Raw genomic sequence first — 57061 nt, 5'->3', positions numbered from 1 at the left:
CCATGCCCTCGCGCGCGGCCTGCTCGGCCTCGGCACAGATGCGCTCGATGCCGGCACGCAGGCCCTCGTCTTCGCTGTAGGACAGGTCGAGCAGGCGGTTGGCCTGCACGTACTGGTCCATCTTCAGCAGCTGGCGCAGCTTGCGCTGGCTCAGCACCGGCGAGTTGAGGATGACGTGGTTCACCGTCTCCGGGCCGGCATGGAAGATGTTGGTCTCCTTGCCGAGCTGGGTGGACAGGGACATCGCGCAGTCTTCGCGCAGCGGATCGATCGGCGGGTTGGTGACCTGCGCGAAGGCCTGGCGGAAATAGTCGTACAGCGGACGGCTGCGCTGGCTCAGCACGGCCATCGGTGTGTCGTCGCCCATCGAGCCGGTGGCTTCCTGCTCGGTCTCGGCCAGCGGCCGCAGCACCTGTTCCACTTCCTCGCTGCTGAGCTGGTAGAGCTTGTGGTAGCTGCGCAGGGTGGCTTCGTCGAACGGCTCTTCCACCAGCGACGGGTCGATCAGTTCGGTCTGCAGGTAGGTCACGCCCTGCTGCAGCCACTGCTTGTACGGCGCGCGGCCGCGGTTGATGCGGTCCACCGCGTCCGAATCGAGCAGGTCGCCGCGCTTGAGGTCGATGGCCACCATTTCGCCGGGGCCGAGCTTGCCCTTGCGCACCACGCGCTCGGTCGGCACTTCCCACACGCCGGCTTCGGAGGCGACCAGGAAGTGGCGGTCGGCGGTGAGCATCCAGCGCGCCGGGCGCAGGCCGTTGCGGTCCAGCGTGCACACCGCGTAGCGGCTGTCGCAGGCGACGATGCCGGCCGGGCCGTCCCACGGCTCGCTGTTCAGGCCGTGGAACTCGTAGAACGCGGCCAGGTCGGGGTCCTTGAACTCCAGCGACTGGGTGGCCGGCGGCACCAGGATGCGCAGCGCCTGGATCAGTTCCATGCCACCGGCGACCATCAGCTCCAGCATGTTGTCCAGGCTCTGCGAGTCCGAACCGTGCATGGAGATCACCGGATCGAACTCGGCGATGTCGAAGCGCGGCGTCTTCCACACCTTGCTGCGCGCCTGCGCCCAGCGACGGTTGCCTTCGATGGTGTTGATCTCGCCGTTGTGGGCGAGCATCCGGAACGGGTGCGCCAGCGGCCAGCGCGGCAGCGTGTTGGTGGAGAAGCGCTGGTGGAACACGATCGCGCTGGAGGCCAGTTCGCGGCGCTGCAGGTCGGGGAAGAAGCGGCTGAGCTTGTCCGGCAGCACCATGCCCTTGTAGCTGATCGCATCCGGGGTGAGGGTGGTGACGTAGAAGTCGGCATGGTCGCGCAGCTGCTGTTCGCTGCGGCGACGGGCCAGGAACAGCGCCAGCGCGAAGCCGGCATCATCCTGGCCGACGCCGGCATCGACGAACACCTGCTCGATGCGTGGCAGGGTGTCGCGCGCCAGCTGGCCGCAGACGCTGTCGTCGGTGGGTACCTCGCGCCAGCCGGCGACCTTGCAGCCGACCGCTTCGAGCTGCGCCTGCAGCTGCGTGCGGCAGGCGTGTGCAGCCTCGGCATCGTGTGGCAGGAACACCAGGCCGGCAGCGAAGCGTGCGGCGACGGCGATGCCGGCTTCACTGGCCAGCAGTTTCAGGAACGCATCGGGGCGGCGCAGCAGCAGGCCGCAGCCATCGCCGGTCAGGCCATCGGCGGCGACGCCGCCGCGGTGGGTCATGCGCGAAAGCGCGGCGATGGCGGTATCAACCAACAGGCGCGAAGGTTGATCGTCGAGCTGGGCGACCATGCCAAATCCACAGGCATCGCGCTCGGAGCGCGGGTCGTAAAGCCCTTGGCGGTTGCGGGGGGCCATCTCTACCTCGATGCGTATAGGGTTGGCGGCGACACTCGTCCCCGCTCATTCCCTGGAGCGCATCGTGAGGCCACCGGATGCCTCGACTAGATCACAGGTTGCTGCAGCGCCGCAATACACGGTTGCAGGTGCAACAGAACGCGCCGGCAACCCCGTGCCGGCGCGCGGTCGAACTCAGCCGCAGCGCACGCCGCTGACCAGGCCCTTGTCGTCCACTTCGATGTTCAGGCGGTCGCCGAGGAACTCCATGGTGGCGACGTCATTGGGCTTCATGACGCGCAGCTGGTGGGCACCGGCATCTTCCTGCGCCTGCTTGCCCAGCGCGTCGGCGTAGGCCTGGCCGACCAGGCTCTGCACCTGGCTGGCATCGCAGGTGCCGACCGGCGGTGCCTCGGTGGCCTTGCCGGTTTCGTCGGCCGGCGCCTTGGCGGCTTCGGCCGCCTGCTGGGCATGGGCAGTGGCCGAATCCTGTTCATCCAGCGCCGGAGCCTGGCAGGCGGTCAGGGCCAGCACGGCCGGCAGCAGCAGGGCGGAGAGCGAACGGGCGCGAATCGGGAACGACATCATGACTCCGGAAGGGATTGTGAAAGCCCGAGCATAGCGGCGAACCGACCCTCACGTGTTTGTCTTCTGTTATCGACAGGTTCGCGGCATCGCGACGGCGACACTGCGGTCATGTCAACCTCCTCTACCCCCGAACGACAGGCCGCGCGCGCGGCCGGCCTGCGCTATGTCGATGACACCCAGCCAGGCATCAGCCGGCGCCGCGCCGGCAAGGGCTTCAGTTACCGCGATGCCGATGGCCACCCGGTTCGCGATGCCGCCACCCTGCAGCGCATCCGTGCGCTGGCGATTCCACCTGCGTATACCGCTGTGTGGATCTGCGCCCACGCCAATGGCCACCTGCAGGCCACCGGCCGCGATGCGCGTGGACGCAAGCAGTATCGCTACCATGCCGATTGGGCGAAGGAGCGCGATGCCGGCAAGTTCGATCGCATCATCGCCTTTGGCGAGGCGTTGCCCACGTTGCGGCGGCGGCTGTCGCGCGATCTGAAGCAGCCCGGCTTCCCGCGCGACAAGGTGCTTGCGGTGGTGGTGGCCCTGCTGGCCGACACCCTGGTGCGGGTGGGCAACGAAAGCTATGCACAGGAAAACAAATCCTACGGGCTGACAACGCTGCGCAACCGCCACCTGGACCTGCTGCGCGGTGGCCGCGTGCGCATGCGCTTCCGGGGCAAATCCGGGCAGTTGCACGAGGTGGTGGTGGGCGATCGGCGGCTGGGCACGCTGGTGCGCGGCATCCAGCAGCTGCCCGGACAGGCGCTGTTCCAGTACCGCGACGACGAAGGCGCGCTGCAGCCGGTGGATTCCGGCGCGGTGAACGACTACCTGCGCGAGGTGATGGGCGAAGACTTCACCGCCAAGGACTTCCGCACCTGGGGCGGCACGCTGGCGGCGGTACAGGCATTGGCCGCCACCGAACTGCCGGAACCGGCCAGCCAGCGCGCGCTGGCCAAGGCGCAGCGCGAAGTGGTCTGCCACGTGGCGGCACGGCTGGGCAACACGCCGGCCGTGTGCCGCAAGGCCTACATCGACCCGTGCGTGTTTGCCGGCTGGGAGCGCGGTGAGCTGGCCTCGCTGGCCGGCCTGCGAGGCCCGCGGCAGTGGGAGCAGGCCACCCTGAAAGTGCTGCGCCGGGCGCGGCGGCTCAGTCGCAGTCGTCAGCCGCAGTAGATCGCAACGATGTTGTTGGTCCGGCCCTTCTCGATGGTCAGGCGGTCGCCGCCTTCGCTGGCCGGCGGCACCCGCGGACCGTCATGGCGCAGGACCCGTACGTGCAGGCTGTCGCTGTCCACGCGTGCGCGGGCCACGGTGGCGTCCGAGGCGGCCAGGCCCACCGCGCCGCGCACCCTGTCGCTGTGGCACTGGCCGGAAATCACGCCGTCGATCGGCTGCACCTGGGCCATCGGTGTGCTGCTGCAGGCGGCAAGGGCAAAGCAGGCGGCGGCGGTGGCGATGGCATGTTTCATGGAGGCACTCCTTGTGTGATTGCGTGCAGGGTGCGACGTCAGACGTGGTGGCGGAATGAATGCCGTGCACATCGTGGACACGGCGCGCTCACCGCCGCCAACAGCGTGGGTGGAGACACTGCAGGAGCGGCATGGGCCGCCCCCCGGTAGTGCCGGCCGCTGGCCGGCAGCCCCTTTCCCTCCCGAGGAGACCTGCATGGCCACCACCAGGAAGACCCCCGCCCGCCGTAAGGCATCGCCGAAAGTGCGTAAAGGCAGCACCTCGACCAAGGCGGTCGCCGACCCTGATCGCCCGCGCGTGGTGAAGACCGCAACCCGCAAGGCAGCCGCCAGTGATCCACGGGCGGCACGCGTCGCTGCACGGCAGCGGCGCCTGCAGGACCAGGAGAAGGCCAAGGACGCCCGCGCAGCCAAGAAGGCAACAAAGAAGACCGTGACCCAGGCCGGCGCACGCCGGCAGCCGGAGGCGATGCCGGCGCAGCAGCTGGCCAAGCCCGGGCACGAGCACGAACTGGAGCTGGCGCCCCGTTTCCTTGCGCCCGACTACGCGGGCAGCGGCAAGCTGCAGGGCATGCGTGCGATCGTCACCGGTGGCGACTCCGGCATTGGCCGTGCGGTGGCAGTGTTGTTCGCGCGCGAAGGTGCGGATGTGGCGGTACTGCACCTGGACGAGGCCGAGGACGCGGACATCACCCGCCAGCACGTGGAGCGCGAAGGCGGCCGCTGCGTGGTGATCGCCGGCGATGTGCGCGACCCGCGCTTCTGCAACAAGGCTGTCAAGCAGGTGGCCAAGGCGTTCGGCGGCATCGATATCCTGGTCAACAACGCCGCGTTCCAGCTGCACTGCGAGCGCCTGGAAGACCTGGAAGACGCGCACCTGCAGGAAACCCTGCAGACCAACATCGGCGGTTACATCCAGATGGCGCGTGCGGTACTGCCGCATCTGGGCGAAGGCGCCAGCATCATCAACACCGGCTCGGAAACGGGGATCTTCGGCAGCAAGGCGCTGATCGACTATTCCGCCACCAAGGGCGCGATCCATGCGTTCACCACGGCGCTGGCCAGCCAGCTGCTGCCGCGCGGCATCCGCGTGAACTGCGTGGCGCCGGGGCCGGTATGGACGCCGCTGAACCCCGCCGACAAGCAGGCCGAAGACGTGGCGGAGTTTGGCAAGGACAGCGACATGGGCCGGCCTGCACAGCCTGAAGAGCTGTCACCGGCGTATGTGTTCCTGGCATCTCCGGCCTGTGCCAGTTACATCAGTGGGGTGATCCTGCCGGTGATGGGTGGGCCACGCGGGTAGGGGGAACCTGTTCGGGTCCACCCAAGACGGGATCGCCAACCCAATATTCTCACGTGAGGCTAGTGTCATTGCCTGCCTACTAAGTGTCAGGCGATTTGCAACTTTCCTCATGGATGTGAATGCAAATTCAAGCACATCGTTGACCTGCGGCGTGAATGCGGAGTCCTGAACTGCCGCCGTGTTGGTTGTATTCGTTAAAGAAGATGGTCCCTTCATCAAGGATAAGGAGCATTCCATGAAAGAGATTTCTGCAGATCAGATCGATAGCATCTCAGGAGGATGGCTGCCTTGGGCCGCCGTGGCCGCGTTTGTCTACTACGAACGAAATGAAATCGCGGACTTTGTAGGCGGCGTCTTGGACGGGTTCAATGGAACCAGCTATATGGAGCCAAAGTAAATGAGGGAATTTCGAGAGCTACATTGCGATGAAATCGGAGAAATTTCAGGTGGAGATTGGCAGACTTGGAACTGGGGAAGGATGGTGGGTTCAGCTCTAGGTAGTGCTTGGGGCGCGATGAAGGAGTACGCGGCCTCTCCCGATTCTTCCACTGACGTCATAGTCTAGTTGCTTCCTATTACCTTGGATGCCGGGTGCTTCTACCCGGCATCTTCCATTTTTCGTCGTGGAGCCATTTGTGCAATCAGATGATTCAAAAGGTGGAGGTGAGCGGGGCAAGTTCTATGTTTTCAGAGTCAAAAGGCGGGACGCTCATGTTCTTGGTGCGATTGCATTGCTGTGGTTCCTTTGGAGTCAAGGTGGCGAAATTTACATCCTATTCTCAAAGTTCTTTGAAAGCATTTTGCAGCGGGCGTCCGCTTAGTCTGGAGATCCACCGCAATTGAGAACGCAATCGATGAAGTATTTTCACGACTAGGAGGGCGACGCATGGACGCCCCTATACAGTCTGAGGTGGCTGAGTGTGGTCTTGCATGCTTGGCCATGGTCGCGGCGCACCATGGCAACAAGGCCGGGCTTCGGGAACTTCGTCGCCGGTATCCGCTCTCGCTCAAAGGCGCTACGCTGGCTCACATCATTGACGTTGGGGCAAAGCTTGGCTTTCGTTGTCGCCCGTTGAGCTTGGACATGGAGCATCTGAGCCAGCTGCAACTGCCCTGCATCGCGCATTGGGACCTTAATCACTTCGTGGTGATTGAGAAGCTCCATCGAAGCAGCGTCACTGTCCTGGACCCGGCATTTGGCAAGCGCAAGCTATCCTTCGAAGAGGTCTCGCGGCACTTTACGGGCATCGCTCTTGAGCTCCATCCAACCGCAGAGTTCCAGGTCACGCCGCCTCCAGCCGCAGTCTCGCTGAAGCAATTGACCGGAAAGATCGAAGGGCTATGGCGATCCCTCGGCTTGCTGCTGATGTTGTCAGTTGCTCTTCAAATATTCGTGCTGATAGCGCCATTCTTCATGCAATGGACAGTTGATCAGGCACTAGTCGCTTCCGATAGAGACCTTCTGACTGTACTTGGCCTCGGCTTTGGTCTGGCACTTGTACTGCAGGTATGCATCGGACAGATTCGCGGCAGAGCGGTGATTTATCTGTCGAATCGGTTGAGCCTGCAGTGGACCGGCAACGTCTTTCGACATCTCATGCACTTGCCCTTGGATTACTTTGAGAAGCGCCATCTGGGTGACGTCACCTCGCGCATGGGGAGTGTTCAGGCCATTCAGCGAACGCTGACGACAAGTTTTGTTGAAGCGCTGATCGACGGTCTCATGATGACAGTGACGCTTGGCATGATGTTGCTGTACAGCTGGAAGCTCGCTCTCGTCACCCTAATCGCCGTCGCCCTGTATGCCGTCGCGCGCGCGTTAGCATTTAATCCTCTTCGGCGCGGAACCGAGGCGCAGTTGATCGCGGGGGCAAAACAGCAGAGTCATCTGCTTGAGTCAATCCGCGGAGTTCAGTCAGTGAAGGTCGCGGGCCGCGAGTCGATTCGCCAAGCTGGCTACTTCAACCTTTTGAACGATGCCATCAACCGAGACATTTGGCTTTCGAAGTTTGGCCTGGGTTTCAGTGGCGCAAGCCAATTTGTGTTTGGTCTGGAACGCATCGCGGTCATCTGGATTGGAGCGCTTCTCGCAATGGAGAGCGTGTTCTCAGTGGGTATGCTGATCGCTTACCTTGCCTACAAGGATCAGTTCTCACAGCGCGTGGGCGCCTTGATCGACAAGTGGGTGGAACTCCGCATGCTTCGCTTACATGGTGAGCGGCTTTCTGACATTGTTCTCACGGAGCCGGAGAGCTCTTCTTTAAGGTCAGGTGGTCTGCCCCCTGATGATCTGCGTATCGAGGCCGATGGACTTGGCTTTCGCTATGCTCCTGGTGAGCCGTGGGTACTCAGGAACTGCAGCCTGGTGATTGAGCCCGGCGAATCGGTGGCCATCATCGGTCCCTCGGGTTGCGGAAAGACAACATTACTGAAGATTCTGCTTGGCCTTCTGCAACCCTCCGAAGGCGAGGTTCGAGTCGGGGGCGTGCCGCTTTCCAAGCTCGACATGGATGCCTATCGCCGAGTGATCGGAGCTGTAATGCAGGATGATCAGCTCTTCGCGGGAAGTGTGAGTGAAAATATTGCCTTCGAGGATCAGGACTGGGACGAAGATCGAGTGCGTGAGGCAGCTCGCCTAGCTGCAGTCCACGACGATATCTCTGCGATGCCAATGGGGTATAACAGCCTGATCGGAGACATGGGAACCTCCTTGTCGGGAGGCCAAAGGCAGAGGGTAATCCTTGCTAGAGCCTTGTATCGGAAACCTCGTTTTCTCTTTCTTGACGAGGCAACCAGCCATCTGGACGTGGATCGAGAGAGGCTTGTCAGCAACGCGGTGCGGAAGCTTGACCTCACCCGAGTGATCATTGCTCATCGTCCCGAGACGATCGCAAGTGCCGACCGAGTCCTCGTTATGCATGCGGGGACGATTGCTCCGGAACTGAAGCGAAGCCCTTCGGGTCCTTTGGCGAACGGAGAACAGCGTGAAAAGGTCACTGTTTCATGAGCGATTTGTTCCGAAAGGAGGCAGTGGACGCACAGCGGCGCAGCTGGCTCGGGGCGATATCTCTCGCGCAACCTGTTCGATTCTGGATTCTGGGGCTCTTCGCAGCGATAGCTGCCTCGACAATTGTCAGCTTCCTGTACCTGGGCGAGTACTCGCGCAGATCGCGGGTACTGGGTGAACTTGTGCCAGATCTCGGGCTGTCCACAGTCGTCGCTCCCTCTGCAGGTGTCGTGTCAAGGTTGAATGTGGAAGAGGGCGACCATGTTCGTGTTCAAGATGGACTGCTGACAGTGAATGTTCCAAGAGTCACGTCCTCCGGTCGCGATTCTGTGTCTACCTTGCTCGATGCCCAGAGGAGCCGAATTGCAAGCGTAAGCGCGATCAGCGAGTTTCAGGACAGACAGTTTGCAGCCCAGCAGGACGGCGCCAAAGCGCAGCGCAGCGCGATGTTGCAAGAGCTAGCCCAGATTGAGTCTGAGATCCAGACACGCGGCGAGCAGGTAAGGATCGGGCGCGAAACCGTAGCTCGCTATAGAAGCGTGGAGGGTCAGCGTTATGTGAGTCTCGTTCAGATCAACCAGCAAGAGCAATCGACACTTGAGATGGTGAACGCACAGCAGGCGCTCCAACGCCAAGCGACGTCAATTCGTAGGAGTCTGGCTGAACTGGAGCAGCGCCTTGCGGAGATTCCTCAGCAGAGGCTGTCGACTAAGGCCGCGTCTGAGCGGGACTTGGCGGCACTGAGCCAGGAAACTATTCGGATGGAGGCCGATGGCGAACTCCTTCTTCGGGCTCCCGTAGCCGGACTTGTCGCGAACCGGTTGGTCGAGGCCGGACAGGCCGTACAGCCAGGTCAGGCGATTCTTAGCTTGCTACCCGAAGGGTCCGAGCTAAGAGCGCAGTTGCTTGTCCCGAGTTCCGCGATAGGCTTCGTGAAAGTGGGTGATCGAGTTTTGCTGAGGTACCAAGCATATCCCTACCAAAAGTTCGGTACTCATGAGGGCACCGTAATTCGCATCTCCAGAAGCGCAATGATGAAAAGTAAGGAGAGCAACGATCCAAATCAGTCCCTGTATCGTGTCTTCGTTTCGCTGGACCACCAGGATGTTCTGGCATATGGGAACCGCGAGCCACTGCGTCCAGGTATGCAGCTTGAAGCAGATATTATGGGAGAGCGCCGAAAGCTCTATGAGTGGTTACTCGAGCCGCTCTACTCTGTCACGGGAAAATTTACGAGATAGTTGATGATGCGCACATCGCGGACACGGTGCGCTCATTGCCGCCAACATGGATGGAGATACTCCAGGAGCGGCATGCGCTACCCCTCGCAGTGTTGCCGCTGCCTGCCGCGTCTGAGCGCTGTTTCAGCAGTCGCATAGAAGTCGGCAATGCGCGGAATGAACTGCTGCGGATTGGCACCGACAAGATTGGTCAGCACCACTACCGCCACGCCGCGCTCGGGATAGACCACGAAGGCCGAGCGCGCACCGCCGATACCGGCCACCTGAAGGTCGGGCGACGCGCGCAGTACCGCCCAGCCACCCGCCCACGGGCCGGCACGGCCATCCGCCAGGCGCTCTGCGCTCCACATCCGCCGCAGGGCCGTCTCCGGCAACAGGCGGCCTTCGGTCAGCGCGACCAGCCAGCGCGCGGTGTCGTCGGCGGTGGTGAGGATGCCGCCACCCGCCCACAGCGAAGGCGGTATGTCGTAGAACCAATGCGACAGGCGGGACGGCGCATCTACAGCGTCGGTGGCACGCGGGGCCAGGCTGTACATCGTCGCCGCATCCGGAATCAGGTCGTAGCTGTCGCCGAAGGTGGTGCGGGCCATGCGCGCGCTGCTGAACTGGCCGGTGGCGAGGAAACGTTCGTAGGGCATGCCGGATTGCTGCGCGATGATCCGTGCCAGCAATACGTAGTTGGTCTGGTTGTAGGCGAAGCGCTGCCCAGGCGCCGCTTCCAGCGGTCGAGCTGTCACCGCCGCCCATGCCTGTGCTTCGGAACCTCCGCCCAGCAGCCCGTTCGCATCAAGGATGTCCGGAAGGCCGGAGGTATGCGCCAGCAGCTGGTGTACGCGTACGTCTCTCCACGCTGGCGGAAGATCACCCAGATATCGCGAGGCCGGCGCGTCCAGATCCAGTTGCCCCTGCTGGGCCAGCTGCGCGGCAGCCACGCCGGTGAATGCCTTGGTGGCCGAATTGAGCGGGAAGCGGGTGTCGCGCGAGGCAAGCACACCGTTCTCCACGTTGGCCAGCCCGTAGGCTTCGGAGAGCACGATCTGCCCATCCTTGACCACCGCGATCTGCAATCCCGGGATGCGCTGCTCCAGCATGATCTGGCGGATCAGGCGGCGGGTCTGGTCGTTGGCCTGGTCCTGGCTGGCAGAGACGGCGGCGAAGGGCAGGGCACTGACGAGCATGAGCAGGACTCGGAGCATTGGGCGGGACATGCGGAATTCCAGCGGGGCGTTGCGGATCGGATGCGGCGGGCGGGTCAAAGGTTTAAGCGCTCGGTGGTGCCTACCGTTCGTCGGCCCATGACTTCCGGGGGGTTGACTACAGATGTCGTCAAGCTGACAGTGACGACACGTGTAGTCAAGGGAGTGGTGTCATGCGCGGCAAGACCATCGGGGACCAGGAACTGGCCCTGCTGCAGTACATCGATGAACATGCGCCGGCCAGTGTCGGTGAGGTCGCCAGTGGCTACGGCGAGGCCCGTGGGCTGGCTCGTTCCACTGTGCTGACGATGATGGAGCGCCTGCGGGCGAAGGGGTATCTTCAGCGCCGGCAGCAGGACGGCGTCTACCGCTACCAGGCCACCCGTGGCCCGCAGAGCGTGCTGCAGGGCGCGGTGGCGCAGTTCGTCGACAACACCCTGCAGGGCTCGGTGTCGCCGTTCGTGGCCTATCTGTCGCAGCGGCAGAAGGTCAGCGACAACGAGCTGGCCGAGCTGGAAGCGCTGGTCGCCCAACTCCAATCGCGTCGCCACGAGGGCTGAGCCATGGACACCACGATGCTGATCCCGATGCTGGAACGCCTGGGCTGGACCAGCCTGCAGACCGTGCTGCTGGTGGCGCTGGTGTACGGCCTGTGCCGCGCGCTGCCGTCGCTGTCGGCGGCGACCCGCTGCCGCCTGTGGTGGCTGGTCTCGCTGCAGGCCGTGCTCGGCCTGTTCTGGAGCCAGCCGTTGCAGTTGGCCTGGCTGCCTGCCCCGCAGGCGGTGGCGATGACCGCGACCGACGTGGCCGCTGACATCGTCTACCCGCTGGCCCCGGAGGCCTCGGCACAGTTGCTGGCCGCGATGCCGATGCCTGCAGCGGACGCGCCGGCAGTGGCGTGGTGGGCCGTCGCGCTGGCCGCGCTGTGGGCATCCGGCGTGCTGCTGATGGCGCTGCGTACCTTCGGTGAGTGGCGTCGCTGCCGCGCGCTGCTGGCAGCGGCCTATCCCTGCGAGGACCAGGCGTTGGTGCAGGCCCTGCAGCTGGCTTCCGATGCACATGGCGTGCGGCCTGCGCCGCGGTTGTGGATGAGCACGCAGGTGGACGCACCCCAGCTGGTCGGCCCGTTCCGCCCGGTGCTGCTGTTGCCGGCTGGCGACAATGCCCTGCAGGGCGACGCGCTGGACCTGGCCCTGACCCACGAACTGCAGCACCTGCAGCGGCGGGACCTGCAGTGGGGCCTGCTGCCTGCGCTGGCCCAGCACCTGTTCTTCTTCCATCCGCTGCTGCGCCTGTCGGTGCGTGAATATGCACAAGCGCGCGAAGAAGCGGTGGACGCAGCGGTGGTGGGCCAGCACGCTGCCAGCCGCCAGGCCTATGGCCGTCTGCTGCTGCAACTGGGGGTGGCACCGCAGCCGCACCTGGGCGTGGCCAGTGCCGCACCGGATGCCACCAGCCTCAAGCGTCGCCTGCTCTCGCTGCAGCCGCGCCGGGCCTGCCCGCGCATCCTGGCGATGGCGCTGACTGCTGTGGTGGTGGTGGTGGGCGTGGCGCCGATGCGACTGGTCGCAGCGCCGGTGCCGCCGGCACCGCCCGCGCCACCGGCGGCACCCAAGGTCGTGGCGCCAGCACCGCCGAAGGCTCCCAAGGCTCCGGCCGCACCGCCATCCGCCGCGGGCGTGCCGGCGGCCCCGGCCGCGCCTGCAGCACCGGCCGCGCCGGCCGAACCCGCTGACGCGACCGGGCCCGACGATGCCGATGTGGCCGATGTCGACGATGCCACGGGCATGGCCGAAGACGATGAAGGCGCGACGTCGGCCGCCACCTCCATCACCACCTACGGTCGCCTCGACCTGGGCAGGTCGCCCCGGGAGGCCTTCGTTCTGGTTGATGGTGATTCGACCTTCGCCAACGGCGGCATGGACGACGTGACGGTGGCCCGCAGGCAGCTCGGCAAGGGCCCGGCGTTGTGGTTCCGCCAGGGTGACAAGCGCTACGTGGTGCGTGACCCGATGCTGATCCAGACGCTGCAGCGTGCCTACAGCGGTGCCGTAGAGCTGGGCCGCCAGCAGAGCGAACTGGGCCGCCAGCAAAGCCTGTTGGGTCGCCGGCAGGGCGAACTCGGCAGGCAGATGGGTGAAATGGGCCGCCTGCAGGGCGAGGAATCGCGCCGCATCGCACTGATCGCCGCCGAGGCCGCGCGCAGTGCGATGGCCGCGCATGACATCAACCGCGAGGCGGCGGCGGAAGCGGCAAAGGCAGCGCGCGGTGCAACCAGCGACGTGGTCGTTGCGCGTGAGGCTGCACGCGAGGCCGCCGCCGAGGCACGCCGTGCGATGCAGGAAGCCCGCAGCGAGGCCGGGCAGTCCGGCCGCACTCGTGACATGCAGCGCCTGGCCAGCCAGCAGTCTGAACTGGCCAGCCGCCAGGCAGCGCTGGGCAGCCAGCAGGCCGCCTTGGGCGAGCGCCAGGCACGCGTGCATGCCCAAGCGTCGCAGCAGGCGCAGCAGGTGATCGCGCGCGCCTTGGCCAGCGGCAAGGCCGAGCGACTCTGATCGGTAGTGCCGGCCGCTGGCCGGCAATGTGGGGTGCCGGCCAGCGGCCGGCACTGCCCTGGGGCGATCAACCGCAGCTGGCGCGCTCGATCCGGTTCTGCGCATCCACCTGCACCGTCACGCGGTCCTGGCGGAAGTCCATGGTCACCGCCATGCCCGGCTTGACCACCCGTGCACCGCGCGCGCCGCTGGCGGCCACCAGCTTCTTGATGGTGGCTTCGTCAGCCGTCTTGCCGGTGAAGGCCTCGAGCGCCTCCGGCTTGCATTCGTGCGCGGCGTCGGCCACGGGTGCCGGCGTGGGATCGTGGGCGGTGCTGCCGCCGGCGTGACTGCAGGCGGCCAAGGGCAGGATGGCGAGCAGGACAAGGGGACTGGGACGCATCGTCGGGCTCCAGGCGTGGATGGTGGTGGCAGTGTCACCGCTGCCACCGTCAGGGCATGTCAACGCGGCCCCGTGTCATTACTGCCCGACCAGCGCCAGTGTCTCGCGCTCGCGCTGTTCCTCGCGCACCAGCCGCTGCAGCAGCAGGGCCAGGGTCACCACGTCCTGGTGATTGTGGTCGGCCACCCGGCGCAGGTTCACCGCGTCGCCGCCTCGCAGGAAGCGCAACCACGCACCGGGTGCCTCCGAGCCCGGCAGATCATCCTCGCGCACCACGCGCAGCAGCTGGCGTTCGATGGTGGACAGCTTGCAGTTCTCCCACGTGCCGCGATAGCGGCGGCGGGTGGGGTAGAGCAGGTCGACATGGTCCAGCGCGCTGATCGGGTCGCGTTGCCGGGCAAGCCGGTAACGCGCTTTCAGCAGCGGTGCGTCATAGCTGCGGCCGTTGTAGCTGCAGAACACGGTGGACGGTTGCAGCCAGCCGGCGAAGGTGGCCAGCATCGCGTCCTCGGCGGCCATGGTGGCCATCAGCAGCTGGCGGATGCGCAGGCCTTCGCCACGCCGCGGGCACACATGCCAGTCCGCAGCGCCGATCATGAAGGCGCGGGTGCCGGTGCCGCCGGCCAGGCCGGTGGTTTCGGTATCGAAGAACAGCAGGTCACGCGCAGCCACGTGCTCGCCGTCGCGACGGGCGAAATCAAGCGACAGCGGTTGTGCCGGGATCGCCTGCGGCTGCAGCGATTCGATCAGGAACAGGCCCGGTGCGATCTCCTCACCTGGCAACTGACGGTCCTGTGCGCTGGCGCGAGCAGGAGCGGCGCCGCCGCGCGTGCGCAGGCCGAGCAGGCGATGCAGGCTGCCCACTTCGGGCCGACGCAGTGCGGGCGGCGCCGTGGCAGATGCCGCAGCGCCGGTCGGCTTGTGGCGGATCTCCTGCTCGACCCAGGCGAACACCGAACGCTCGGCCGGTGGTTGCCGCGCATCGTTGGCGGCCATGGGTGCCGGTGGCGCAGGGGGCACGTCCGGCACGGCCGGTGTGCTCGCCTTCGGGTCGCCGGCCTGCCTGCGCAGCAGGCGCAGCTTGTCCAGGCTCAGGCTCACGGTGCCAGCAGCTCCATCGGATCGCGCGTGGTCACCACCACGTCGGGCACATGCTGGCAGGCATCGGCATCGAACAGGTCGAGCACGCGCAATGCCAGCGCACGTGGCGAGGTTTCATCCTCTTCCTGCGCGGCCAGCACCGGGCCGACACAGGCCGGGCAGCCGGCCTTGCAGTCGCAGCGTTGCACCAGTTCACGCGCGCGCTGCACCAGTTCGGCCTGACGCTGCCACAACGGCTCGCTGAGGCCGACGCCACCGGGGAAGTTGTCATACAGATACACAGTGGGCACGAATTCCTGCAGCAGTTCGACAACGCCAGGATCACCCTCGCTGCCGCGCAACTGGCCGCGGCCGCTCTGGTCGGCGATCGCGAACCAGGAACCATCGCCGTTGCCGACCGACTTCTGCAGGTCGCGCGCATCGGCCATCACCGCCACGGTGGCGACGATGTGCAGCGCATACGCCGCACCGAGGAAGCCATCGAGCGCATCCTGCCTGCTGGCGAACGCGCGCAGCAGCAGTGCCTGCGGCAGCTGCCACCACACTGCGGTGGTGTGCAGTTCCTGGTCGGGCAGGTTCACCGGGCCGTAGCCGATGTTCTCGTGGGTGTAGTAGCGGATCTTCTTGTAGCCGGCCACGCGCCGCACCACGTGCACTTCGCCATGGTGCGAATCGCCCCGGCCGGCCACGCCGCCATCGAAACGGTCAAGCACCTTGAGCTTGGTGAAGTCGATGCTGTCGGTGTAGTAGTCCACGTGGGTGCGGGTGACGTAGGCCTTGCGTCCCTCCCAGTCCAGCGTCTCCACCTGGTACGGCGTGGACTGCACCATGTGGATGGCGCCCTCGTACAGGGTGAGCGCGGCGGCGGAGTAATCGACCTCGGCGATGATCTGCTGGCGGCCATCGCTGCGGTCGACTACCACGAAGTTGCCGTCGGCCACCGCACGCAGGCTGACCGCGTTGGCCGGATAGCTGTCGGCGATCCATTCCCAGCGCTCGCCTTCGCGGTGGATGACTTCGGTTTCGGCCAGCGCTTCCAGGAATACCTCCGGATCGATCGGGCCGAAGCCATCGCCGACCCGGAACGGCAGTTCAAAGGCCGCGCAGCGGATATGGTCGAACAGGATCAGCGGCTGGTCTGGCGCAATGCGCGCATGTTCGGGCGAGGCTTCGGCGAAGAAGTCCGGGTGCCGCACCACGTACTGGTCCAGCGGCTGCGAACTGGCCACCATCACGCCGAGTGCGGGTTGCTGGCGGCGACCGGCACGACCGAAACGCTGCCAGGTGGCGGCCACGCTGCCGGGGTAGCCATTGAGGATGACCACGTCCAGGCTGCCGATATCCACGCCCAGTTCCAGCGCCGAGGTGCTGACGATGCCGTCGATGTTGCCGGCACGCATCGCACGCTCGGTCTCGCGGCGTTCGGTGGGCAGATAACCGCCGCGGTAGGCGCGGATGCGGGGCGGCTTGCGCGGGTCGTGGTCGAAGATGTCCTTCAGGTACTTGGTCAGCACCTCGACCATCAACCGGGTCTGCGCGAACACCAGGGTCTTCAGCCCGGACTTGATCGCGATGCGCGCGATGCGGTTGCTCTGCGAGCGCGCCGAGGCACGCAGGCCCAGGTCGGGGTTGATCACCGGCGGGTTCCACAGCAGCACCTGCTTCGGCCCGGTGGGCGCGCCGGATTCGGTGACGGCGGTGACCGGTGCCTCGATCAACGCCTCGGCATGTGCCTGCGGGTTGCCGATGGTGGCCGAGCACAGGATGAACTGCGGTTGCACGCCATAGAACGCGCAGATGCGCTTGAGCCGGCGCAGCACGTTGGTGACGTGGCTGCCGAACACGCCGCGATAGGTGTGCACCTCGTCGATGACGATGTAGCGCAGGTTCTCGAAGAACTGTGCCCACTTGGTGTGATGCGGCAGGATGGCCTGGTGCAGCATGTCCGGGTTGGACACCACGATGTCGCCATGCAGGCGGATCGCCTGGCGCGCATCGCCGGGGGTGTCGCCGTCGAAGGTGAAGGCCTTGACGCCGAGATCGCCGGCACGATTGAGTTCCAGCAGCTCGGCCACCTGGTCCTGGGCCAGTGCTTTGGTCGGGAACAGGTACAGCGCCTTGGCCTTGTCCTGCATGGCCGCGCTGACCACCGGCAGGGTGTAGCACAGCGACTTGCCGCTGGCGGTGGGGGTGACGATGGCTACGTGCTCGCCGCGCTGGCTGGCCTCCCAGGCTTCGGCCTGGTGGCTGTAGAGCTGCTCGATGCCACGTGCCTTCAGTGCAGCGGCCAGCGCCGGTGGTACCGAGTCGGGAATGGGCGCGTAGCGGCCTTCACGGCCGGGAATGGCGAAGCTGCCGGTGATGCGGTCCTGGTAGCGGCGCTGCAGGCGCGCGCTGAGCAGAGCGCCGTCGCGGGCGGGCAGGCCATCGCGGGTGGCGAGCTTCTGCTCGGCATCGGCGGTGCGCTTGGCGAGTTCGTAGGCCATGGAAGAGGAAGCGGGGACGGATTGCGAGGGGTCACATGGCACCACATCCATGTCTCAGGATGTGAGACACCACACACGGAGACGTGAACCGTTCAGTGCTCGCGTCCCGTGGTGTGGCCGCATCTCCCTTGGCTGAACAGCGGCCAGTGCAGCAACGAAATCTGAAGCCGGCATCCGTATGCTTGGGCGCTGGACGCAACCAAAGGGTGGATGGCTGTGGCACGACGTGGAACGCAGGGAGCACTCCTGGCCGGCATGCTGCTGACCGGCATCGTACAGGCGCAACAGGCTGCGCCGGTGGCGGTGCCCGATCCTGCACCCGTTCCCCCTGAAGATGCGCCGCCTGCCCCCACCGCACCGATCTCCACCACCTTGCCGCAGGACAACGTCACCACCCTCGGCGAAGTGCGTGCGCTCAAGCCCGATGACGAGCCGCTGGACCTGTACCGCTTCAAGAACCCGGTGAAGTTCGGCGATAACCGCTTCAGCCGCGACTGGAGCGAACCGCCATCGCCGGAGCAGGTCAGCATGGGCGGTGGCTACATCATGATGGGCGTGGTCAAGGGTGTGCTGGCGGCAGCCAAAGGCATCAACAAACTCACCGGCGGTCCCGACCAGATCCAGACGGCCGTGGCGCGGCCACCCCCAGAGCTCAGTGCCGAACAGCAGCAGCGCGCGCTGCGGTTCTCACAGGAGCAGGATGCCGGCGACACAGCGCCAGTGAAGTAGGCCGGTATATCCTGCGGGCTCCCCCACCAGTAATGCTGTCATGTCCCTGCGTTCATTCTGCCTGCTGGCCGCGTTGCTGCCGGCCTCCGCCTTCGCGTCCGGTATCGCCGATGGCGGCGCCTGCCGCAATGGCGCGTTCCCCTCCCAACAGAGCCGGTTCGCGCTGGCGCGGGTGGTTGATGCACCGCGCCTGTACCTGCTCGGCGACATGGAGGGCTGCCCCGCCAAGGGCGAACCGGCCTGCCGCCAGCGCAGCTATGTGGTCAACGGCGATACGGTGGTGACCGGTCGCGACCTGGGCCGTTACCGCTGCGCGTTCTTCCCCAACAAGGTGGGCGGCAGCGCCGGCTGGGTCGACCGCAGCAAGCTGCAGCCGTTGCCGGTGGCCGTGCCCACGCTGCAGGACTGGACGGGCCACTGGAAAGATGGCGACAACGGCCTGCGCATCACGGTGCAGGGTGGACAGCTGCATGTGGATGGCGACGCCTACTGGCCCTCCGCCAACCCCACGCCGGAACAGCGCCCGTATGGGCCGAACCTGGGCCAGGTGGAAGCGCGTGCCACACCGCAGGGTGCCGATGTCGAGTTCGCCGAGGATACGTGCCGGGTGCGTGTGCACTCGCTGGGTGAGGTGCTGATCGTGGCCGACAACAGCGAATGCGGTGGCATGAACGTGCGCTTCAATGGCGTGTACCGGCGCGCGGGAACGCGTTGACCCCGCCGAAAGACGCCAGCCAAGGTTGGCGTCCACCAGGGCAACCGGCCAGTAGATCCACGCCATGCGTGGATGCCGCCCGCGATCCCATCGTCGCGGTCAGCGCCGCCGCTCCAACCACCACAGCAGCGATGCGCACAGCACGAACGCCAGCCACCACGGCCAGCGCGATCCCGGCACGGGTTGCATCAGCGACGCGGTTGCCGGGGAGCTGCCCGCCAGCGCCTGCGTGGTTGCATCGATCATTGCCTGCTGATGCAGCGCGGGCGCGTCCTTCGGGTCGAACGCATAGCGCCAGAGGGTGGCGTCACCGTGCTGCAGGCGCTGCCAGCCCGCCTCGCGCGGCCACCAGCCCGCGCAACGCAGGTCTGACGTCGCGCCATCGACGATCAGCGGCGTGCCTTCGCCGCGTGCGTTGAAGGCTTGCAGCGGCGCCTGCACGCCGCACAGCGCCTGCCGTTCGCCCGCCCAGCTGATCGGCTGTGGCGACCACAGCGCCTCAGCGCTGCCCTGCGCCCGCGCCAGCGTGGCAACCACGCCGCTCCACAGTTCGCCGTGGCGGTCATCGCGGCCGGCCAGCACCCAGCGCCAACTGTCGGTGATGGGCAGCAGGCCGATGCGGCCTTTGCCGGTAGCGCGCCAGCCACCGACAGCCTTGCCGGTGCGATCGTGCAGCAGCGCGTTGCTGCCAGGTACCTGCAGCCCCAGTGCTTCCAGTGTGGGCAGCGCGGCGTCGTGCGAACTGCGGTCTGCCTCTGCGCCGTAGCCGGTCGGCAGCGTACCCGCGGCGAGCGGGCCACGTCGTGCGGCGAGGACCGCGCTCTCGCCGTCGCCGGGAAGTTCGAGGACCTGGCTGCTGCCATCACCCCGCAGCGGCAGGCCCAGATCGTGCAGGCGCTGGCGCGCGCTGGCCGAAGGCGCGCCCGCACTGCGTACCAGCACGCCCAGTCCTTCGCGCAGCGCCTGCCGCACAGCGGCCAGCTGGGCGGCATTCAATGCCGCCAGGCTGCGCTCGTCCAGCAGCAGCAGATCGCTGCGCGCCAGCGACGCCGCGTCCAGCGGCAAGGCGCCGTCGCCGACGCTCAGGCCGGCACCGGTATCGGCCTGCACCTGCACGCGGATGCCGGCATCGGCTGCCCAGCGGCGCAGGTACTTCAGTTCGGGGCCCGGCGCGCTGGCGCGTACCTGCAGGCGCAACGGCGCCGCCGGCAGGGTCTGCTGCGGCACCGGCACGTTGTCCACCACATGGCCGTCGGCATCGAGCAGGCGCAGCTGGAACACGCTGCGGCCTTCGGCGCGGGTGATGCCACTCAACTGAACGTGGCCATCGTCGGCAACATCCGCGCGATCGACCACGCTGCCGGCCGGGTCGAGCAGTTCCGCCTTTGCCCTGGCAACGCCACGCGCCTGTGCCTGTACCTCGAAGCGTGCGCCGGGCGCGGCGTCGGCCGGTGGCTGCAAGGCGACCCAGCCGCGCGGCGGTGCTGTCGGCTGCCAACGTACGTCGCGTGGCAGTACTGCGTCGCGGTCACGCGCGACCAGGCCGGCACCAACCAGCGTCAGCGTGGAGGCCGGATGCTGCCGCAGCGCGGTGGCCAGGTCGGGTACGCGCTTTGCGCCGGGCACATCGGCAGCTTCCGGCAACAGCCACAGCGGACCTTCGCTGGCCGGGAACGCGCCGGCCCTGCTGGCATCGATTCCGAGCACAACCAGCCCGCCTGCGGGTTGCTGGCGGGTGGGCGGCACCAGGCAGAAATACAGCAGCGTGGCGACGATGACCTGCAGTCCGATCACCCCCCAGCAGCGGCCACGGTGCGTGGTGTTGTTGCGCGACTGGCGAACGCTGGCGATCGCCACGATCACAGCGAGTGCCAGGACGATCCACTGGTTCAGGCCGGAGGGGTTCATGGCTGCGCCTCCAGCGCGTCCAGGTAGCGCTGGCCCATCGCATCGGCGGCACCGCGCCGCATCGCCTGCGGCAGTGGACGCTGCAGCGCCCGCCACAACTGAGCGCGCAGGCGCTGGCGGCAGTCGCGGCAACCGGGCTCGATGCGCAGCTGCTCGATGGCGGCAGCCAGATCCAGCGCATCGGGCAGGTAGGCGGCATTGCGCTGCTGCCAGGCAGCGAGTGCATCGAGGTCGGGCACGCTGGTGTCATCACCGAGGCGCTGCCAGGCTTCAACGATGGCCCGGTCGGGCGGGGTTCGTGCGGCCAACGGCAGTTCACGACTGGCCAGTCCGGCGCGATCACCGCCGAGGCGACGGCCTTCATCGATCGGTGGCAGCTCTGGCCCGACCCGGGCCAGATAGATGCGTTCGGCCTGCTGCACCTGCTTGATGAAACCCAGCGCCTTGTAGGCAAACGGCAACGCCTGCTCTGGCCGGCCCTGGCGCAGCTCGCCTTCGGCCGACCACATCTGGTCCAGCGCGGCCTTCAGCGTGGCCCGGGTCTGCGGGTCGAGCAGGGTCGCGGCCTCGGCATGGTCATGGGTGTGGCCGTATTCGGAGAGCACATCGGTGGCGCTGCCGAACACCGGTGGCGAATCGGCATTGGACGCCTTGCCGCCGTGATCGTGGCCATGCTCATCGTGTGCCCCGGCCTCGGTGCCATGGTCGTGCTCGTGCTCGTCGTCGTGGCTGCCTGCAGCTGGCGCATCGCTGGTGGGCAGGTCGCTGGTCGGCGGCGGCTTCGGTGCGCCTTCGCTTTCCTCACCCAGGAACTGGCCGTAGCGCAGGCGCAGGATGCGCTGGTCGACACCGATCGCATCGCTGCGCTTCACGAAGTCCTCGGCGGCGAGGCTGCGTCGCTGCCGGATCAGCGCTTCGGCATCGATGATGATCTGCCGCTGGCTGCGGAAGTAGGCCGGCAGCGTCTTCTTGATGCGGCCTTCCAGTTCGGCACCGAGTGCAACCTCGGCGCTGGGCAGGCGCAGGATCACGCTGCTGCTGCGCCCGGCCTGCGGTGTTGGCGCGTGGTTGTCGCGTACTTCCAGCTGGGCGATGACATCGCTGCCGGGCTGCGCGCCCAGCGCAGCCAGGTCGAGGCTGTGCGCGAAACGCCGTGCAGTCGCTTCGCCGCTGCCGGTGAGGCCGACACTGCGGCGAACGAAGGTGATGTTCTCGCCGCTGCCCTGGGTAATGGTGATCGACAGCGTTGCCTGCGTGGCCACGGCGTAGTCATCGCTGGCTTCGAAGCGCAACGACCACTGGCGTTGCCCGGGCGTGCCCAGCACCAGGGTCGCGGCGGGCTCCAGCACGCGCACGCTGGGCGCACGATCAGCGACCACGTCCAGGCGATGCAGGCGGGTCTGGGCCAGTGCAGGTTCGCTCACCACGCGGTACAGCACAGGCACGCGCGCCACATCCTGCGCCAGCCACTGCCCATCCTGCTCGCTCAGCGGCAGCCGGCGGCCGTCGTGGAACTGCAGCCATGCCTTGTCCGGCGCGCGATCGAAGCGCAACGACCACGACAGCCGGCTGTCCGCGGCGACCTTGGCATCCAGCGCGTTCTGGGTGCGCGTGGCCTGGCCGGTATAGGCCGGTGCGTCGATCCGCAGGCGGGTGGACTGAAGGTGCAGCGGGCCGGCGGCAGCCGTGCTGACAGGCGCCGATGTGCGGGCCGGCGCGGAGTCGGGGCCGGAACGTGGCCAGCCGAATGCCAGCGCAGTGATCGCCAGGCCTGCGACCCAGCTCAGGGCCAACGCCCTGCGCGGCCAGCGCTGACGCAGGTCCGGTGTCGCGCGCTCCAGCGTGGCCAGCACATGCGCGCGCTGGCGCTGCTGCAGCGGATTGAGCATGGCGGCATCGGCGAACAGCAGGTCGGCACTGTCCTCGCTGGCACCGCTGGCATCAAGCTGGCGCTGCACCCACTGTGGGTCCAGCTGGCGGGCATGTGCCGTGGCGAGCGCTGCGCAGGCGAGCGCGCTGACGGTGCCGACCACGCAGGCGATATCGAAGCCCGCCAGACGCAGCACCAGCGTCGTCGCGGCCAGCGCCCATGGCAGGCCCAGCAGCAGGGTAACGAGTGCACGTCGACGCCGTGCGCGTTGCCAGGCGTGCTGCAGGGTGTTCATGTGGCCACCCTGCGCCGGCGACTGCTGGCCATCCAGCGCTCCAGCGCGAACAGCAGCACGATGGCCAGCAGCAACCACGTGGTTGGCTCACGCGCTGGGGGCGCTATGGCGGGCAGTGCGGCCCGGCGTGGTGCCTGGTCCTGTGCATCGCCGAGGCGCGGTGACGCTGGCGGTTGCAGCGCCAGCAGCAGGGCACGCGGCAACCGCGGGTCGCGCAGCGCAGCGTTGCCTGAGGCATCCCAGTCGCCGGGCAGTGACAACAGGACGCCGTGGCCGATGCGCTGTTGCCACAGCACTGGTGAGCCGTCGGCGTTGCGCAGCAGGATGCCGGCGTCGCCAGCAGGCTTGCCGGCGCTCACTGCACGACCGCCGTGGCGCAGCCATGCCTGCCAGCTCGCCGGCAGTGCATCGCTGCGGCTCCATACGCCGATCTCGCCGCGTTCGGGCAGGGCATCGGCCGACAGAGGAGCGAGCGGCGCCTGCATGCCCCACGCGCGCTGCAGTGCGTTCACCCAGTGCTGGGCGGCGGCCGGCGCATCGCTGTGCACGCGCAGACGCGGCAGCGTCGCGGCACTCGGTTGCGGAGTGGCCGGTACCGGTTGCGGCCGCCACTGCACTTCGCGCGACAGCTGCAGGCGGGTGCCGTCCAGACCGGGCAGGGGATCGGGAACGTGCACGGTCAACGCGGTGCCCGCGGGCAGCTGTGCGTCCAACTCGCGCAGCAGGCTGGGCAGCGATGCGCTGGATGCCGGCGGTGCCTGATCGATGGTGGGGAAGCCGGGTGCCAGCCAGTGCCAGTTGCCCTCTTCGGCGGTGCCGCGCAGTGCGGCGGCGTCCAATCCGGGAGCCACTACCGTCCACTCGGTGGGGACGGGCGCGGGGCCGGTCAATGCAGGGCGTGCCAGCAGCAAGGCCAATGCGGCCAGCAGCAACAGGCGCAGCAGCAGCAACGGCCAGTCATCGAAGCGGATGCGCTGGCGCGGGCGGATCTGCGCGCGCAGCCAGCGCAGCGCGGCGAAATCCAGCGGCGTGTACGGATGGCGCCGGGCCAGATGGATCAGCAGCGGTAGCAACCACGCAGCGAGCGCGGCCAGGCCCAACGGGAACAGCAGGGTCATGCACTGCCCCCACGGCCGAACAGCGCCTGCAGGGGTTGATCCAACGGCTGGTCGAGCCAGCCGGTGGCACTGGCAATGCCGCTGGCCTGCAGGCGCGACTGCAATGCGTTGCGTGCGTCAGCGAAGCGCTGCAGGTAGTCGGCGCGGATCGCCGCGCCATCGCCCAGCAGTTCCTCGCCGGTCTCCGGATCGCGGAAGCGATGGCCGGCGTCGAACGGGAAATCACGCTCGTCGGCGGTCAGGATCTGCAGCAGTGCCACTTCACGGCGTGCGCTGGCCAGTTGCTCCAGCAGCACGATGCAGGCCGCGTCGAAGCCATCACCCATCGCCAGCAGCAGGTCGCCCGGGCGCACGCGCTCCCACAGTGGCCGCAGGCGTTCGGCCGCGGGCCAGGTGCCGCGCGCCTGCAGGGCATGCAGTTGCAGATGCACGCGGTCACGCTGGCGTGCGCCGTTCGCCGCGGGCACCAGCTGCAGTCCATCGCCATTGATCGCCAGCAGGCCGAAACGGTCGCCCTGCTGCAGCGCCAGTTCTACCACGCAGGCGGCCACGCCGCGCATGTGATCCAGGCGCGTGCGCTGCGGTGCCGCGCGATCGGCCTGGCCGGCCGAGGCGGTGGCATCGAGCAACAGCCAGACCGTGATCGGGCTTTCGCGTTCGGATTCGCGCACGAAGAAGCGGTCCGAACGCGCGTACAGCTTCCAGTCGATCTGGCGCAGCTCGTCGCCCGGTTCGTAGGCCCGGTACTGGGCGAACTCGAGGCCGGCACCGCGGCTGCGGCTGGCGTGCTGGCCGATGCCACTGGCACCGCTGGCCAGGCGCGGCCGCAGCCGCAGCAGGCGCAGGCGCGCACGCAGTTCCGGTGGCAAGGTCAGCGGGGTACCGGCGTTCACGCGTGGATCAACCCGGGAATGGCACGGCCTGCAGCAGGGCGGCGACCACGTCGTCGGCACGCTTCTGCTCGGCCTCGGCGGCGAACGACAGCAGCAGGCGATGGCGCATCACCGGCGCGGCCAGCGCCTGCACGTCCTCGCGGGTGGCGGCGAAGCGGCCCTGCAGCAAGGCGCGCGCTTTTGCCGCGAGCACCAGCGACTGCCCGGCGCGCGGACCGGCGCCCCACTTCACCCATTGGTTGATCGCCGCCGGGGCGCCTTCGCCGGGCCGGCTGGCGCGCACCAGGCGGGTGATCCAGGCCAGCACGTCGGGGCTGACATGCACCTGCCGCACAGCCGCCTGCAGGGCGATCACCGCCTCGGCATCCATCACCTTCGGCACCGCGTCGGTGGCACCGCCGGTGGTCTGTTCCAGGATCCGCCGTTCCTCGTCTTCGCTGGGGTAATCCACCAGCACATGCAGCAGGAAGCGGTCCAGTTGCGCTTCGGGCAGCGGGTAGGTGCCGGCCTGCTCGATCGGGTTCTGCGTGGCCAGCACGAAGAACGGCGCGGGCAACGCGTAGGTGGTGCCGGCGTAGCTGACCGTGCGTTCCTGCATTGCCTCCAGCAGTGCGGCCTGGGTCTTGGGCGGGGTGCGGTTGAGTTCGTCGGCCAACAGCAGGTGGGTGAAGATCGGGCCCTGCTGGAAGCGGAAATGGCGATGGCCGGTGCCATGGTCTTCCTCCAGCAGCTCGGTGCCGAGAATGTCGCTGGGCATCAGGTCGGGGGTGAACTGCACGCGCCGGAACTGCAGTTCCAATGCCTGGCCGAGTGAGCGCACCAGCAGGGTCTTGCCGAGCCCGGGCGCACCTTCCAGCAGGCAGTGGCCACCGGCCAGCAGGCCGATCAACAGCTGCTCGACCACCGTGTGCTGGCCCACCACCGCGCGTGCAAGCGCGGCGCGCAGTTCATCCAGGCGCGGCAGCAGGGAATCGAGGTCGGGGGAGTTCATGGGCGTGCAGGTCCTGTCAATTGTTCAACGCGTACATCACGATGTTGACGCCAAAGCGGGTGTTGTCTTCGGCCAGGAAGCGCTTGTTGCGCCAGTCGTAGTCCCACTCGCAGCCATAGTCCTTGTTGCTGTAGAGCAGGCCCAGCCGACCATCGACCTCGATGCCTTTCAGATAGTCGTGCACCAGGTCGTCGCCCCAGCCGTTGAGTTCGAAGCTGGTGGCGGGCGGACCGTCCGGGAAGCGGAAGAAACTGCGGTACAGCGCGTGGCTGTTGGGCAGTTTCTGCAATGCCTTCGGGCCGAACAGCCGGCCCATCTGTGCCTCGAACGAGGTGGCGAACAGGCCGTCGATGTCATGGTTGCAGTCGTCGACGAAGACGAAGCCGCCATTGCGCACGTAGCGCACGAAGTTCTGCCGTTCGGCGGCGTTGAACTCCACCAGCGTGTGCCCGGCCAGGTAGCAGAACGGCGCTTCCAGCATGCGCGGGTCGGCCAGGGCCACCACGTGTTCCTGCGGGTCCACGCGCAGCGAGGTGTAGTCGATCAGCGAGGTGATCAGGTTGGACGGCATGCGCGCGTCCACGTCCCAGTCACCGGAGTCGTACTGCAGGCGGGTGAACCAGAAGTCGTAGCGCGAACTGCGCGGGCCTGCCTGTGCCCAGGCTGGCAGCGCCGCCGCCGAAGCGGCAGCGGCCAACCAGCGCAGGCAGGCCCGGCGATCCATCAGACCGCGTCGGACAGCGAGGTGAAGGTGAAATCGCGCAGCTTCATCGGCGGGATCATCATCACGAAGCTGGACTCATCACCGGCCACACGCACCGGCTTGCCCAGCTCTTCGATGTTGTTGAGCATGATCACCGGCGACTCGTTGAAGCGGAAGTTCTTCACCGGGTACTTGATCTGGCCGTTCTCGATGTAGAAGGTGCCGTCGCGGGTCAGGCCGGTCAGCAGCACGGTCTGCGGGTCGACCATGCGGATGTACCAGGTGCGGGTGACCAGGATGCCCTTCTGGGTGCCGCGTACCAGCTCGGCGGTGCTCTTGTCGCCACCGCTCATCAGCAGGTTGCCAGGCGTAGCCTTGGCGGTCTTGCCCTGCTTCTGCGCCCAGAAGCGCGAGTAGTCCAGGTTGGCGATCCTGCCGTTCTCGATGATGGCCATGCGTTCGCGCGGCAGGCCTTCGTTGTCCCACGGCAGCACCGGCGCCTCCGGATGCCACGGGTCGGCGATCATGGTCACGCGCGGGTCGTAGACCTGCTCGCCCAGCTTGTTGCCGCCGCCCTTCTTCGACAGGAAGCTGCGGCCCTCATCGGCCGAGCGTGCACTGAAGAAGTTCATCATGAAGCTGATCAGGCCTGCAGCTGCGGCCGGCTCCAGGATGACCGTGTACTTGCCCGGTTCCAGTGCCTTGGCTTCGGCCGATTCGGTGGCCTTGCGCATGGCGATGCGGATGTCCTGGTCAGCCTTGAAGTCCACCGCGTCCTTCAGGTTGCGGCCGACCCAGCCCGAACCGCGGCCATCTTCGGTGCGCACAGTGCAGGTGTAATCGAAGTTGGTGGTGCGCTGGTAAGCGAAGTTGCCGTTGCTGTTGGCGGTGGCCTGGAAGCCCTGCCCGTCCTCCAGGAAGCCGGCGGCGACCAGGCCGTGGCCGCGGCACGGGGCGATCGAATCGGCAGCGACCTTCGCACGGAAGGCCGGATCGATCGCGGCGGTGGATTCGCTGAAGGTCGGGCTGGCGCGGTAGCTCTGCTTGCCGATGGCCGGCATGAACTCCGGGTTCTCCGGGGCCAGGCGGGCCAGGTCTTCGGCACGGCGTACCACGCGTTCCAGCGCGGCGTCGTCGAACTCGTTGATCGAGGCAGTGCCGACGCGCTTGCCGAAGGCGACGGTGACCGCCAGTTCGGTGTTGTCGACGATGCCGCTGGTGGAGACATTGTTCAGCGCGAAACGGATGTTGCCGCTGATTGCACCGGCCAGCACGGCGGTGCACTCGTCGGCCTTGGACAGGGCGATGACCTTGTCGAGGATGGCCTTGGCCTGGGCTTCGGTGAAGATACTCATGTGTAAGGGCTCCTGACCGGTCAGCCGAGGCTGCGTGCGGTGTTGATGACGTTGATGCCGTTGAAGCGCGCGGTGGACGAGCCGTGCGAGACCGCCGAGACCTGTCCCGGCTGGCCCTTGCCGTCGAAGAACGAACCGCCCAGGCGGTAGTCGCGCTCGTCGGCCACGGCGGTACAGGCGTTCCAGAATTCCGGCGTGCGGATCTGGTAGGCCACGTCTTCCAGCATGCGGGTGATCTGGCCGTTCTTGATCTCGTAGAACAGCTGGCCGCCGAACTGCGCGTTGTAGCGCTGCTGGTCGATCGAGAACGAACCGTCACCGATGATGTAGATGCCGTTCTCCACGTCCTTGATCAGGTCCGGCACGCTCAGCGGCTTCTTGCCCGGTGCCATCGACACGTTGGCCATGCGCTGGAACTGCACGCTGGACCACGAGTCGGCATAGCAGCAGCCGTCGGACTCGGTCTTGCCGAGGATGTGCGCCTGGTCGCGGATGGTCTGGTAGTCCACCAGCTTGCCGTTGCTGATCAGGTCCCAGCGCTTGCACTTCACGCCTTCATCGTCGTATGCCACGGCGCCAAGGCTGCCCGGCTGGGTCTTGTCGGCGAAGATGTTGACCAGCTCGCTGCCGTACTGGAAACGCTGTTCGCGCTTGTCCAGGGTGGCGAAGCTGGTGCCGGCGTAGTTGGCTTCGTAGCCGAGCACGCGGTCCAGTTCCAGCGGGTGGCCGATCGACTCGTGGATGGTCAGCCAGGTGTGCGACGGATCGAGCACCAGGTCGTACTTGCCCGGCTTCACCGACGGTGCCTTCAGCTTTTCCTGCGCCTGCCGGGCGGCGGCGATGGCGTCTTCCTTCATGTCGTAGGAAGAACTGTAGTTGACCACGCCATTGGGGCTGACCACCTTGCCCGCGGCGGCGCCGTCCAGGTACTCGTAGCCCAGGCCCATCGGCGAGGACAGGCCCGAACGGGTGCGGAACTTGCCGCTGGCCTTGTCGATGGCGGTGACCGTCATCGGCGCCCAGATGCGATGCACGTCCTGGTCGATGTAGGAACCGTCGGTGGAGGCGAAGTACTTCTGCTCGTTGACCAGGAACAGCATCGAGTTGATGAAGCTGGCACCGGCGCCCATTGCGGCGGCGTTGACGTCCAGCAGCAGGCCGACCTTGTCCTTGATCGGCACCTCCATCGCATTCTTGCGGATCGGCGTGCGCCAGCTCACCTCACCCACGCCCGGCGCCTTGGCCAGCTGCACCGGCGCGGTCTGCACGCCGGCATTGGCCTTGGCGATCGCCGCCGCCTGCTGCGCGGCCTTGGCCACATCGGCCGTACCCAGCGCGTTGGTGGCGGCAAAGCCCCACGCACCATTGACGATCACGCGGATGCCCACGCCAGTGGACTCGGTGTTCACCACGTTCTGCACCTTGTCTTCGCGGGTGATCACGAACTGCCGCAGGTAGCGGCCGATGCGCACGTCGCAGTAGGTGGCACCGGCCTGGCGGGCGGCAGCCAGCGCCGCATCGGCCAGGCGCTTCTTCAGCCCCAGGTCCAGCGTGCTCTGCAGCTGCTCGGCGGCGATCACCTTGCCGAAGAAGGAGGGCACGATCAGCCCGCCCGCGGTAAGCCCGGTCAGGGCCAGGAAGTCACGTCTTTGCAAGGCTGCTCTCCATGTCGAAGGATGGGTGGCTCAAGCGCCGAGACTGCGCGCGGTGTTGATGATGTTGATGCCGTTGAAGCGGGTGGTGGATGAACCGTGCGAGACCGCCGACACCTGGCCCGGCTGGCCCTTGCCATCGAAGAACGAACCGCCCAGGCGGAAGTCGCGTTCATCGCAGATGGCGGTGCAGGCATTCCAGAATTCCGGGGTGCGGATCTGGTAGGCCGCATCCTCAACCATGCCGGCGATCTTTCCGTCCTTGATCTGGTAGTACAGCTGGCCGCCGAACTGCGCGTTGTAACGCTGCTGATCGATCGAATACGAACCGCGGCCGTGGATGTAGATGCCGTTCTCCACGTCCTTGATCATGTCCTCGACGCTGAGCGGTTGCTTGCCCGGCGCCAGCGAGACATTGGCCATGCGCTGGAACTGCACGCTGGACCAGGAATCGGCGTAGCTGCAGCCATGCGATGCATCGCGGCCGAGGATATGGGCTTCGTCACGGGTGGCCTGGTAATCGACCAGGATGCCGTCGCGCACCAGGTCCCAGCGCTGGGTCTTCACGCCCTCGTCGTCGTAGCCGACCGCGCCGAGGCTGCCGGGCTGGGTCTTGTCGGCGAAGAAGGTGACGATGTCGCTGCCCCAGCGGAAGCCGGCATCGCGCTTGTCCAGCGTGGCGAAGCTGGTGCCGGCGTAGTTGGCTTCGTAGCCGAGCACGCGGTCCAGCTCCAGCGGGTGGCCAACGTTCTCGTGGATGGTCAGGAACAGATTGGACGGGTCCAGCACCAGGTCGTACTTGCCGGGCTTCACCGACGGCGCCTTCAGTTTCTCGCGCGCGTGGCGGGCGGCCGCAATGGCGTCCTCGACCGGGTCGTAGGAATCGCGGTAGGCAGTGATGCCACCGGGCAGCTGCACCTTGCCGCGCGCATCGCCATCGAGGAACTCATAGCCCATGCCCATCGGCGAGGACAGGCCGGCGCGGGTGCGGAATCTGCCGCTGGCCTTGTCGATGGCGGTGGCGGTGAACGGCAACCAGATGCGGTGGATGTCCTGGTCGATGAACGAGCCGTCGCTGGAGGCGAAGTACTTCTGTTCGTTGACCAGGAACAGGGTGGAATTGATGTAGTCGGCGCCCGCATCCAGCGCAGCGGCATTGAGGGCCAGCAGCAGCTCGACCTTGTCCTGGATCGGCACCGCCATCGCGTTCCTGCGGATGGGCGTCTGCCAGCGCACTTCACCGACGGACGGCGTGGGTGCCAGTTGCACCGGGCGGGTCTGGATGCTGGCGTTGGCGCGGGCGATTGCTGCGGCCTGCTCGACCGCTGCGCGCACGGCGGCCTCGGTCTGCTGATGGGTGGCAGCAAAGCCCCAGGCGCCGTTGACGATCACCCGCACACCCACGCCGGACGATTCTCGGTTGGTCACATTGCCGACCTGGTGCTCGCGGGTGATCACCGACTGATTGAGGTAGCGGCCGATGCGCACATCGCAGTAGCTGGCCTTGGCCGAGCGTGCGGTGGCCAGCGCGACCTCGGCCAAGCGCCGGCGCTGGGCGGTATCGACCGGCGCCAGCAGCTGCTCGGCGGCGATGGCACGGGAATGCGGCAGCAGCAGGCCGGCCAGGCCCAGGCCGGAAAAAGCCAGGAACTCACGTCGTTGCACAGCGTTTCTCTCTCTCGCTTGCGTGCGGTCGGCAACGCGCCGGACCGATCACGTCAACTCCTCGACTTTCGCCAGCGCGGCGCAACCGGGCAAGTGACTGCAGTCATGGTTGGGGAGGGTTTCGGCAGGGCTTGCAGCCCTGCACCTGCTCAATGCAACGGCAACGGCAACGGCCAAAGCCAGAGCCAGAGCGGCATTCCGTGGGTGGGCGGGGCGGTGTCGGATTGCGGGGACGCCGTGAATCCGTCCATGGAGGCTTGGCAGCCGCATCCATGCGGCTGACACCCCGCAATCCGACACCGCCCCACCTCTGACAGATTCCTGCGGCTGTTGGTAGGTGTCGACCTTGGTCGACACATCTGTCAGGTATCGAAATGAATCCGGGGTCAGATCCGTTTTCCTGTGGAAAACGGATCTGACCCCAAGAGCACTTCCGACAGATCGCGGAAATCTGTCGAAGGCGGGGTGGGTCCGGTTGCGGGGGCGTGAGCCGCATGGATGCGGCGACCGAGCCTACAGGGACGTATTTACGGCGCCCCCCGCAACCGGGCCCACCCCGCCAACCCACGGAATGCCAGCTTTTGACGTTGCTCTGGCTCTGGCTCCGGCTCCTGCGGGTGCAGGGCTGCAAGCCCTGCAGACACCCCCTCGTGCACAATGGGGCCGACCCCGCCTGGACACCGTCCTGATGTCGAGCAAGCCGTATTCAGAAGCCTGCGAGCGCAACCGCGAACCCATCGCCACCGCACTCGACCCGTGGATGGGCGACCGCCATCGGGTGCTGGAGATCGGCAGTGGTACCGGCCAGCACGCAGCCTTCTTCGCCGAGCGCTGGCCGTGGCTGCGCTGGCAGCCCAGCGACCATCCGGACCATCTGCCCGGCATCGAAGCCTGGCGTGCGGAGGCCGCGCTGCTGAACCTGCTGCCGCCGGTGGCGCTGCAGGTGGAGCTGCCACCGGCGACGGGCCTGGACCTTCCAGAAAGCAGCACGTTCGACGCCGCATTCAGCGCCAACACGCTGCACATCATGGGCTGGGAGTACGTGCAGGTGCTGTTCGGCGCGCTGCCGCCACTGTTGCGTCACGGTGCGCTGCTGGCGATCTACGGTCCGTTCAACTATGGCGGCCGCTATACCAGTGACAGCAATGCGCAGTTCGATGCCTGGCTGAAGGCGCGCGACCCGCGCAGCGGTATCCGCGACAGCGAAGCGGTGCAGGCGCTGGCGGCCGACAACGGGTTTACCCGGTTGGGTGACGTGGCGATGCCGGCCAATAACCGGTTGCTGCTGTGGCGGTTGGGGTGATCAGGCCTCCGGTGCCATGCTGGAAAGGCGTGCCGCAGCAGCACGCAGTCCCTGGAAAATAGGTCCGGACACGTTGGAAGGGAAATCATCCGGGAGCTGACGCGTGACCTGTGCGATGGCAGGTTCCACGGATTCCAGCAGTGTCTCGATCCATGGTTCTGCGCCATCGCTTACACCGCAGACGCGAGCTGTTTCGTTCCAATGCCGTCGTCGAATATCCAGCAGACTTCGGTGTCGATTCCGTCCGTTGATACTCATGGCGAGCTTCGCATCACGAGGCTCCAGCTGGCCGGGTCCGCGGCCGAGAATGGGGTAGACCGAAAGCACGTCATAGATGGGCGTTAATCTGAAGCGGCCGCCAGCTTCAATGTGAACGCTGAAGTTCTTGGCATGGCCATCGATTGCAGCCAACATCCAGAAAAGAATCTGCGTCTTGAAGAAGGTCGCGCGGTCCTCGGAATGCTCGGATTGTCGAAGCAGATCCATGATGGCCACGATGCCTGGGCCACCATCCGATTCATATTTCCTGGCGGCGGGCAGACCAAAGACCTGGCACATGTCTTCCTGTGGCAACCTCAGCCACCATCGGCGGTCCGCAGACAGACGGCGGTCGAATCGCTCAACAATGAGCGCGCGTTGGTCCTGGAAACGTCCCATTTGCGTCTCTGCAACGGGAATTCCGAAGGCGGAAAGCAGATGCATGCACAGCCACTCGTTCTCGACTGACTGGTGCATGTCTGCCCTCATGTTGCCGACCAGGCCTAGGGGCAACTTGAAGATATGAGTAGAAGGCGTGCTGCCGATGGGAATACACCACTGATCCTCGTGCAGAAGTAGCCCTGTCTTCTCCTGTGCACCGGCGATAGAGATTCGAAACTCGTCACTCGGATGGTGCCTTGATCCTGGCAGTGCGGGTGCAGTAACTCCTCGCAGGATGTCCGCAACTTCGCCCTCATTCAATGGCCGGAATTGGATGCTCTGCAGATCGTTGGGTGTGGCTGCAACGGGTAGCAGCTGCACAGCGCCAACGCAATCCCGACCGATGGCCTCGAGAAGGTCAAAGGTTCCCGCTGAGCGGGTTGAAAAGCGATCGCGTAGCCTGCTTCTGATCTCGCTGTTGTCAGGAAGAAGGTTGTCGAAGTAGTCGACAACCTTCTGTCCACGGTGACTTTCACCAAGTGGCAGCAATGGGAGTGAGAGGGAAATAGGGCGTGGCGAACCAGACTCAAGCCAGTTTTGGGTGTAGGTAAGGCGCGGAGAGCTGTTCGAGTTCTGCTGCCATTTCGCTACCTCTACACCGTTCATCCAGATCGCTAGCTCACTCATCGCTACCATTCCATATCTTGATTGCTTGAGCGCTCCGTGCCCTGCTGTAGAGTCACCTCGATTCCTAGTACCGCCCACACCTTCATCAGGCGCCCAAACGAAGCTGTTTCTGGTTCGTGCTCCAGAGCTGTCACCGCTTGGCGGCTGATACCCAGTTGTTTGCCAAGATCTGTCTGTGTCAGGCCCGCCTGCTTGCGAAACGCTTTCATGAGCGAGCCCAACTGTTGGGGAGTTCGGACAACAAACTTGACTGCCACAGAGCTTTCTCCTTCATCGGCGATGCGCTGGTCAGGCGAGCGCGGGTGGTAGGCGCCCCGATACAAGCCCTTCCGCTGCAAACGAGTCAGTACCCTGCGCTCGAGGATAGCAATCCATAGGTTGCTTCGTTGTAAGGCAACCTATAGCTTTCTTATTTGAAATGCAACCTATAGCTTTCTTATTTGGAATGCAACTTATAGCTTGCCCCGCTTCTTGCGTCCTTTCTCAAGCCACCTGCACGATATGCAGCGCCTTCCGGTTGCGCCACTGCGCCAGCAGGGCCGCTTCCCGCGCCTTGGCCTGCGCGAAGTGGGCTTCCTTGACATGGCCGAAGCCGCGGATGTGCTCGGGAATGCTGGCGATCTCCACCGCCAGCGACAGACGGTCGTCCTCCAGCCCGTCCAGCAGCACCTGCACCGTCGCCTCGTAATCAGCAATCAGCTTGCGCTCCATGCGGCGCTCCTCGGTGCGTCCGAACACATCGAAGCGGCCGCCACGCAGGAACTTCAGCTTCGCCAACAGACCGAAGGCCTTGAACATCCACGGGCCGTATTCCTTCTTCAGCAGCCGTCCCTGCTCGTCCTTCTTCGCGAACAGCGGCGGTGCCAGATGGAAGCGCAGCTGGTAGTCGCCCTCGAACTGCTGCTGCAGGCGGCGCTGGAAGTCGCCGCTGGTGTACAGGCGCGCCACTTCGTACTCGTCCTTGTAGGCCATCAGCTTGAACAGGTAGCGAGCCACGGTCTCGGTCAGCGCAGTGGAACCGCCGATGCGGTCGGCTTCGGTGGCGCGTACGCGCGCTACCAGGTCACGGTAGCGCCTGGCGTAGGCGGCATCCTGGTACTCGACCAGGAACGCGGCGCGGCGCTCGATCATTTCATCCAGCGAGCGCGACAGGCGGGCGTCGTCCAGCGGCAGGAACGCCACGTCGCCACCGTGCGAGGGCAGGCCACGCAGTTCGCGTTCGTCGCCGGTGTTGCGCGGTGCCGCAGTGGCACCCCATTCATTGCCCTCCCACTCGCCCGGCGGCAGCGGATGCAGCGGGCCCGGGGTGGATTCGGTATCGGTATGGCGGTTGCGCACCAGGCCGGCGGCCTGCTGCACCGCCTGCGGATCGACCACGGCCAGTCGGCCCCAGGCGAACGCCTGCTGGTTCATCGCCACGGCGGCGCCATTGAGCTCGATGGCGCGCATCAGTGACTCGAACGAGAGCGGCACCAGGCCCTGCTGCCAGGCGTAGCCGAGGATGAACAGGTTGGCGGCAATGGCATCGCCCAGCAGCGCGGTGGCCAGTTGGGTGGCATCGAGCAGCAACGGCTCCTGGCCGCCCAGTGCCACGCGCACGCCGGCGATGATGTCGGCGGCGGGGAACTGCATGTCTGGGCGAGTGGTGAAGGTGCCTGGCATCGCTTCGTAAGTGTTCAGCACCACCTGCGAACGGCCGGCACGGACCTTCGACAGCGCCCAGTAATCGTTGACCACCACCATGTCGCAGCCCAGCACCAGGTCGGCCTCGCCAGCGGCGATGCGCACGGCATGGATGTCTTCAGGGCGACGGGCAATGCGGATGTGCGTGGTCACCGCGCCGCCCTTCTGCGCCAGGCCGGTCTGGTCGAGCACGGTTGCACCCTTGCCTTCCAGGTGGCCGGCCATGCCCAGCAGCGCACCGATGGTCACCACGCCGGTACCGCCGACGCCGGTGATCAGGATGTTCCAGGGCTGTTCCAGGCTGTCGCGGAGGGTCGGCGCCGGCAGGTTGTCCAGCAGCGTGGACGCATCGCGCTTGCTGCCCTTGCGCGGCTGGCCACCGTGCACGGTGACGAAGCTGGGGCAGAAGCCGCTCACGCAGGAATAGTCCTTGTTGCAGTTGGACTGGTCGATCTCGCGCTTGCGCCCGAACTCGGTTTCCTTCGGCAGCACCGACACGCAGAAGCTCTTCTTGCCGCAGTCACCGCAGCCTTCGCAGACCAGCGAGTTGATCATCACCCGCTTCTGCGGGTCTTCCAGCTTGCCGCGCTTGCGGCGGCGACGCTTCTCGGTCGCGCAGGTCTGTTCGTAGATCAGGATCGACACACCCTTTACTTCGCGCAGGCGCTTCTGCACTTCGTCCAGTTCGCTGCGGTCATGGAACTCGACGTCGCTGGGGAAGTGCTCGCGCTGGCCGGTCCACTTGCCGATGTTGTCCGACAGCACCACGATGGTGTGGATGCCTTCGGCGCGCATCTGCTTTGCAATGTCCGGCACGCTCAGCGGACCGTCCACCGGCTGGCCGCCGGTCATCGCCACCGCATCGTTGTAGAGGATCTTGTAGGTGATGTTGACGCCAGCGGCGACCGCCTGGCGGATCGCCAGCGAGCCGCTGTGGAAGTAGGTGCCGTCGCCGAGGTTCTGGAACACGTGCGGGGTATCGGTGAACGGCGCCTGCCCGGCCCAGGTCACGCCTTCGCCGCCCATGTGGGTGAAGGTGTCGGTGCTGCGGTCCATCCAGGTCACCATGTAATGGCAACCAATGCCGGCCAGCGCACGCGAGCCTTCCGGCACGTTGGTGGAGGTGTTGTGCGGGCAGCCCGAGCAGTAATGCGGTACGCGCGGGAAGCTGGCGCGCGGCAACGCAAGCTCGGCTTCCTTCTCCTGCATCCACTGCAGCCGCTGCTCGATCGATGCGTTGTTGAAGAACTTCTGGATGCGGCGGCCGATCACGCCGGCGATGGTGGCCGGGGTCAGCTCGCCGGTGGACGGCAGGATCCATTCGCCAGTCTCGTCATACTTGCCGACGATGGACGGGCGCTGGCCCCAGCTGGCCGGCCAGTTGAAGAACTGTTCCTTCATCTGACGCTCGATGAAGGCACGCTTTTCCTCCACCACGATGATGTCTTCCAGGCCCTGCGCGAAGCGCGCGATGCCCTGCGGCTCCAGCGGCCAGGTCATGCCGACCTTGTACACGCGGATGCCGATGTCGGCGCAGGCGGCTTCGTCCAGGCCCAGGTATTCCAGCGCCTGCAGCACGTCCAGGTAGCTCTTGCCGGTGGTGACGATGCCCAGCCGCGCGCGCGGCGCGTCCATCACCACCTTGTCGATGCCGTTGGCGCGGGCGAACGCCTGTGCGGCCTTCACCGCATAGCGGTGCAGGCGCATTTCCTGGTCCAGCGGCGGGTCCGGCCAGCGGATGTTGAGACCGCCCGAAGGCATCTCGAAGTCTTCCGGCAGCACGATGCGGCGCGCCATCGGGTCGACCTCGACCGAGGCCGACGATTCGACTGTCTCGGCGATCGTCTTGAAGCCGACCCAGCGCCCGGTATAGCGGCTCATCGCCCACCCCAGCAGGCCCATGTCGAGGATGTCCTGCACACCGGCCGGATTCAGTACCGGCATCATCGCGCTGACGAACTCGTCCTCGCTGCCATGCGGCAGGGTTGAACTGCGGCAGGCATGGTCATCGGCGGCCAGTGCCAGCACCCCGCCGTAGCGCGAGGTGCCGGCGGCATTGGCGTGCTTGAACACGTCGCCGCAGCGGTCCACGCCCGGTCCCTTGCCGTACCACATGCCGAACACGCCCTGCACGTTGGCGCCGGGGAACAGGTTGGTCTGCTGGGTGCCCCACACCATGGTGGCGCCCAGGTCCTCGTTCAGACCGGGGGTGAACTTCACCTTGGCCGCGTCGAGGTGTTTGCGTGCGCGCCACAGCTCCAGGTCGAAGCCGCCCAGCGGGCTGCCGCGGTAGCCGCTGACGAAGCCGGCGCTGTCGATGCCTTCGTGTGCGTCGCGCAGCCGCTGCATCAGCGGCAGCTTCACCAGCGCCTGCACGCCACTCAGGTAGATCCGCCCCTCGTTGCGGGTGTACTTGTGGTCGAGCGTGTAGTCACGGTCGATCAGGTCGGTGGAGGAGGGCGACGTGAGTTGCGCGGTACTGGTCATGGCTGGCCCGGTCAGGATCGGCTGGCACCGGCCGCATGCAGGCACGCGGCGGGAAAGGCGCGAATTGTAGCAGCGAGGCCCGGCCGCCCCGGCACTCGCGCCGGCGGCCATGCTGGGGTTAGGATCGGGGAGAGAGAGAGAGGGAGGCTGCGGTTGCGGCCTGGGGAGAAGGGATGTCAGTTGCAGGAAAGATCCTGGGCAGCATGTTGCTGGTCTCGGGAACGGCCCCGGTGTGGGCCGCGCCGGCGGTGCCGGCACCACAGGAGTTCTACTTCGACAGCGATGCGGCCGCCGTGCCCATGATCGTGGTCCAGTCCGACGGGGATGAGCTGGTGGCGCAGCTGCTCAAGCAGCGCGAGCGCGGCCGGCGGACCGTGGAGGCCACCGTGCAGCTGGCGTCGGTGGCCATTGCCCAGGGCCGTACCGAACTGGGTGAACAGCTGTATCGCGAAGCGCTGAAGGATGCGCCGGTGCAGGGCAGCCTGGGCCGTGGCGTGCGCTGGAACTACGGCTGGGACCTGCTGCGTCAGGGCCAGCCCGAAGCCGCCCTGGAGCAATGGCAGGCCGCTGCCGGTGGTTCGCTGAGCAAGCCGGGCTGGTTGCCACCGACCTATGCGCTGGCGCTGTGGCGGGCCGGGCGGAAGCAGGAGGCGGTGCAGTGGTATGCCGCCGCAGTGCGTACCGAGCCGACGCAATGGAGCGACAGCAGCCGCTATGCGCAGTTGTTGCCGTTGTGGCGAGACGACGAGCGTGCCTCGCTGGCGGAAGTGCAGCAGGCGTGGGCGGCCGCGCCGCCGGCCTGGCCCTGAGGGTAGGGGGCGGCCGGGTTGCACCCGGCACCCGCAGAAGCAACAGCCGAAGCAACAGCAACAGCGGGCAATCCGCGGGATGGCGGGGTGGTGTGGGTTGGCAGGACACGCCGTAAACCCCGCTCCGCGGCCCGGCCCAGCCGCTGGAGGCTGGGCGTTCGGGCGCTTGCGAAGCAGTGCTTCGCAAGCAAAGCGCCCTCACCCATGGGGGCTCGATGGCGCCTTGCTCGTGTGCGCAGTCCTGCGCACACGGCAAGACCGGGGTTGGGCGTCCTGACCAACCCGCCCGAGGTATGCCTCGGGCCCATGGCGCCAACGGTCCTGCCAACCCACACCGCCCCACCTCTGACGGTTCGACGCTGCTGTTGGTAGGTGTCGACCTTGGGCGACACGGTAGATCCACGCCATGCGTGGATGAATCTGCATCGGAATCGAGTATCCGATATCTGATCGAAAGGCAGCCGAGCGTGGGCTCGGCTCGACAAAAAGCAGCCAGCCAAGCGCGGCTTTTGATGTTCACAGCCAACCAGCCGCCACGAGGGGCTGCGCCGTTCGCGGGAACCTCAATCGTCCGCGGAAACCGTCCGCCCCGACGCCCATGCCCGCAGTGCCTCTACCTGCTCGGCCATCAGCACCGACAGCGGCCGCGTCGTGCGGATCTCATTCATCAGCAGCTCGGTGTCCAGCGGCCGGCCTTCGGCGTGCGCTGCGTACAGTCCGGCCACGATCGCCTGCTCGATCTCCGCGCCGGAGAAACCATTCGCCGCGGCCGCCAGCGCCGGCAGCGCGAAGTCGTCGCCATTGAGCTGGCGTCGCCCGAGGTGCAGCCGCAGCAGTTCCACGCGCACTTCGGGGGTGGGCAGGTCGACGAAGAAGATCTCGTCGAAACGCCCCTTGCGCAGCAGTTCGGCCGGCAGTTCGTGCACCTGGTTGGCGGTGGCGACGATGAAGACCGGCGCCTTGCGCTCGGCCATCCAGGTCAGCAGGTAGCCGAGCACGCGGCGCGATACGCCACCGTCCTCGCCACCACTGGCCAGGCCTTTCTCGATCTCATCCATCCACAACACGCAGGGCGCCAGCTGCTCGGCCGAGGCCAGCGCCTGGCGCAGGTTGGCCTCGGTCTCGCCGTGGTACTTGTTGTACAGCGCACCCACGTCCAGGCGCAGCAGCGGTACACCGAAGCCGGCGGCGGTGGCCTTGGCCAGCATCGATTTGCCGCAGCCCTGCACGCCCAGCAGCAGCATGCCGCGCGGCGGGTCCAGGCCGGCCGGTGCCGAGCCGGCGATGAAGGCCACCCGGCGCTGGCTGATCCAGCGCTTGAGCCGGTTGGCGCCGGCCACGTCGCCGAAGCGTGCGCTGTCGTGCTCGAAGAACAGGTGGCCGCTGCGGTTGAGCAGCTCGAACTTCAGCCGTGCCAGCTGCGGCAGGTCGTCGTCGCGCAGCGCGCCATCGGCGTAGATCAGCTGGCGGGCAATGCGGCGGGCATCGACCAGGCTCAGGCCCTGCAGGTTCTTCAGGATCTTCTTCACCGCCTCGCTGTCGACCTCGACACGGCGGCCGCCGTGCTCGCGTGCGTAGGCGTCGGCCTCCTCGCGCAGCATCTTCAGCAGGGCGTTGGCATCGGGCAGGCGCGGGTTGAAGCGCACCGCCAGTGCTTCCAGCTCGGCCGGCAGCTCGACCTTGGCGCCGATCAGCACCAGCACGTGCGGCTCGCTGTGGCGGCGCTGGATCAGGTCGCGCAGTGCGCGCTGGTGGCTGGCATAGCCCAGGTAGGGGTGGAAATCGAGCAGCAGGTAGACACCGCGCTGATCAGCCTGGCGGATCATCTGCAGCGCGGCGCTGGCATCGGGCGGGCCGACCGGCGGATCCTCGCGGTCCAGGTCGATGCGGCGCAGGCCCTCGGTGATGGACCAGCGGTGCAGGGCCCGCCACACGTGCATCAGCGTCTGCCGGAACAGTTCAACGATGCGCCCCTCGTCCTGGGTTTCGATCACGATCAGGGGGGTATTGGCGCGGATCAGTGCGCTCAGGTCCTGCAGTTCGCTCATGCCGGTTCGATCCTTCGGGGGCGCCACGATAGCAAAGGCGATGGCCACGGGTTCAGCACGGCGCTACCTCCCGTCACCACCGCCGGTGTACGCTCGGGGCACGTACCCGGAAGCGAGGCTGGCATGAAGACGATCCTGGTGGCCGGTTCCAAGGGCGGGGTGGGCAAGACCACCGTCGCCACCCACCTGGCCGCGTACGCGGCATTGCAGGGCAAGGCCACGGTGATCGCCGATGCCGACCCGCAGGGCTCCAGCACCCGCTGGGCACAACGGCGTGCCGGGCTGGAAAGCGCGGTGCTGCCCATCGATGTGTATCGGAAGAAGCAGTGGGCGCAGAAGCTGCCCGACGGTACCGATACCGTCATCATCGATGCACCCGCCGGCGCGCTGGCCGACGATATCCCCCATTTCCTGGACGCGGCCGACGCCGTGGTGGTGCCGGTGCTGCCCTCGGCGCTGGATATCGAAGCCATCGTCGGCTTCCTCAACAGCCTGGCCCAGAACCCGCGCGTGCACAGCCGCAAGCTGCCGGTAGGGCTGGTCCTCAACCGCACCAAACCCTGGACCCAGACCTCGCAGCAGGCATTGCAGATGCTGGCCGAATGGCCGTACCCGGTGGTCGCGCAGCTGCGTGACAGCCAGAGCTACGTGGTCATGACCGGCCTGGGCCGCAGCCTGTTCGACTATCGCTCCGCCCAGGTGCGCGAACACCAGGCCGACTGGGAGCCGCTGCTGTCCTGGCTCAAGCTTTGATGCCTGCCTCACTTCTCCTGCTGCATCCTCTTCTCCATGGAAACCCGCGATGCGTGAACTGATCCTGCTGCGCCATGCCCATGCCGAACCCGCCGTTTCCGGCCAGGCCGACCTCGACCGGCCGCTGTCGCCGGTAGGGCTGGCCGAAGCTGAAGCCGCCGGCAAGTGGTTGAAGGAAAACAAGCTGCTGCCGGACTGCGTGCTGTGCTCGCCGTCGCGACGTACCCGTGAGACCCTGGAAGCGGTGATGACGGCCATCGGCTATGTCGAGAAGCGCCTGGAAGACCGGATCTACGAAGCCACCCCGGGCACCCTGGCGGCGCTGGTGGACGAGCGTCGCGACCTGGACCGGGTGCTGATCGTGGGCCACAACCCGGGCCTGGAGCAGCTGGTGGCCCTGATGACCGACGGCACCAGCAGCGACTACCGCGGCATGCCGCCGGGCGGCGTGGCCGTCCTCGGCTTCCCGCGCGAGGTCTCGATCGAGCCGGGCGTGGCCAGCCTGAACGCGTTCTGGTGGCCGTGATCCGATGAGCCAGGCGCGGCGCAGCCGCTTCCTGCTGCCCGCGTTGCTGGCGCTTGGCCCGGCCTGGGCCGCCGTGCCCCCACCAACGCCGTTGCCGCCGGTGTCCGCCGAAGCACCGCGGGTAATGCGCCTGGATACCCAGCGCTCGCGGATCGGTTTCGAGGTGCGGACCCGTTTCGGCCAGCGCATCGAAGGCGTATTCCCGCACTTCGAGGGGCGCATCGAGATCCTGTCCGACGGGCGCCACCAGGTGCACCTGAAGATGTTCACCCGTTCGGTGGAGATCCCTGGCAAGGCGCGCTACACCGGCTGGATGCGCGGCGAAGAGTTCTTCGATGCAGGGCGCCATCCGGTGGTCGAGTTCGACTCGCTGCCATACTGGCCGGAGACGGTGGAACAGGGTGGCGACATCAACGGCCGGCTGACCCTGCGCGGCGTCAGCCATCCCGAGTCGCTGCGGGTCGAGAAGGCGGAGTGCGCCCGACCCGGCTATGATTGCGATGTCGTCAGCCGCGGTACCGTGCAGCGAGGCCGGTATGGAATGGACAGCTGGCAGCTAGCCCTGAGTGACCGAGTGACCTTCGTATTACGTGCGCGCCTGAGCGAGGCGCCGAAACCGTGAACCTCCTGCTGCGTTTACTGGCGCTGGCAACGGTGTTGCTGGGCAGCGGTTGTGCATCGCTTTCGCATGCCCAGCGCGATCGTGCCGAGGCGATCGCCGTGCAGGCGCGCTCGACCGTGGTCGGCTGCCAGCGCGCCGACCGCTGCGCGCAGGACTCACCGCTGCGAGCGCTGGCCGGCCGGGCGTTCACCGAATCCACCCCCGAACAGCCGCGCCACTACGCCACCCTGCTCGACGAGGGCGAAGGTGCGCTGGTGGCGCGCCTGAACCTGCTGCGCAGCGCTACCCGCAGCATCGACCTGCAGACCTACATCTTCGACAAGGACGACAGCGCCCGGCTGGTCATCGACGAGCTGCTGGCTGCATCGCGGCGCGGGGTGAAGGTGCGCGTGCTGATCGACCAGCTCTCGGCGATCTCCGACCTGCAGATCCTCGGCGCGCTGTCCGGCGCGCACCAGAACTTCCAGCTGCGGGTCTACAACCCGACCTTCGGCAAGGCCCGGCTGAACTACTTCGACTATGCCGGCAGCGTGCTGTGCTGCTTCCGCCGCTTCAACCAGCGCATGCACAACAAGCTGCTGGTGATCGACGATGCGATCGGCGTGGTCGGCGGCCGCAACTACCAGGACGACTATTACGACTGGGACCGCGAGTACAACTTCCGCGACCGCGACGTGCTGATCGCCGGCCCGGAGGCGCGGGCGATGGCCGCCAACTTCGATGCCTTCTGGCATGCCAGGCGCAGCGTGCCGGCCGAGCGCCTGAACGATGTCGGCCGCACCCTGCTGCGCGAGGGCGTGCCGACCCTGCCGCCGGCCAGCTTCCGCCGCCCCGAGCGGGTGCAGCGGGTCAGTGCCGAAGCCAATGACATGGACTTCGTCAGCCGTTCCTTCGTCGATACCGCCTTGCCGGTGGCCTCGGTGCGCTATGTCGCCGACCTGCCACGCAAGCACCGGCGCGAGAAGGCCGATGCGCCGCTGGCGGGCCAGCACGTGACCGAGCCGCAGCTGGATGCGCTGATCGCCGGCGCGCAGGAGGAAGTGATCCTGCAGACGCCATACCTGGTGTTGTCCAAGCCGGCGCAGAAGCTGTTCCGCGAGCTGCGCAAGCGCCCGCAGCCGCCGCGGGTGGTGGTGTCCAGCAACAGCCTGGCCGCCACCGACAACCCGATCGTGTATGCGCTGTCGTACAAGTACAAGCGGCGCAACATGCGCGAACTGGGCTTCAACATCTTCGAGTACAAGCCGTTCCCGCTGGATGCACCGGTCGACTACCGCAACCTGCTGCCTGATCCGATCGCCGCGCCCGGGGGTGACGACGACGGCGGGCGCAATCCGCTGATCGGCGGCAGCGCCGCGGGCAGCAATGCCGGCGACAGCCGCGATCGCGATGAGCATCCGGCACCCACCGGCAAGCAGCTGGCGGTGAACCCGCGCACTGGCAGTGCCTACCAGAACGCGCGCGAGCGCCGCCGCGCGGCCGGCAGCGAGGTCGAGACCCGCCTGCTGCGCACCGAGACCCGGCCCTCCTTCCTGGGCAGCAAGGCGGTCAACAAGCCGTTGCCGGTCACCCGCAAGGGCGCGCGCATGGGCCTGCATGCCAAGTCGCTGGTGGTCGACCGCCGCATCGGCGTGGTCGGCACCCACAACTTCGATCCGCGCAGCGAGAACTACAACACCGAAGGTGCGGTGATCATCGATGACCCGGCCTTCGCCGAGCAGCTGGCCGAGAGCATCCTGCGCGATATCCACCCGCAGAACTCGTGGACGGTGGCGCCGCGGGCCAAGCCGCCGGTGCTGTCCGGGCTCAACTACAGCGTCGGCAAGGCCTCCGAGGCACTGCCGATCCTCGACTTCTGGCCGTGGCGCTATGCCACCGACTACGAGTTCAAGCCCGGCCCGGACTGTCCGCGGCCGCTGCCCCGGCAGGACCCGGACTTCCACCGCTGCTATGTCGCCGTGGGCGATTTCCCCGAGGTCAATGTCGGCCCGAAATGGCTGCTGGTCCGCATGCTCACTGCATTCGGCGCCGGCCTCGTTCCCATCCTCTGAAGGTGCCCGCATGACCCTGGTGTTCCGCGAAGTCGTTTCCCTCGAGCAGCTCAACACGCTCAGCCGCAACACCGCGATCGAGTCGCTGGGCATCGTCTTCAGCGGGGCCGGCGACGATTGGCTGCAGGCCACCATGCCGGTGGACGAGCGCACCCGCCAGCCCTACGGCATCCTGCATGGCGGCGCGTCGGTGGTGCTGGCCGAGACCCTGGGCAGCAGCGCCGGCAACCTGTGCGTGGATACGGCCAAACAGATCTGCGTAGGGCTGGAGATCAACGCCAACCATGTACGCGCCGTTCGCTCGGGCACCGTGACCGGCACCGCACGTGCACTGCACGTCGGCCGCAGCACCCAGCTGTGGGAGATCCGCATCGAGGACGAGCAGGGCCGCCTGGTGTGCATCTCGCGGCTGACCCTGGCGGTGGTGGCGGCCGGCCACGGCTGAGCCCCGGACGGCCGGTGACGGCAGCGGAACCCAGCGTTCCCCGCCGATTGCCCCGGTCGATGGGTGTTATGGCCTAAATCGGCTGGCAGCGATGACGGCCCTCCGGTATCGTGCGCGGATGACTTCCCCCACTCCGGCCCCCCGCGGCGGCGTGGCGCGTGTGTGCCGTTACCTGTACCGCGTACCGCTGCTGTTGGTCCACATCGTTGTGTTCCTGCCGCTCATCCTGATCGGCATGCTTCGGCCGTGGGGCGAACTGCGCGTGGGCGAGGCGACCCTGGGGGCCAAAGTGGTCAACTGGTGGCAGGGCGGGCTGATGTGGATCTTCGGCTTCCGCCTGGTGCAGATCGGTACGCCGTTGCCCGGCGCCGTGCTGTTCGTCGCCAACCACGTCAGCTGGGTCGACATCTGCATCCTGCACAGCCAGCGCATGATGGGCTTCGTCGCCAAGCGCGAGATCGCCAGCTGGCCGTTGGTCGGTTGGCTGGCCGCGCGTGGCCAGACCATCTTCCACCAGCGCGGCAACACCGAATCGCTCGGTGGCGTGATGCAGGTGATGGCCGATCGCCTGCGCGAAGGCAAGGCGGTGGGCGTGTTCCCGGAAGGGCGCACCCGCGGCGGCCACGAAGTAGGCCCGTTCCATGCCCGCATCTTCCAGGCCGCGGTTGAAACCGGCGTGCCGGTGCAGCCGGTGGCACTGGTGTACGGGCTCAAGGGCGATGCGCAGACCATTGTCGCGTTCGGCCCCGGCGAGAGTTTCTTCGCCAATTTCCTGCGCCTGCTCGGTGAGCCGGCGCGGCGTGCAGAAGTGCACTTCCTGGCACCGATCGGTGCGCAGGACCTGGAAGGCCGTCGGCGCATCGCGGAGACGTCGCGCGCGCGCATCGTGGCGGCCATGAGCTCCGAGTGAGGGTGCGGTGGCCCTGATCCCGCCACCCGTCCTGGACGCCGGCACGCCGACGCTGCACGCGGCTGACTACCAGCCGCCGCGCTGGCTGCGCAATCCGCATCTGCAGTCGATGCTCAGCTCCAGCCGCATGCGCCTGCAGCGCGGCCTGCTGCTGCTGGCCGCGACCGGCGCGATCAGCGAAGAACTGATCCTCGACGGCGGTGATGGCGTGCGCCTGCAGGGCTGGCACAGCCACATCGAAGGCCGCGAACCCAAGGGCATGGCCCTGCTGCTGCACGGCTGGGAAGGCAGCGCCGAATCCAGCTACATGCGCATGGCGGCCGCGCGCATGCTCGAACAGGGCTTTGACGTGGTGCGGCTGAATTTCCGCGACCACGGCAATACCCATCATCTCAACCCCGGCATCTTCCACTCCAACCTGATCGACGAAGTGGTGCATGCCGCGGGCGATATCGCCCAGCGCTGGCCGCAGTTGCCGCTGGTGGCCGCCGGTTACTCGCTGGGCGGCAATTTCGTGCTGCGCCTGGCCCAGCGCGCGCCAGCGGCCGGCGTGCCGCTGCTGCGCGTGGCCTCGGTATGCCCGGTGCTGGATCCGGCGCTGACCATGGAGAGCATCGAGAACGGCCCGGCGATGTACGACTGGTACTTCCGCCGCAAGTGGGCCGGTTCGCTGCGGCGCAAGCGCGACCTGTTCCCCGAACTGAGCGACTGCGACGACCGCGTACTGAAACTGGACATCCGCGCGCTGACTGCCTGGCTGGTCGAGCGCCACACCAGTTTCGGTTCGTTGCAGGCCTATTTCGATGGCTACTCGATTGCCGGCGATCGGCTGTCCACGTTGCAGGTGCCTGCCGACATCCTGATGGCGCAGGACGACCCGGTGATCCCCTACGCGACCTTCAGCGACTGGCAGCTGCCGCACCAGGCGCATCTGGAAACCGCCAGCTGGGGCGGACACTGTGGCTTCCTGGAAAACTGGCGCGGTGACGGCTTCTCCGAGCGCTGGGTGGCGCAGCGCCTGCAGCGCGTGCTGCAAGGCTGAACCGGCACGGGCGCGCAGGCCGCTACAATGCGGGTTTGCCCTTGAACCGGACCGCCATGCAAGACCAGATCATCCAAGCGTTGCGCCAGAACGAGGCCGACCAGGCCGTGCAGCTGGCCCAGGCGTGGACCCGTGATGAACCCGGCCAGGCCGAGGCCCACCGCTGGCTGGCGCTTGCGCTGCAGCAGCAGGGCAAGGCCGAGGACGCGATGGAAGCCCTGCAGCAGGCGCTGCAGCTGGCCCCGGACAACGCCCAGCTGCACCTGCAGCACGCCGGCCTGCTGCTGGCCCTGCGCCAGTTCGACGGCGCCGGCGAAGCACTGACGCGCACCACCGGGCTGGACCCGAACGCATTCGCCGCGTACCTGATGCAGGCCCACCTGGCGATCGGTCGCAACGATTTCGATGAAGCGCAGCGCCTGTCCACGCTGGCCTCGCGTGTCGAGCCGGACCACCCGGAGCTGCTGACCATCGATGGCATGATCGCGCTGCGCCGCGATGATGCCGATCGCGCGCTGACGCTGCTGTCGGCCGCCAACCAGGCCCTGCCCAACGACATCCGCGTGCTTTACGCACTGGGCTTCGCCTACCTGGGCAAGAACATGCTGGCCTTCGCCGAGCAGGCGTTCCGCCGCGTGCTGGAACTGAACCCGACCATCGCCTCGTTGCATGGCCTGGTGGTGCAGCTGGCCATGCGCCAGGGCAACCTGGAAGCTGCGGCAGAAGCGATGCAGATCGCGCTGCAGCAGGAAGGCCTGGATACGCCTTCGATGCGCCGCCTGGCTGGTGAACTGGCACTGCGCAGCGGCCAGCCGCTGCAGGCGCTGGAACACCTGCTGCCGTTGCTGGAATCGCTGCCTGATGACCGCGACGTGCTGCAGCTGCTGCTGATGTCCTGGCAGCGCCTGGGTCGCGAAGACGAGGCCCGCGCACGCCTGGATGCCGCCTTGGAGCAGCACCCGCAGCTGCACGACCTGTGGCTGGCACGCCTGGCGGTGGAGGAGGTCGGCAGTGCCACCGCCGCCGCCACGGTCGAGCGCTGGATGGACGCGATGCCGGGCCACCTGCCGGCGCTGGAAGCGCGCCTGCGGCTGCACGACATGGTGGGCGAACACGCGCAGGCCGAAGCGATCGCCGAGCGTATCGTCAGCCTCGAACCGGGCCGTGTCAGTGGCGAAACCCGCCTGGTCGAAGGCCTGCTCCAGCGCGATCCGGCCGCTGCCGTCGCCCGCGTGCAGGCGCTGATCGGCATGGCGCCGGAAGGCCACCGTGCCGACCTGCGCACCTGGCTGGGCGAGATCCAGGATCGCGCCGGGCAGCACGAAGACGCGCTGCAGACCTGGCTTGCCCTGCAGGCCGACCAGGCCCCGCAGCGCCTGCCGCTGCCGCCGCAGGCCAAGGCACCGCCGAGCTGGCCGGACAAGGGCGAGATCGACGGTGATGCCACTTCCGCACCGATCTTCCTGTGGGGTGCGCCGGGGTCGGGCGTGGAGCGCGTGGCGACCGGCCTGGCTGCGGCCAGCCCGGTACTGCGCAGCGACCGCTATACCTCCAACGCACCCGACGACGCGTTCCAGAACTACCACACGCTGCAGGACCTCGCTTCGGGCGTGCTGACGCCGGAGCGGCTGGTGCAGCGCTGGCGCGAACAGCTGCCGTCGCGCGGCGTGCAGGACGACGCGATCATCGACTGGCTGCTGTGGTGGGACAACGCGCTGCTGTGGGCGCTGCGCCCGCAGTTGCCGCAGGGCCGCCTGCTGGTGGTGCTGCGCGATCCGCGCGACATGCTGCTGGACTGGGTGGCCTACGGTGCGGCCGCGCCGCTGGCGATGACCTCGCTGGCCGAAGCCAGCGAATGGCTGGCGCGCGCGCTGGCCCAGGTCGCCGCCCTGCACGAGGACGATCTGTACCCGCAGGTGTTGCTGCGCATCGACCAGATCGGCAACGATCCGCAGGCGATGGCCGAACTGCTGGGCCGACTGTTCGAGCGGCCGATGCCGCCGGCCGCGCAGCTGGGCGCGCCGCGTTTCCCGCCGGGCCACTGGCGCAACTACCGCGACGTGATGAGCGCCGCCTTCGCCAAGCTCACCCCGATCGCGGTGCGCCTGGGTTACCCGGAAGAGTGAGGACACGCCGATGCAACTGAGCAGCCACAGCCTGACCAACGGTGCACCGATCGACCGCGAATTCGCCGCAGGCGATGCCGCGGGCTTCGCACCGGACCGCAATCCGCACCTGGCCTGGAGCGATGTGCCGGATGGCACCCGTTCGTTCCTGCTGGTATGCGTCGATCCGGACGTGCCGACCGTGCCGGAGACGGTCGGCCGCACCGACATGAGCGTGCCACGCGACCAGCCCCGCTGTGATTTCGTGCACTGGGTGATGGCCGATATTCCGGCTTCGGTGCGCGAGATTGCCGCAGGCAGCTGCAGCGACGGCTTCGTGGTGAAGGGCAAGACCACGCCGGCCGGGCCGGCCGGCAGCCGCCAGGGCCTGAACGACTTCACCGGCTGGTTCGCCGGCAACCCGGACATGGCCGGTGACTACCTGGGCTACGACGGCCCCTATCCGCCGTTCAATGACGAGCGCGTGCACCGCTACTTCTTCCGCGTGTTCGCGCTGGACGTGGCATCGCTGCAGCTGCCGGCACGCTTCACCGCCGTCGACGCGTACCGGGCCATGCACGGCCACGTGCTGGCCGAAGCGGCACTGCACGGCACCTACACGTTGAATCCGGCGCTGGGCTGAGGCTGCATAACGGGTCGTGCCGGCCGCTGGCCGGCCACGTCCGTGTGTTGCTGCATTCGCCCGTGGCAGCCGGCCAGCGGCCGGCTCTACCGCTGGCGAAGACGGGCGACCCTGCGGCCGCCCTTTTCATTCGTCCGTACCGGCTACCGGCGCGAACACCAGCACATCGCCATGCGCATTGCGCAGCAGCAGGCGGCCACGCTCATCCAGCGCAAGCGTCATCTCTGCGCGTGCATTCACCAGCGTGCCGGCGACACGTTCCTGTTCGGCCACCTCGGCCCGCATGCAAGCGGCTGTGGTGATGATGCCGCCCTCAAGAAGCAGCCGGTCACCTTGCAGGTGATAGGTGCTGCTTGACTGGTTGCACAGGTTCAACTCGCTCATGTAGCCGGGTTGGAAGCGCAGCGTGTAGGGCGGTCGACCGCGCACGAACAACGCATCAATGCGCCGGCCCTGCGCGTCGGTGGCGCGCGCGAGTTGCCACGGATGTGCCTCGAGCTGCCCGGTGGTGGGCGTGCTGGCAGCGGCCACATCCGTAGACATGGCCAGCAGCGCGGCAATGATGAGGGCGGGGACGTGCTTCATGCCGATCTCCCTGATGCATGCGGGTAGTGCCGGCCGTTGGCCGGCAACATCCGCGTGTTGGCGGTGCTCCGCAAGGCAGCCGGCCAGCGGCCGGCTCTACCCACCACGAAGAAGGGCGACCTCGCGGCCGCCCTTCAAGAGCCAGCCGACTAACAGTCGGCTCTACATCACTTCTCGATGGCCGACTCGACCACCATGTCCAGCACGTAGGCCTGCGACGGCGCATCGGCCGGTGGGTTCTTCACTTCGTAGCGCTTCACGCGCACTACGTTGCGCACGCCGTCTTCGTGGGTGTAGCCCTCGATGTTGCCGTAGAAGTTCTCGAACTTGCCCGGCTCACCCTGCTTCAGGCCCTTGTCGTCGAACTTCACTTCGCGCACCTGCAGGCACTGGTAGTCCGGAATCAGCGGGTGCGAGCACTTCTCGGTCTTCGCGGCCACTTCCAGGAACACGGTTTCGCCGGCGCCGCCGTAGCGGGTTTCAGCGGTCGGTTCCGGGTTGAACACCAGCACGTCGCCCTTGGCGTTGGTCAGGGTCAGCTTGCCATCGGCATCCTGCTCGGCCTTCAGTTCGCCCTGCAGGCGGCTCGACACGGCTTCGTCCAGCGCCATCAGCGCCTTGTCGGTGCAGGCCATCATGGTCGAGGCCATCGCACTGACCGTCAGCTTGCCGTCGGCCAGGGTGTAGCCGCCGCCCATGCGGTTGCAGGTGTTGCTGACCGACAGGCGGCCATCAGCGAAGTCCAGGGTGACCGGCTTGTCTTCGCGGGCGAACAGCGCGTCGATGCGCTTGCCGTCGGCGCCGGTGGCCTGCTGCAGCAGCCAGTGCTGGCTCTGCAGGCGCTGCGCATCCAGGTGCGCCAGCGTCTGCTGGTCCGCTGCCTTGGTCGCGGCCGGGGCCACGTCGTCGCCGCCATTGCCGGCCGGGGCCGGGGTCTGGCTGCAGGCGGCCATCAGGGCCAGCGGGAGGAGCAGGGTGAGCTTGCGGTTCATGGTGATTCTCCTTGGGGAACCGTGGGGGAAACGGGGTGGGGCCGGCCATGGGGTTACCGTGCCCCAGTGCTGTTCAGCTGCCGGAGGGCAACCACAGCAGCAGCGCCGCGCCCAGCGCGATGCGGTAGAGGGCGAAGGCCGTGAACCGGTGCGACTTGATGTAGCCCATCAGCCACTTCACTACGACGAAGCCGGTGATGGCCGCGGCAAGGAAGGCCACGCCCACCTCGGTCCAGTTCTCGCTGCCCAGCTGCCCGTCCCTGGCCAGTTCCAGGAAGGTGTAGGCGCTGGCGGCGAACATGGTGGGAATGCCGACCAGGAACACGAACTCGGCGGCAGCGGCGCGGCGGCTCAGGCCCAGCAGCATGGCCAGGAAGATCGCCGAGGCCGAGCGCGAGGTACCGGGGAACACGCCCGCCACCACCTGCGCCAGGCCGACGCCGATCGCCACGGTCCAGGTCACCTGGTCGCGGTCGGGCAGGCGCGCGGTGTAGGCCTCCACCAGCAGCATCCAGACGCCACCGATGATCAGTGCCCAGGCCACGGGGCTGACCGTCTCCGGCAGCGACCAGCCGGCCTTGCGCACCACCAGGCCGACCACGGCGGTGACCAGGAAGGCGGCGCCCAGCTTGAACACGTACTCACGGTTCTCGCGTTGGTTCAAGCCGGTGGCCAGCTGCAGCAGGCGCTGGCGGAACACCAGCACCACGGCCACGATCGCGCCAGCCTGGATGACGATGTTGAAGAAGTCCGAGCGGGCACCCAGCCAGTGCTGGGCGATGAGCAGGTGGCCGGTGCTGGAGATCGGCAGGAATTCGGTCAAGCCTTCGAGGATGCCCAGCAGCAGGGCGGAGAGCAGGTCGGACATGGACGGTGCGGGCACGGGCGGCGGAAGGAAGGAGGTCGAGAGGATAGACGATCCCTGCTGCACCAAACGGGTGCGTCTGATGGCGGGTGCACCGGTTTGGTGCGCACCGTTCTGCACCGGCGCGGAGCAGCCATATTGAAATCAACAACTTGCGGGAATCAAAAAGTTGGCACGGTCATTGCTGTACCTCAGCAGGCATTCATCCCCATCCGAGGTCGTACCGATGTCCGTGGAAAACGTTGAGAAGCTGATCAAGGACAACCAGATCGAGTTCGTCGATCTGCGTTTCGTGGACATGCGTGGCGTCGAGCAGCACGTCACCTTCCCGGTCAGCATCGTCGAACCGTCGCTGTTCGAAGAAGGCAAGATGTTCGACGGCAGCTCGATCGCCGGCTGGAAGGGCATCAACGAATCGGACATGGTGCTGCTGCCGGACCCGTCCAGCGCGTACGTCGATCCGTTCTACGCCGATCCGACCATCGTGATCAGCTGCGACATCCTCGATCCGGCCACCATGCAGGCCTATGGCCGCTGCCCGCGCGGCATCGCCAAGCGTGCCGAGGCCTACCTGAAGTCCTCCGGCATCGCCGAAACCGCGTTTTTCGGCCCGGAGCCGGAGTTCTTCATCTTCGACTCGGTCCGTTTCGCCAACGAAATGGGCAACACCTTCTTCAAGGTCGACTCGGAAGAAGCGGCGTGGAACAGCGGCGCCAAGTATGACGGCGCCAACAGCGGCTACCGTCCGGGCGTGAAGGGCGGCTACTTCCCCGTCCCGCCGACCGACACCCTGCATGACCTGCGCGCGGAAATGTGCAAGACCCTGGAACAGGTTGGCATCGAAGTGGAAGTGCAGCACCACGAAGTGGCCACCGCCGGCCAGTGCGAGATCGGCACCAAGTTCAGCACCCTGGTGCAGAAGGCCGACGAGCTGCTGCGCATGAAGTACGTCATCAAGAACGTCGCGCACCGCAACGGCAAGACCGTTACCTTCATGCCCAAGCCGATCGTCGGCGACAACGGCAGCGGCATGCATGTGCACCAGTCGCTGTCCAAGGGCGGCACCAACCTGTTCTCCGGTGACGGCTACGGTGGCCTGAGCCAGCTGGCGCTGTGGTACATCGGCGGCATCTTCAAGCACGCCAAGGCCATCAATGCCTTCGCCAACTCGGGCACCAACAGCTACAAGCGCCTGGTGCCGGGCTTCGAGGCGCCGGTGATGCTGGCCTATTCGGCCCGCAACCGTTCGGCGTCGTGCCGCATTCCGTGGGTCTCCAACCCGAAGGCGCGCCGCATCGAAATGCGCTTCCCGGATCCGATCCAGTCCGGCTACCTGACCTTCACCGCGCTGATGATGGCCGGTCTGGACGGCATCAAGAACCAGATCGACCCGGGTGCACCGAGCGACAAGGACCTGTACGACCTGCCGCCGGAAGAAGAGAAGCTGATCCCGCAGGTCTGCTCCTCGCTGGACCAGGCGCTGGAAGCACTGGACAAGGATCGCGAGTTCCTGAAGGCCGGCGGCGTGATGAGCGATGACTTCATCGACGGCTACATCGCGCTGAAGATGCAGGAAGTGACCAAGTTCCGCGCGGCCACCCACCCGCTGGAATACCAGCTGTACTACGCCAGCTGACCGGGCGCGATGGCGGTGGGTTCCCCCTCCCACCCGCCGCCATCGCCTCCGTTCTCGCGGCTGGGGAGCCGCAAGGCGGGCGCAGGCCCGCCGTTGTAGAGCGGGTCGCTGGCCCGCTGCAGTACAGCGGACTGCCGGTCCGCTGAAACAGGGGCAAGAGAGACCGGATACGCGACCAGGGCTGCCCTCCCTCCCGCGTCGGTCGTGCAAGGAGAGAGGCACGGCCGTCCCGGCCCTGTACGTGTCCGGTGCAACAGCCACGGTCATCACCCTGATGACCCGTGGTTGCCTGATGCCAACGCGCGCTGGCGCGCTGGCCCCATCCACCCTCGGGACATGCGCATGAAACTGATCTCCGCCATCATCCGACCGTTCAAGCTCGACGAGGTCCGCGAGGCCCTGTCCGATGCAGGCGTGTCGGGCATCACCGTGACCGAAGTGAAAGGTTTCGGTCGCCAGAAGGGCCACACCGAGCTGTATCGCGGCGCCGAGTACGTCGTCGATTTCCTGCCCAAGATCAAGATCGAAACGGTGGTCACCGACGAGCGTGCCGACGCGGTGATCGAAGCGATCCAGTCGTCGGCAGGCACCGGCAAGATCGGTGACGGCAAGATCTTCGTCACCGCCGTTGAACAGGTCATCCGCATCCGCACCGGCGAAATCGGTGCCGACGCGCTGTAACCCCCTTCCGGAGATTCCCCCCATGAAGATGCGCCTTCTCACCGGGTGGCAAGCCCGGTTCCACCTGGTGTGCCTGCTGATGCTGCTCAGCGCGCTGGCCGCCGCTGCCTGGCCGGGCAGCGCCCACGCCCAGGCCCAGGTGTCGCCGCTGCCGAGCGAAAGCGTGGCCGTTGAACCGCTGCAGGACCCTGCAGCTGCAGCCGCTGCGCCGGCCGTGGCCGAAGCGGCCGCCGCCTATGATCATGGCGACGTGGCCTGGATGCTTACCTCCACGTTGCTGGTGCTGCTGATGGTGGTGCCGGGCCTGGCCCTGTTCTACGGCGGGCTGGTGCGTTCGAAGAATGTGCTCTCGGTGCTCAGCCAGATCCTGGTGGTGTTCTCGCTGGTGCTGCTGCTGTGGGTGGCCTACGGCTACAGCGCGGTGTTCAGTGCGGGCAATCCGTTCTTCGGTTCGTTCACCGAGTTCGCCTTCCTCAAGGGCTTCACCCCCGAGTCGGTGGGCAACACGCCGATCAAGGGCCTGCCGGATTACCTGTTCGTCGCCTTCCAGTCGACCTTCGCCGGCATCACCACCGCGCTGATCGTCGGTGCCTTCGCCGAGCGCATCAAGTTCCGTGCTGTACTGCTGTTCTCGGCACTGTGGTTCACCCTCAGCTACATCCCGATGGCACACATCGTCTGGGGCGGCGGCTACCTGGGTGAGCTGGGCGCGATCGACTTCGCCGGTGGCACCGTGGTGCACATCAATGCGGGCGTGGCCGGCCTGGTCGGTGCGTGGTTCGTCGGCAAGCGCCTGGGCTACGGCCAGACCGCGCTGAAGCCGCACAACGTACCGTTTACCTACATCGGCGCCATGCTGCTGTGGGTGGGCTGGTTCGGCTTCAATGCCGGTTCCGCCGCCGCCGCCGATACGGTGGCCTCGCTGGCCTTCCTCAACACCGTGCTGGCCACCGCTGCTGCCGTGCTTGGTTGGACCCTGGTGGAGGCGATCGGCAAGGGCAAGCCGTCGGCGCTGGGTGCGGCCTCGGGTGCGGTGGCCGGGCTGGTCGGCATCACACCGGCCTGTGGCACCGTCGGGCCGCTTGGCGCGATCGTGATCGGCTTTGTCGCCGGCGTGGTCTGCGTGTGGGGCGTGACCGGCCTCAAGCGCCTACTGAAAGTGGACGACACGGCCGACGTGTTCGGTGTGCATGGTGTCGGCGGCATCGTCGGCGCGATCCTCACCGGCGTGTTCAGCGCACAGTCGCTGGGCGGTACCAAGGCCGATCTGGATATCGCCCATCAGGTGTGGGTGCAGGTGGTCAGTGTCGGCTTGACCGTACTGTGGTCGGCGGTGGTGACCGCGGTCATCCTGCTGGTGGTCAAGGTCGTGGTCGGTCTGCGCGTGACCGAAGAGGCCGAACGCACCGGCCTGGATGTGACCTCGCACGGCGAGTCTGCCTACGAGGCCTGAGGCATGACGGGCGGCCCTGCGGGGCCGCCTGCCACCGCCATGGTGGATGCCGACCGTTGGTCGGCACTTCTACTGTTCTGCTGGGTGCCAAGCTTGCTTGGCACTGCCGGCGACTCAGCCACGCATGGCGTGGCTCTACCGTTCCTGCTTCAATGGCTGTCTGCAGGCGTGCGTGTTCGCCTCCAACGACTTCGATGGACTACAGAACGGAGCAGGTGTGATCCAGGCGACATCCGCAGCAGTGATGGAAGACATCGAATGGTATGTCTACCTGCTGACCCTGGACGACTACAGTCCGCATGCATTCGTGGGCGGCGTGGCTGGCGCAGCAGATCCAGAGCGCTGGAGCTTCGCCGTGGAGCTCATCTATCGCTGCCTTTCCGCCGGTCTGTGGCGGCTAACTTACGGCCTGCCTGCGGAGCTCGGGCTTCCCAGCATCGATGCCTTCTGCCACAAGCTCTCGGTTGTCCGTCCGGATCAGCTTTCCGACGAGGGGCAGGTGCTGTGGCTGGATACCTACATGGAAGCGACGGAGCTGTGCCTGGATCTGGTCTCGCGTTACCTGCGTTCGCAGTCGAGCGGTGAGACGACTTTTCATCCAGGATTCCAGGATGAGATCGAACGGCTGTTCTCCGATGCCGGAGTGCCCTGGAGTCGTGGGCCTCTGTTCCCCATCGCCTGAAGCGCCTTTTGCGGAACGGCTTCTCGTAGAAGGTGCCCTTTTCCTTCAAGCTATGCTCTGGATCAGGACGACCTGTCCCGTTGTCGGGGCGGGTGTCGCCCCAGATTCCGAACGGCGACCAGCGCGCAAGGAGCAGGCGTGAACTATTTCAGACTCCGTCCATGCAGCGGCATTGGCAGCAAATGGGTGCTGGATGATGTGGATCATGTGGACAACTTCGGTGCTGCACTGATCGTCAGTGAGGGAGTGAAGTCACGCCTTGAGCGGGCAGGCGTGATTGACGTGATCTTTGATCAGGTTGGGTAGACTGGAAGTGGGACAGGGGTTTCCGTTGCGGTACCAGGGAATGGGTTTCGAATGACTATCCATGCAGTTCTTTTCCCCT

At 66.7% G+C, this 57061-nt stretch carries 49 protein-coding genes (2 of these 49 only partly in view); 26 read left to right on the top strand and 23 right to left on the bottom strand.

The genetic code is table 11. The features are described 5' to 3' along the window. Positions 1–1834, bottom strand: partial view of a glutamate synthase large subunit gene (gene gltB, locus ROV93_RS14840; protein ID WP_072167407.1) — the beginning only. It extends 2621 nt beyond the left edge of the window; the window shows 1834 of its 4455 coding nt (coding positions 1–1834); its start codon is at positions 1832–1834; the stop codon falls past the left edge of the window. Positions 1835–2008: 174 nt separating this feature from the next. Continuing rightward, positions 2009–2398 (bottom strand): I78 family peptidase inhibitor, encoded by a 390-nt coding sequence (locus ROV93_RS14835; protein WP_032954733.1) that lies wholly within the window; start codon positions 2396–2398, stop codon positions 2009–2011. Positions 2399–2509: 111 nt separating this feature from the next. On the opposite strand from ROV93_RS14835, the gene ROV93_RS14830 reads away from it, so the two are divergent. After that, the gene (locus ROV93_RS14830; protein ID WP_072167406.1) at positions 2510–3568 is read left to right on the top strand and encodes a DNA topoisomerase IB; all 1059 of its coding nucleotides are present in this window, start codon (positions 2510–2512) and stop codon (positions 3566–3568) included. Here ROV93_RS14830 and ROV93_RS14825 read toward each other — a convergent pair. Next, positions 3556–3864 (bottom strand): hypothetical protein, encoded by a 309-nt coding sequence (locus ROV93_RS14825; RefSeq protein WP_005421049.1) that lies wholly within the window; start codon positions 3862–3864, stop codon positions 3556–3558. The two genes, ROV93_RS14830 and ROV93_RS14825, sit on opposite strands and share 13 nt — an antisense overlap. Before the next feature lie 196 nt (positions 3865–4060). Here ROV93_RS14825 and ROV93_RS14820 point away from each other — a divergent pair, with 196 nt between their 5' ends. The 4 genes from ROV93_RS14820 to ROV93_RS14805 all read left to right on the top strand — a co-directional run bounded on the left by ROV93_RS14820 (position 4061) and on the right by ROV93_RS14805 (position 9415). Next, on the top strand, positions 4061–5167 hold the full coding sequence (locus ROV93_RS14820; RefSeq protein WP_312540298.1) for an SDR family oxidoreductase: 1107 nt from the start codon (positions 4061–4063) through the stop codon (positions 5165–5167). A gap of 235 nt (positions 5168–5402) precedes the next feature. Beyond that, positions 5403–5564, top strand: a complete 162-nt coding sequence (locus tag ROV93_RS14815) for a hypothetical protein (RefSeq protein ID WP_155760601.1) — start codon at positions 5403–5405, stop codon at positions 5562–5564. A 489-nt stretch (positions 5565–6053) separates the two neighbouring features. Continuing rightward, positions 6054–8174: a peptidase domain-containing ABC transporter gene (locus ROV93_RS14810; protein ID WP_072167404.1), complete on the top strand. Its 2121-nt coding sequence runs from the start codon at positions 6054–6056 to the stop codon at positions 8172–8174. Continuing rightward, the gene (locus ROV93_RS14805; protein WP_072167403.1) at positions 8171–9415 is read left to right on the top strand and encodes an HlyD family efflux transporter periplasmic adaptor subunit; all 1245 of its coding nucleotides are present in this window, start codon (positions 8171–8173) and stop codon (positions 9413–9415) included. Before ROV93_RS14810 ends, ROV93_RS14805 begins: the two co-directional genes overlap by 4 nt. Before the next feature lie 77 nt (positions 9416–9492). Here ROV93_RS14805 and ROV93_RS14800 read toward each other — a convergent pair whose 3' ends face one another. After that, on the bottom strand, positions 9493–10593 hold the full coding sequence (locus ROV93_RS14800) for a serine hydrolase domain-containing protein (protein ID WP_072167436.1): 1101 nt from the start codon (positions 10591–10593) through the stop codon (positions 9493–9495). A 191-nt stretch (positions 10594–10784) separates the two neighbouring features. On the opposite strand from ROV93_RS14800, the gene ROV93_RS14795 reads away from it, so the two are divergent. After that, entirely contained in the window at positions 10785–11171 is a 387-nt protein-coding gene (locus ROV93_RS14795) for a BlaI/MecI/CopY family transcriptional regulator (protein WP_072167402.1), read from the top strand. A gap of 3 nt (positions 11172–11174) precedes the next feature. Next, positions 11175–13166 carry a M56 family metallopeptidase gene (locus tag ROV93_RS14790; protein WP_111007877.1) on the top strand — a complete coding sequence of 664 codons (1992 nt, stop codon included), beginning with the start codon at positions 11175–11177 and terminating at the stop codon, positions 13164–13166. Positions 13167–13233: 67 nt separating this feature from the next. Here ROV93_RS14790 and ROV93_RS14785 read toward each other — a convergent pair whose 3' ends face one another. The 3 genes from ROV93_RS14785 to ROV93_RS14775 form a co-directional block, all read right to left on the bottom strand. Continuing rightward, entirely contained in the window at positions 13234–13548 is a 315-nt protein-coding gene (locus ROV93_RS14785; protein WP_072167401.1) for an I78 family peptidase inhibitor, read from the bottom strand. Between the two features lie 78 nt (positions 13549–13626). Continuing rightward, the gene (locus ROV93_RS14780) at positions 13627–14649 is read right to left on the bottom strand and encodes a ribonuclease H-like domain-containing protein (protein WP_072167400.1); all 1023 of its coding nucleotides are present in this window, start codon (positions 14647–14649) and stop codon (positions 13627–13629) included. Continuing rightward, entirely contained in the window at positions 14646–17135 is a 2490-nt protein-coding gene (locus ROV93_RS14775; RefSeq protein WP_072167399.1) for a DEAD/DEAH box helicase, read from the bottom strand. Before ROV93_RS14775 ends, ROV93_RS14780 begins: the two co-directional genes overlap by 4 nt. A 210-nt stretch (positions 17136–17345) precedes the next feature. Between ROV93_RS14775 and ROV93_RS14770 the strand changes: the two genes are divergently transcribed. Together ROV93_RS14770 and ROV93_RS14765 are read left to right on the top strand one after the other, a co-directional pair. Beyond that, on the top strand, positions 17346–17864 hold the full coding sequence (locus ROV93_RS14770) for a hypothetical protein (RefSeq protein ID WP_072167398.1): 519 nt from the start codon (positions 17346–17348) through the stop codon (positions 17862–17864). Positions 17865–17904: 40 nt separating this feature from the next. Then, the gene (locus ROV93_RS14765; RefSeq protein ID WP_072167397.1) at positions 17905–18579 is read left to right on the top strand and encodes a hypothetical protein; all 675 of its coding nucleotides are present in this window, start codon (positions 17905–17907) and stop codon (positions 18577–18579) included. Between the two features lie 99 nt (positions 18580–18678). On the opposite strand, the gene ROV93_RS14760 is transcribed toward ROV93_RS14765, so the two are convergent. From ROV93_RS14760 to ROV93_RS14720, 9 genes are read right to left on the bottom strand one after another with little or no spacing between them, the layout of a single operon-like run. After that, entirely contained in the window at positions 18679–20487 is a 1809-nt protein-coding gene (locus ROV93_RS14760; protein WP_312540290.1) for a hypothetical protein, read from the bottom strand. Beyond that, a complete protein-coding gene (locus tag ROV93_RS14755; RefSeq protein WP_072167395.1) occupies positions 20484–22652 on the bottom strand; it encodes a hypothetical protein in 2169 nt (722 codons plus the stop codon). Before ROV93_RS14755 ends, ROV93_RS14760 begins: the two co-directional genes overlap by 4 nt. Next, the gene (locus ROV93_RS14750) at positions 22649–23770 is read right to left on the bottom strand and encodes a BatA domain-containing protein (protein ID WP_072167394.1); all 1122 of its coding nucleotides are present in this window, start codon (positions 23768–23770) and stop codon (positions 22649–22651) included. Before ROV93_RS14750 ends, ROV93_RS14755 begins: the two co-directional genes overlap by 4 nt. After that, entirely contained in the window at positions 23767–24663 is an 897-nt protein-coding gene (locus ROV93_RS14745) for a DUF58 domain-containing protein (protein ID WP_072167393.1), read from the bottom strand. The genes ROV93_RS14750 and ROV93_RS14745 overlap by 4 nt, the downstream gene beginning before the upstream one ends. A 7-nt stretch (positions 24664–24670) precedes the next feature. Next, a complete protein-coding gene (locus ROV93_RS14740) occupies positions 24671–25654 on the bottom strand; it encodes a MoxR family ATPase (RefSeq protein WP_061479903.1) in 984 nt (327 codons plus the stop codon). 16 nt (positions 25655–25670) lie between these two features. Continuing rightward, positions 25671–26378: a DUF4159 domain-containing protein gene (locus tag ROV93_RS14735; protein WP_005421001.1), complete on the bottom strand. Its 708-nt coding sequence runs from the start codon at positions 26376–26378 to the stop codon at positions 25671–25673. After that, a complete protein-coding gene (locus ROV93_RS14730; RefSeq protein WP_072167392.1) occupies positions 26378–27712 on the bottom strand; it encodes a TldD/PmbA family protein in 1335 nt (444 codons plus the stop codon). The genes ROV93_RS14735 and ROV93_RS14730 overlap by 1 nt, the downstream gene beginning before the upstream one ends. Before the next feature lie 20 nt (positions 27713–27732). Then, positions 27733–29367, bottom strand: a complete 1635-nt coding sequence (locus ROV93_RS14725; RefSeq protein WP_072167391.1) for a TldD/PmbA family protein — start codon at positions 29365–29367, stop codon at positions 27733–27735. Between the two features lie 30 nt (positions 29368–29397). Continuing rightward, positions 29398–31029, bottom strand: a complete 1632-nt coding sequence (locus ROV93_RS14720; protein WP_072167390.1) for a TldD/PmbA family protein — start codon at positions 31027–31029, stop codon at positions 29398–29400. Positions 31030–31717: 688 nt separating this feature from the next. Between ROV93_RS14720 and ROV93_RS14715 the strand changes: the two genes are divergently transcribed. Then, positions 31718–32332, top strand: coding sequence for a DUF938 domain-containing protein (locus ROV93_RS14715; RefSeq protein WP_005420993.1), 615 nt, complete (start codon positions 31718–31720; stop codon positions 32330–32332). Here the strand turns inward: ROV93_RS14715 and ROV93_RS14710 are convergent, their stop codons facing one another. The 3 genes from ROV93_RS14710 to ROV93_RS14700 form a co-directional block, all read right to left on the bottom strand. Further along, the gene (locus ROV93_RS14710; RefSeq protein ID WP_072167388.1) at positions 32333–33658 is read right to left on the bottom strand and encodes a type II toxin-antitoxin system HipA family toxin; all 1326 of its coding nucleotides are present in this window, start codon (positions 33656–33658) and stop codon (positions 32333–32335) included. Between the two features lie 2 nt (positions 33659–33660). Next, complete coding sequence (locus tag ROV93_RS14705; RefSeq protein WP_227836869.1) at positions 33661–33915, bottom strand: helix-turn-helix domain-containing protein; 255 nt, start codon at positions 33913–33915, stop codon at positions 33661–33663. Positions 33916–34141: 226 nt separating this feature from the next. Continuing rightward, positions 34142–37828, bottom strand: coding sequence for an indolepyruvate ferredoxin oxidoreductase family protein (locus tag ROV93_RS14700; protein ID WP_072167387.1), 3687 nt, complete (start codon positions 37826–37828; stop codon positions 34142–34144). 173 nt (positions 37829–38001) lie between these two features. Here ROV93_RS14700 and ROV93_RS14695 point away from each other — a divergent pair, with 173 nt between their 5' ends. Further along, the gene (locus ROV93_RS14695; protein ID WP_061479389.1) at positions 38002–38637 is read left to right on the top strand and encodes a tetratricopeptide repeat protein; all 636 of its coding nucleotides are present in this window, start codon (positions 38002–38004) and stop codon (positions 38635–38637) included. Between the two features lie 563 nt (positions 38638–39200). Here ROV93_RS14695 and ROV93_RS14690 read toward each other — a convergent pair. After that, the gene (locus tag ROV93_RS14690; protein ID WP_072167386.1) at positions 39201–40685 is read right to left on the bottom strand and encodes an AAA family ATPase; all 1485 of its coding nucleotides are present in this window, start codon (positions 40683–40685) and stop codon (positions 39201–39203) included. Between the two features lie 123 nt (positions 40686–40808). Here ROV93_RS14690 and ROV93_RS14685 point away from each other — a divergent pair, with 123 nt between their 5' ends. From ROV93_RS14685 to ROV93_RS14645, 9 genes are all read left to right on the top strand, one after another. Beyond that, positions 40809–41438: a ParA family protein gene (locus ROV93_RS14685; protein ID WP_005420986.1), complete on the top strand. Its 630-nt coding sequence runs from the start codon at positions 40809–40811 to the stop codon at positions 41436–41438. A 49-nt stretch (positions 41439–41487) separates the two neighbouring features. Next, positions 41488–41964 (top strand): histidine phosphatase family protein, encoded by a 477-nt coding sequence (locus ROV93_RS14680; RefSeq protein WP_061479387.1) that lies wholly within the window; start codon positions 41488–41490, stop codon positions 41962–41964. 4 nt (positions 41965–41968) lie between these two features. Further along, complete coding sequence (locus ROV93_RS14675; protein ID WP_065178694.1) at positions 41969–42586, top strand: YceI family protein; 618 nt, start codon at positions 41969–41971, stop codon at positions 42584–42586. Continuing rightward, entirely contained in the window at positions 42583–44637 is a 2055-nt protein-coding gene (locus ROV93_RS14670; protein ID WP_180886261.1) for a phospholipase D family protein, read from the top strand. The genes ROV93_RS14675 and ROV93_RS14670 overlap by 4 nt, the downstream gene beginning before the upstream one ends. A gap of 10 nt (positions 44638–44647) precedes the next feature. After that, entirely contained in the window at positions 44648–45082 is a 435-nt protein-coding gene (locus ROV93_RS14665; RefSeq protein WP_072167384.1) for a hotdog fold thioesterase, read from the top strand. A 118-nt stretch (positions 45083–45200) separates the two neighbouring features. After that, on the top strand, positions 45201–45992 hold the full coding sequence (locus tag ROV93_RS14660; protein WP_061479384.1) for a lysophospholipid acyltransferase family protein: 792 nt from the start codon (positions 45201–45203) through the stop codon (positions 45990–45992). A 52-nt stretch (positions 45993–46044) separates the two neighbouring features. Further along, entirely contained in the window at positions 46045–47034 is a 990-nt protein-coding gene (locus tag ROV93_RS14655; RefSeq protein ID WP_061479400.1) for an alpha/beta fold hydrolase, read from the top strand. Between the two features lie 56 nt (positions 47035–47090). Continuing rightward, a complete protein-coding gene (locus ROV93_RS14650; RefSeq protein ID WP_072167383.1) occupies positions 47091–49160 on the top strand; it encodes a tetratricopeptide repeat protein in 2070 nt (689 codons plus the stop codon). Positions 49161–49170: 10 nt separating this feature from the next. Next, a complete protein-coding gene (locus ROV93_RS14645; RefSeq protein WP_072167382.1) occupies positions 49171–49782 on the top strand; it encodes a YbhB/YbcL family Raf kinase inhibitor-like protein in 612 nt (203 codons plus the stop codon). A gap of 126 nt (positions 49783–49908) precedes the next feature. On the opposite strand, the gene ROV93_RS14640 is transcribed toward ROV93_RS14645, so the two are convergent. The 3 genes from ROV93_RS14640 to ROV93_RS14630 form a co-directional block, all read right to left on the bottom strand. Further along, positions 49909–50367 carry an META domain-containing protein gene (locus tag ROV93_RS14640; protein ID WP_072167381.1) on the bottom strand — a complete coding sequence of 153 codons (459 nt, stop codon included), beginning with the start codon at positions 50365–50367 and terminating at the stop codon, positions 49909–49911. 167 nt (positions 50368–50534) lie between these two features. Continuing rightward, on the bottom strand, positions 50535–51359 hold the full coding sequence (locus ROV93_RS14635; protein ID WP_005420968.1) for an META and DUF4377 domain-containing protein: 825 nt from the start codon (positions 51357–51359) through the stop codon (positions 50535–50537). A 73-nt stretch (positions 51360–51432) separates the two neighbouring features. Next, a complete protein-coding gene (locus tag ROV93_RS14630) occupies positions 51433–52227 on the bottom strand; it encodes an undecaprenyl-diphosphate phosphatase (protein ID WP_065195965.1) in 795 nt (264 codons plus the stop codon). A gap of 223 nt (positions 52228–52450) precedes the next feature. Between ROV93_RS14630 and glnA the strand changes: the two genes are divergently transcribed. The 6 genes from glnA to ROV93_RS14600 form a co-directional block, all read left to right on the top strand. After that, the gene (glnA, locus tag ROV93_RS14625; protein WP_005420964.1) at positions 52451–53860 is read left to right on the top strand and encodes a type I glutamate--ammonia ligase; all 1410 of its coding nucleotides are present in this window, start codon (positions 52451–52453) and stop codon (positions 53858–53860) included. 342 nt (positions 53861–54202) lie between these two features. Next, positions 54203–54541: a P-II family nitrogen regulator gene (locus ROV93_RS14620; RefSeq protein WP_004134334.1), complete on the top strand. Its 339-nt coding sequence runs from the start codon at positions 54203–54205 to the stop codon at positions 54539–54541. A gap of 22 nt (positions 54542–54563) precedes the next feature. Continuing rightward, the gene (amt, locus tag ROV93_RS14615; protein ID WP_180890592.1) at positions 54564–55994 is read left to right on the top strand and encodes an ammonium transporter; all 1431 of its coding nucleotides are present in this window, start codon (positions 54564–54566) and stop codon (positions 55992–55994) included. A gap of 124 nt (positions 55995–56118) precedes the next feature. After that, the gene (locus tag ROV93_RS14610) at positions 56119–56676 is read left to right on the top strand and encodes a hypothetical protein (protein ID WP_072167378.1); all 558 of its coding nucleotides are present in this window, start codon (positions 56119–56121) and stop codon (positions 56674–56676) included. A 138-nt stretch (positions 56677–56814) separates the two neighbouring features. Then, positions 56815–56982, top strand: coding sequence for a hypothetical protein (locus ROV93_RS14605; protein WP_176698774.1), 168 nt, complete (start codon positions 56815–56817; stop codon positions 56980–56982). A gap of 51 nt (positions 56983–57033) precedes the next feature. Next, positions 57034–57061: the beginning of a hypothetical protein gene (locus ROV93_RS14600; RefSeq protein ID WP_312540270.1), read on the top strand. Its footprint extends 479 nt past the window's final position; only the first 28 of its 507 coding nucleotides appear in the window; its start codon is at positions 57034–57036; its stop codon lies beyond the right edge, outside the window.

Origin of the sequence: Stenotrophomonas maltophilia group sp. msm4 (assembly GCF_032025605.1) — a bacterium.
Lineage (GTDB): Bacteria > Pseudomonadota > Gammaproteobacteria > Xanthomonadales > Xanthomonadaceae > Stenotrophomonas > Stenotrophomonas sepilia.
This window is presented reverse-complemented; position numbering and strand designations above follow the sequence as displayed.

Excerpts from the sequence above, each read along its gene's own strand:
- ROV93_RS14835 (WP_032954733.1), bottom strand. The coding sequence starts at position 2,398 with ATGTCGTTCCCGATTCGCGCCCGTTCGCTCTCCGCCCTGCTGCTGCCG.
- ROV93_RS14830 (WP_072167406.1), top strand. The coding sequence starts at position 2,510 with ATGTCAACCTCCTCTACCCCCGAACGACAGGCCGCGCGCGCGGCCGGC.
- ROV93_RS14825 (WP_005421049.1), bottom strand. The coding sequence starts at position 3,864 with ATGAAACATGCCATCGCCACCGCCGCCGCCTGCTTTGCCCTTGCCGCC.
- ROV93_RS14820 (WP_312540298.1), top strand. The coding sequence starts at position 4,061 with ATGGCCACCACCAGGAAGACCCCCGCCCGCCGTAAGGCATCGCCGAAA.
- ROV93_RS14815 (WP_155760601.1), top strand. The coding sequence starts at position 5,403 with ATGAAAGAGATTTCTGCAGATCAGATCGATAGCATCTCAGGAGGATGG.
- ROV93_RS14810 (WP_072167404.1), top strand. The coding sequence starts at position 6,054 with ATGGACGCCCCTATACAGTCTGAGGTGGCTGAGTGTGGTCTTGCATGC.
- ROV93_RS14805 (WP_072167403.1), top strand. The coding sequence starts at position 8,171 with ATGAGCGATTTGTTCCGAAAGGAGGCAGTGGACGCACAGCGGCGCAGC.
- ROV93_RS14800 (WP_072167436.1), bottom strand. The coding sequence starts at position 10,593 with ATGCTCGTCAGTGCCCTGCCCTTCGCCGCCGTCTCTGCCAGCCAGGAC.
- ROV93_RS14795 (WP_072167402.1), top strand. The coding sequence starts at position 10,785 with ATGCGCGGCAAGACCATCGGGGACCAGGAACTGGCCCTGCTGCAGTAC.
- ROV93_RS14790 (WP_111007877.1), top strand. The coding sequence starts at position 11,175 with ATGGACACCACGATGCTGATCCCGATGCTGGAACGCCTGGGCTGGACC.
- ROV93_RS14785 (WP_072167401.1), bottom strand. The coding sequence starts at position 13,548 with ATGCGTCCCAGTCCCCTTGTCCTGCTCGCCATCCTGCCCTTGGCCGCC.
- ROV93_RS14775 (WP_072167399.1), bottom strand. The coding sequence starts at position 17,135 with ATGGCCTACGAACTCGCCAAGCGCACCGCCGATGCCGAGCAGAAGCTC.
- ROV93_RS14770 (WP_072167398.1), top strand. The coding sequence starts at position 17,346 with ATGGCTGTGGCACGACGTGGAACGCAGGGAGCACTCCTGGCCGGCATG.
- ROV93_RS14765 (WP_072167397.1), top strand. The coding sequence starts at position 17,905 with ATGTCCCTGCGTTCATTCTGCCTGCTGGCCGCGTTGCTGCCGGCCTCC.
- ROV93_RS14760 (WP_312540290.1), bottom strand. The coding sequence starts at position 20,487 with ATGAACCCCTCCGGCCTGAACCAGTGGATCGTCCTGGCACTCGCTGTG.
- ROV93_RS14755 (WP_072167395.1), bottom strand. The coding sequence starts at position 22,652 with ATGAACACCCTGCAGCACGCCTGGCAACGCGCACGGCGTCGACGTGCA.
- ROV93_RS14750 (WP_072167394.1), bottom strand. The coding sequence starts at position 23,770 with ATGACCCTGCTGTTCCCGTTGGGCCTGGCCGCGCTCGCTGCGTGGTTG.
- ROV93_RS14740 (WP_061479903.1), bottom strand. The coding sequence starts at position 25,654 with ATGAACTCCCCCGACCTCGATTCCCTGCTGCCGCGCCTGGATGAACTG.
- ROV93_RS14735 (WP_005421001.1), bottom strand. The coding sequence starts at position 26,378 with ATGGATCGCCGGGCCTGCCTGCGCTGGTTGGCCGCTGCCGCTTCGGCG.
- ROV93_RS14730 (WP_072167392.1), bottom strand. The coding sequence starts at position 27,712 with ATGAGTATCTTCACCGAAGCCCAGGCCAAGGCCATCCTCGACAAGGTC.
- ROV93_RS14715 (WP_005420993.1), top strand. The coding sequence starts at position 31,718 with ATGTCGAGCAAGCCGTATTCAGAAGCCTGCGAGCGCAACCGCGAACCC.
- ROV93_RS14710 (WP_072167388.1), bottom strand. The coding sequence starts at position 33,658 with ATGAGTGAGCTAGCGATCTGGATGAACGGTGTAGAGGTAGCGAAATGG.
- ROV93_RS14700 (WP_072167387.1), bottom strand. The coding sequence starts at position 37,828 with ATGACCAGTACCGCGCAACTCACGTCGCCCTCCTCCACCGACCTGATC.
- ROV93_RS14695 (WP_061479389.1), top strand. The coding sequence starts at position 38,002 with ATGTCAGTTGCAGGAAAGATCCTGGGCAGCATGTTGCTGGTCTCGGGA.
- ROV93_RS14690 (WP_072167386.1), bottom strand. The coding sequence starts at position 40,685 with ATGAGCGAACTGCAGGACCTGAGCGCACTGATCCGCGCCAATACCCCC.
- ROV93_RS14685 (WP_005420986.1), top strand. The coding sequence starts at position 40,809 with ATGAAGACGATCCTGGTGGCCGGTTCCAAGGGCGGGGTGGGCAAGACC.
- ROV93_RS14680 (WP_061479387.1), top strand. The coding sequence starts at position 41,488 with ATGCGTGAACTGATCCTGCTGCGCCATGCCCATGCCGAACCCGCCGTT.
- ROV93_RS14675 (WP_065178694.1), top strand. The coding sequence starts at position 41,969 with ATGAGCCAGGCGCGGCGCAGCCGCTTCCTGCTGCCCGCGTTGCTGGCG.
- ROV93_RS14665 (WP_072167384.1), top strand. The coding sequence starts at position 44,648 with ATGACCCTGGTGTTCCGCGAAGTCGTTTCCCTCGAGCAGCTCAACACG.
- ROV93_RS14660 (WP_061479384.1), top strand. The coding sequence starts at position 45,201 with ATGACTTCCCCCACTCCGGCCCCCCGCGGCGGCGTGGCGCGTGTGTGC.
- ROV93_RS14650 (WP_072167383.1), top strand. The coding sequence starts at position 47,091 with ATGCAAGACCAGATCATCCAAGCGTTGCGCCAGAACGAGGCCGACCAG.
- ROV93_RS14645 (WP_072167382.1), top strand. The coding sequence starts at position 49,171 with ATGCAACTGAGCAGCCACAGCCTGACCAACGGTGCACCGATCGACCGC.
- ROV93_RS14640 (WP_072167381.1), bottom strand. The coding sequence starts at position 50,367 with ATGAAGCACGTCCCCGCCCTCATCATTGCCGCGCTGCTGGCCATGTCT.
- ROV93_RS14635 (WP_005420968.1), bottom strand. The coding sequence starts at position 51,359 with ATGAACCGCAAGCTCACCCTGCTCCTCCCGCTGGCCCTGATGGCCGCC.
- ROV93_RS14630 (WP_065195965.1), bottom strand. The coding sequence starts at position 52,227 with ATGTCCGACCTGCTCTCCGCCCTGCTGCTGGGCATCCTCGAAGGCTTG.
- glnA (WP_005420964.1), top strand. The coding sequence starts at position 52,451 with ATGTCCGTGGAAAACGTTGAGAAGCTGATCAAGGACAACCAGATCGAG.
- ROV93_RS14620 (WP_004134334.1), top strand. The coding sequence starts at position 54,203 with ATGAAACTGATCTCCGCCATCATCCGACCGTTCAAGCTCGACGAGGTC.
- amt (WP_180890592.1), top strand. The coding sequence starts at position 54,564 with ATGAAGATGCGCCTTCTCACCGGGTGGCAAGCCCGGTTCCACCTGGTG.
- ROV93_RS14610 (WP_072167378.1), top strand. The coding sequence starts at position 56,119 with ATGGCGTGGCTCTACCGTTCCTGCTTCAATGGCTGTCTGCAGGCGTGC.